Below are 57,003 nucleotides of genomic sequence, written 5' to 3' on the forward strand. Positions count from 1 at the left end.
AAGACGCTCGGCTGGGATACCCCAGCCGAGCGTCTACGTGATCTACTCACCACCTGAAACCAAGCGGTGTTGCGACGACCCCTTGAACCCAAGGGAAGGTGGGCGGGGCCCTGTGCGTCGTGGGGCGCCGGACTAGCCGACCGGTACGGCCTCGGCGTCCAGCACGGCCTCGGCGTCCAGCGTGGCGGCGACGGCCTGGAGCACGGCGGCGATCTTGAACGCCTCCTGGATCGTCTCCCGGTCGACGCCCGCGGCGCGGAGCACCTGCTCGTGCGAGTCGAGGCACTGGCCGCAGCCGTTGACGGCGGAGACCGCGAGCGACCACAGCTCGAAGTCGACCTTCTCCACACCCGGGTTGCCGATGACGTTCATCCGCAGACCGGCGCGCAGCGTCCCGTACTCCGGGTCCGAGAGCAGGTGCCGCGTGCGGTAGAAGACGTTGTTCATCGCCATGATCGCCGCGGCCGACTTGGCGGCCGTGTACGCCTCGGGGGAGAGCTGCGCCTTCGCCTCGGGCTCCAGCTCACGCAGCACGCGCGGCGAACGCGACGCGATCGCGCAGGCCAGCACCGTGCCCCACAGCTGCTGCTGCGGGAGGTCGCTGTTGCCGATCACCGAACCGAGGTTCAGCCGCAGGTCCTTGGCGTAGTCCGGCAGGGCGGACTTCAGTTCGTCGAGTGCCATGGAAGATCACTCACCGGCCAGCAGGGCGACCGGGTCGAGGGTGGTCTCGCCCTTGGTCCAGTTGCAGGGGCACAGCTCGTCCGTCTGGAGAGCGTCCAGCACCCGCAGGACCTCCTTGGGGTTCCGGCCCACGGAGCCGGCGGTCACCATGGAGAACTGGATCTCGTTGTTCTGGTCCACGATGAAGACGGCACGCTTGGCGAAGCCGTCCTCGCCCTCGATGCCCAGGTCGCGCATCAGCTCGTGCTTGGAGTCGGCCATCATCGGGAAGGGCAGGTCGCGCAGGTCGTCGTGGTCCTTGCGCCAGGCGTGGTGCACGAACTCCGAGTCGCCGGAGAAACCGAGGACCTGCGCGTCACGGTCGGCGAACTCGTCGTTCAGCTTGCCGAAGGCGGCGATCTCGGTGGGGCACACGAAGGTGAAGTCCTTGGGCCACGCGAAGACGATCTTCCACTTGCCCTCGTAGGTCTTGTGGTCGATCTGCTCGAACTCCTTGCCCTTCTCCAGAGAGACGCAGGCGGTCAGGTCGAACTGGGGGAACTTGTCACCGACAGTGAGCACGCATTCTCCTTGCAGCGGGGAACCGCCCCTCGTGAGGGTGATCCCCTTGGGTTGGACGAACGTGATGGTGGCACAGGCTGGATTGATTCGGGAAATAGCTACACTCGGTCGAGTTGATCGGTTGCGTCTATCAGTAACCGTCCGTGAAACGATCCGGAAAGAGGTGCGGCCGTGACGAGCCCGAGCGAGGAGACCGGCCGCCCGGCATCCGGCGGCGGGGGCCCGGCCGGCCTGACGGCGGTCCTCGGGCGGGGCGCCGGCGCGGGCCGCGGCGCCGCCAAGGGCGGCGGACGCCGCCGGCCGACCCTCGCCCAACTGCGCGCCTTCGCCGCCGTCGCCGAGCACCTGCACTTCCGTGACGCGGCCGCCGCCATCGGCACCAGCCAGCCCGCGCTGTCCGGCGCCGTCTCCGCGCTGGAGGACATCCTCGGCGTGACCCTGCTGGAGCGGACGACCCGCAAGGTCCTGCTGTCGCCGGCCGGTGAGCGCCTCGCCGTGCGGGCCAAGGCGGTCCTGGACGAGGTCGGCGCGCTGATGGCGGAGGCGGACGCCGTCCGGGCGCCGTTCACCGGAGCGCTGCGGCTCGGCGTGATCCCGACCGTCGCCCCCTACCTCCTGCCGACCGTCCTGCGCCTGGTCCACGAGCGCTACCCCGACCTGGACCTCCAGGTGCACGAGGAGCAGACGGCCAGCCTGCTGGACGGGCTCGCGGACGGACGCCTGGACCTGCTGCTCCTCGCGGTGCCGCTCGGCATGCCGGGGGTCACCGAACTCCCCCTGTTCGACGAGGACTTCGTGCTGGTGACGCCGCTCGACCACCGGCTCGGCGGCCGCGAGGGCATCCCCCGGGAGGCCCTGCGCGCACTGCACCTGCTGCTGCTCGACGAGGGGCACTGCCTGCGCGACCAGGCGCTGGACATCTGCCGCGAGGCCGGCCGCGCCGACGCCCCCGTCACCACCACCGCCGCGGGGCTGTCCACGCTCGTCCAGCTCGTCGCCGGCGGCCTCGGCGTGACGCTCCTGCCGCACACCGCCGTCCGGGTCGAGACCGCCCGCAGCAACCAGCTCCTCACCGGCCGCTTCGCGGAGCCGGCGCCCACCCGACGCGTCGCGCTCGCCATGCGATCCGGCGCGGCCCGGGGCAGCGAGTACGAGGAACTGGCGGCGGCGCTGCGCGACGCGCTGCGCCCGCTGCCCGTGCGGGTGGTGGGCCCGCAGGGCTGAACCGGCCGGGCACAGACGGTCGTTCGAGTGACCGATCACGGCATGCCGGCAGACGGGAACTCTCAACTTCCGTCAGGTAGTGCGACTCCCGCGAACCCGTGCGTCCCGGCTGATACACATACCCCCTCAGTGTGACGCGTCAGTTTTCTGTGCGATATGCCGGACTGTCCAAGGGGAGTGATGTCGGGCCTTCGGGATTCCCTCGGCCGGGTCGGGTTCGACCTGCTGTCGACCGCCCTGAGCGACGGCCTCCGGGCGCGTGCGACCGGCGGGTTACGGGTGACCGGACGGCCCGGGGGCGTCTTCCACCTGCGGGACGGCCGGGTCGTCGCCGTCCGGAGCCCGGGCGCCCCCGGACCCGAGGCGCGCCTGCTGCGCTCCGGCCGGATCGGCGGCGAGCAGTGGGCCGACCTGGTCCGGGAGGCGGATGGCGCCCGCTGGCCGTCGTCCGCGCTGATCGCGCACGGCGTCGCCGGGGCCGCGCAGCTCCGGGTGGTCTGCGTGATGGCGATGCAGGACGCGGCCTTCGCCGTCGTCGCGGGGGACGTCGAGCGGTGCGATCGGCCCGACCCGGCCGTCGAGGCGGACGCGCCGGTCGAGGAGGGCGAGTATCCGGGGCGGCTGTTGCAGGAGGCGGCCCGCAAACTGGCGGCCCTCGCCGCGCTGCCGCGCCCCGTGCGGCCGGACCGGGAGCGCCCGGTGACGGGGTCCGTGCCGGACGCGGTACGCGAGCGGTTGACGCCCCAGCAGCGGGAGGTGCTGGCCCACGCCGACGGCCGGCGCACCGCCCGTGACATCGCCTTCGTGACCGGCCTCGGCGTCTACACCGTCACGGTCGGCGTGGCCCGCCTGCTCGGCGAGGGCCTGCTGGATCTGCCCGGCGAGTCCGCGTACCCCATCCCGGTGACCGTCCGGATTCCGCCGGCGCAGTCGCTCGGCAGGCGCCCGCCGGCCTCGGCCGCGCACCCCGCGCCCGAACCGCCCTGCGCGCCGCCCGCGGAACCGGACGACGGCGCGGGGGCCGCCCGCACCGGACCGGACGGCGCGGCCGCCGGCTCCCCGAACGGCTCGGACGTCCCGGACGGCACCGGCGCGGGGAGTGGGAGTCCCCCCGGCCGGCCGGAGGGCGCCGGCCCGGTTTCCGCCGACGGGCCGGGCGACACCGCCGCGAGCGACTCGGCCGGGCCGGGCGGCACGGGCCGCGGCGGCGCCGGGGAGCCGGAGCCGGGCGACGCGGGGCCGCGCGGCGCCGCCGCCGCGGACGGCGCGGCCCGCCACCCGGACTGCGGGCATCCCGGCCCGTCGCGCGGTGCCCCGGGGCCCCGGGGCGCGGGCGCCGGTGACGCGGGGCCGGGCCCGGGCGTCCGGACCCCGCCCGGCCCCCGGACGTCGCCCGACCGTCCCGCCGCCGCGTCGCCCGAGACGGCGCACCCCGGCGGCACGGAACCCGCCCGCACCGCTCCCGGTTCCGCGGGCCCCGGTCCGGCGGACCGCCCCGACGTCCCCGTGATCCCCGAACCCGGGGCCCCCGCGCTGCCCCGCCGCGAACCGGGCGCGAGCGGCATCACCGGGACGGCCGCCCCGGAACCGGCCGCGGCGAGCTGGAAGGGGTTCTTCCGGCTACGGCACCGGATCTGGACGCCGGACTCCGGCGCCTGACCCCGCACCGCCTTCCCCCGACCCGACGCACCACCCCATGACCAGGGAGTTCAGCAGATGAATCACGAGGCACTGGCCACCGAGATGAGGGGCCTGCGCGAGCGGGTGCCCGGCATCACCGACACGGCGGTCGCCGCGGCCGACGGCATGCTCATCGCCGCGGACACCGCCGCCGTGATCGAGGCGGAGAGCCTCGCCGCGATCGCCGCCGCCGGACTCGGCATCGCGCGGCGCGCGACGGCCGCGACCGGCCGCGGCACCTTCCGGCAGACCGTCACCCACGGCAGCCAGGGCTGCGCCGCGTTCTACGCGTGCGGCGACACCGCACTGCTGATCGTCCTCGGCGACGAGGGCATCGACCTCGAAGGGCTGCACGAGCGGATCCGGCCGGTCCTCGGCCGGGTCGCCGCGATCCTCGCCGGCGACGACCCCGAGCCCGCCACCGCGGCCCCGTACACGTCCGGGCTGCTCACCGGAGCCGTGACCGAACCAGCGACCGCGACCGAAGGAGTCTGACGAGATGGCCACCCAGCAGATGCGACCGGGATTCTCCGACCAGATCATGGGGCTGGTGAAATCGCTGCGCACCGACGCCCCGGACTGCGTGGCCTCGGGCGCCGTCGACATGTCGACCGGGATGCTGCTCTCCTACGAGACCGTCGACAACCATCCCCCGGAGGTGCTGGACCTGCTCGCGGGCGCGACCCTCGACCTGTTCCAGGGGCGCACCGTCCAGATGATCGAGGACGTGTTCAAGGAGCGCCGCGGCATCGAGACCGACCGGCACTTCTTCGAGGAGATCCTCGTCAACAGCGAGAACCTCACCCATCTGTTCGTCCGGATGAGCGAGCAGCAGGACGTGGTCGCCGTGGTGGTCTGCCGCAAGACGGTGAACGTCGGCATGCTCTTCGCCCAGGTCCGCCGCGTGGTGCGGGAGTACAGCCTCTGAGACGGCCGCCGGTGGCCCTGCGGGCAGGGCCACCGGCGGCGGGGACCGGGGCGTCGACCGCCCGGCGCCGCCTACTCCGTGCGCAGACCGTCCGGTCGCATCAGCCGGATCAGCGGCGGCATGCTGAGCAGGGTCACCAGCAGGACCACCCCCGCGCCGACGCCCGTCATCGCCAGCAGGCTCGGCCAGTCCACGCGCACCGGGGTCTCGACCATCTTCAGCAGCACCGTGCCGAGGGTGAGCCCCACCGCCGACGCCAGCGCGAGCCCGAGGGCGACCGGGATCGCGGTCTGCCACAGCACCGACAGACTCAGGGTGCGCCGCCGGGTGCCGAAGGCGACGAGTGAGGACAGCAGCTTCCTGCGCTCGCGCAACTGCTCCAGCTGCGAGACCAGCAGGCTCGCGCCGATCAGGAAGAGCACACAGGTGGCGCCGACGAACAGCCCGGTGCGGATGGACGCGAACCGCCGGGACTCCTCGCTCGCGGTCCAGGTCATCGCCTCGGTGAGCGGCCCGATCGCGGCGGCGGTGTTGCGCACGTGGTCGCGGACGTCGGGCACCGACGGGTCCAGCGTGACGTAGACCTGCCCGCTCACGGCCCGCTCCGCGGCGGCCGGCAGCGCGCTTGGGGTGACGAGGATGCCGCCGCGGTTCCAGCCGGTCGGGTCCTTGCGGTCTCCGGCCGGCAGGATGCGGTGCGGCAGGGTGAACGGAGCCTCGGCCGCCGCACCCCCGCTGTAGCCGGGATCGATGTAGACGGTCCGGCCGGGCCGGGCCAGTTTCGGGGTGGCGCTGTCGTCCGGCGCGCCCCGGACGGCGAAGACGTCGCCGTCCGCGCAGGAGGGCAGCACCGCGACCTCGCGCAGGGCGGCGCAGCTCCCGACCGTCACGGAAGCCGACAGCTCGGCCTCCTTGCGCCGCTCGCCCGCGAAGGAGGACGACAGGGCGACGGCTCTGCGGACACCCTCGGTCCGTTCCAGTTTCGCGCCGGCCTCGTCGAGGGACACGCCGCGCGGCAGGGCGACGGACATCTGGGCGCGTGCGAGGTCCTGCGGCGAGGGTTTGGTGTAGTCGCCCTCCACGCCCGCGAACAGCATCTGGAGCGCGATGGCACCGGCCACCGCCACCGCGATGCCGTTGACCATGCGTGCCGCCGTGCCGCTGCTCAACTGGAGTCGGCGGACCGCCAGTTGCCAGGCGACGCCACCCGAGTCCAGCCGGGCGACGACCGCCTCGACCACCCAGGGCAGCAGTGCCGTCACGCCGACCAGCAGCAGGATGACACCGCCGATCACCATCGACTCGTTGAAGTTCCCGTTGTCGCGGCCCTGCCCGATCATCGGGGAGAGCAGCCCCAGTCCGCCCACCGGCAGCAGCAGCCGCCACCACAGGCGCCGCCGCGGCGGCCGGGCGGTGCGCACCACGCCGAGCGGTTCGATGACGACCCCGCGCAGGGCGAAGAGGGTCACTGCGACGGCCGCCGCCGGGACCGCGACCGCGACCAGGGCCACCAGGGCGGGCGAGGGGCTGAGGTCACTCGGGAAGACGCTGATCTCGAAGACGTCGATCAGCGTGGCGAGTTGGCGGCCCAGCAGGAAGAACCCCGCGCCGAGGACGAGGCCGAGCAGGGCCCCGGCCATCGCCTCGCCGGCCGCGACCCTCCGGGTCATCCGGCCGTCCGCGCCGACCAGCCGCAGGGCCGCGAGCCGCCTGTCGCGCCGCTCGCCGCCGAACCGTACGGCGGCGGCGATGAAGACGCCGACCGGCATCAGCAGCACGACGAACACGATCAGGACGAGCAGCAGCAGGACCGGGTCCAGCGACGTGGGCCGGTCCTTCGAGCCGAACGCGTCGACGCGGGCGATCCGTACGGTCCGCTCGGCCTTCGCGGACAGGCTGTCGCTGCCCGCGTAGTAGGCGAGTTCGTGGGGTCCGACGAGTCCGGAGTCCGCGATCGTCCCGGTGATGCGGTAGGGGAGGCGCTCGCGCAGCAGGGCTCCGTCGGCGGACTTCAGCAGCCTGTCCAGGGCGGGCGAGACGACCATCTCGCCGGGGGACGGAAACGCCCTCAGGCCCGGAGGCAGCGGAGCGCGCGCTCCTTCGGGCCGGAGCAGCCGGCCGCGGATGTCGTCGGAGCGGTAGGTGGTGTCGGTGGCGGCGACCACGACCGAGTGGTCCGACTTCTCCACGACGGTGGAGGTGAACAACTGGTCGTTGCGGGCACGTTCCCGCTCCTGCCGGGCGGACAGGGCGCTGGGGACCGCGGTGGTGAGCAGCAGCACGGCCACCCCGAGGCCGACACCGACGGCCGTCAGCAGCACGCGTATCCATGCCTCGCGCCCACCGGTCAGCGCGAACCGGGCACCCATGGCGAGATCGCGGGACCACTGCGGAAGGCGCGGGGCGGGACGGGCCTCGCCGCGCGGGGCGGCGGCGGGGGACGGGCGGCCGCTCATACGATCCGCTCCATGTCCCGGGACCTGCCGTCGCGTACGACGATCTCGCGGTCCGAGTAGGCGGCCACGCGGGCCTCGTGCGTGACGAGCACGACGGCCGCGTTGGTGGAGCGGGCGGCGTCGGTGAGCAGCTGCATGACGCGCTCGCCGTTGAGCGAGTCGAGGGCTCCGGTCGGTTCGTCGGCGAACAGCACGCGCGGGCCGGTGACCAGGGCGCGGGCCACCGCGACGCGCTGGCCCTGGCCGCCGGACACCTCGCCGGGCCGCTTGGCGCGGACGTCGTCGACCTCGAGCCGCTCCATCCACATCAGCGCGGCGCGTTCGGCCTCCTTGCGTCCGCCGCCGTTCAGCCGCAGCGGCAGCGCCACGTTCTCCACGCAGGTCAGCTCCGGGACGAGCTGGCCGAACTGGAAGACGAAGCCGAACTCGGAGCGGCGCAGCGCACTGCGCCGGGCGTCGTTCATGGTCGCCATCTCGCGGCCGTCGTAGGTGATCGAGCCGGAGTCGGGTGTCACGATGCCGGCGAGGCAGTGCAGCAGGGTCGACTTGCCGGAGCCGGAGGGGCCCATCACGGCGACGACCTCGCCCGGATGGATGGAGAAGTCGGCTCCGTCCAGCGCGTTGGTCGGGCCGTAGGCCTTGCGCAGCTCCGTCGCGGTGAGCAGCGAGCCCGGGGGAGGGGCGGACGGGGTCATCGGGGCGTCACCGCCTCGGCGAGCCGGTCGAGCCGGGCGGCCGTCAGTTCCAGCCAGCGCAGGTCGGCTTCCAGGTGGAACAGCGCGTGGTCGCAGATCAGCTGGTCGGCCAGGTCGCCTTGGCGCTTGCGTTCGGTCAGCACACGCATCATCCGCAGGTGCTCCGAGCGCTGGGTGTCGAGGATCTCGCTCGCGTCGCGGTGGGTGAGCAGGGCGAGGACGATCTTCGTGTAGAGCGTCGACTGGAGGTAGGGCTCGGGCTTCTCGGGCGTGGCGAGCCACTGCCGGACGTCGGTGACGCCGGCGTCGGTGATGGCGTACCGCTTGCGCTCGGGGCCGCCGCCCGCCTCGATCCCGTCGACCTCGACGAGGCCGTTCTTCAGCAGGCGGGACATCGTCGAATAGACCTGGCCGTAGTGCAGCGGCCGGTCGTGACCGAATTTCTCGTCGAAGGCGCGCTTCAGGTCGTAGCCGTGGCGCGGCCCGGACTCCAGGAGCCCCAGAAGGGTGTGACCGATGGACATGCCGAGCACTCTACACAGTGCGTATACATCATGTGTATACAGACCGTGCACAGTCCCTGACGCAGCGCCCGGAACCGTGCGCGGCACGGGAGAGACGGCCTGCTCGGAGGGCATTGTCACGGTTCTGAAACCAGGACGGCGGGCCCGGGGAGGCCCGGTCGATACGGCCCGAGGGGCCGGGCGCCGGACCGGGACGCACCCGTCCGGTCGCGCGGCGGGGGCGACGGCCACCGCTCCCGGCGGCAGCGGGCCGCCGGTCCGCGGCCCGGCGGCCCGGATACGGGCTCCCGGACCGGCGGGCCGGAGGTTCCCGGGGGGCCACGGCCGTGCGGCTCCGCCGCCCCCGCCCCGCGGAGCGGACCGCGCCCTACCGGCCCTCGGGGTCGCCGGCGGCCGGCGGCCGGCCCCGCCGGGGGATCGGGCCCGCGCCGCCGGGGAGCCGCCCGGCCTCGCCGAGCGCCCGGCGCAGCAGGAACTCGATCTGCGCGTTGGCCGACCGCAGTTCGTCGCCGGCCCAGCGGGCCAGCGCCTCGTACACCAGCGGATCGAGCCGCAGCAGCACCTGCTTGCGCTGCTGCTGCGGCCGGCGCGGCGGAGTTCCCTCCGTGGGAGACGTCACTGGTAGAGGGACCCCGTGTTCAGGACGGGCTGCGCCGCGCGGTCACCGCACAGCACCACCATCAGGTTCGACACCATCGCCGCCTTCCGCTCGGAGTCCAGCTCCACGATGTCGCGCTCGGTGATCCGGGCGATCGCCGCCTCGACCATGCCGACCGCGCCGTCCACGATCTGCCGCCGCGCCGCGACGACCGCTCCGGCCTGCTGGCGCTGGAGCATCGCCGAGGCGATCTCGGGAGCGTACGCGAGATGCGTGAACCGGGACTCGATGATCCGCACGCCGGCCGCGTCCACGCGCGCGTGCAGCTCGGCGGCGAGCTTCTCGGTGATCTCCTCGGCGTTGCCGCGCAGCGACAGGCCGTCCTCGTCGTGGGCGTCGTAGGGGTACTCGATCGCGATGTGCCGGACCGCCGCCTCGGTCTGGGTGGAGACGAACTCCAGGAAGTCGTCGACCTCGAAGGTGGCCTGGGCGGTGTCCTGCACGTTCCAGACGACCACCGCGGCGAGCTCGATCGGGTTGCCGTAGGCGTCGTTGACCTTGAGGACGGCGGTCTCGTGGTTGCGGACCCGCGTCGAGATCTTGGTGCGGGAGGTGAGCGGGTTCACCCAGCGCAGCCCGTCCTGACGGATCGTCCCGCGGTAGCGCCCGAAGAGCTGGACCACGCGGGCCTCGCCCGGAGCGACCGTGTTCAGTCCGCACATCGCGAAGAACGCGGAGATCGCCACGAGGATGCCGAGGATGATCAGCGCGGCCTGCGCGCCGCCCGACGCGACGGCGCCGCCGACGGCGCACAGGGCGGCGCCGAGGAGCAGGCCGAGCAGCCCGAGCAGCAGCGCGAGCCCCCCGCCGATGCTGTGCGCGGCGAACTCCCGCACGCGCGGGGCGGGCATCTCGGGGGCGTCGCCCGGCGCCGCGGGGTCCGGTGCTCCCGGGGCTGCAGGGGCCTGCTGGGAAGTGGGTGACGACATGGTGGATCCCCCGTCTCGTGTGGTCTAGCGTAGAGCTAACTAAGTGATAGCACATTATCCCGCGCCGCAACCTTCCACGTCTTCCGCTCGTCGGTTCAGATGAGGCATCCGGGCAGGGCGTGCTGATTGTCACGTCCGGAAAAGACCGGATCGGCTGCCCTTTGTCATAGGGCGCGGTGTTAGCTTTCGAAGCTGACCTGAGCGACGAACGTGTGTGCCCCACGAGAGTGAAGCGGAGCGGATCGACCCATGGGACGAGCGGATGAGAGACGAGCGCGGCAGGCGCAGGGCCGCCGCGCGGCGCCCAAGCGCTCGGCCGGACACGAGTCGGCGAGCGCCGGCACCGGCGGGACGGCGGGCGGCAAGGCCCGCCGCACCGGCATACGCAGGTTCGTGAACTGGAAGACCCTCCTCGGCACGTTCCTCGGCGTGTGCCTGCTCGGCATGGGCGCCTTCCTCGTGCTCTACATGGTCGTCTCCGTGCCCGCCGGTAACGCCGCCGCCCGCCAGCAGAGCAACATCTACGAGTACAGCGACGGCAAGGTCCTCGCGCGCACCGGCAAGGTCAACCGCGAGATCGTCGACCTGTCCAAGGTGCCCAAGAGCGTCCAGAAGACGTTCGTCGCCGCCGAGAACAAGTCCTTCTACAGCGACTCCGGCGTCGACCTCAAGGGCACCGCCCGCGGCCTGGTCAACACCCTCGCCGGCAAGGGCAAGCAGGGCGGTTCGACGATCACCCAGCAGTACGTGAAGAACTACTACCTCAGCCAGGACCAGACCGTCACGCGCAAGCTGAAGGAAATGGTCATCTCGCTGAAGGTCGACCGCCAGCGCTCCAAGGACGAGATCCTCGCGGGCTACATCAACACCAGCTACTACGGCCGCAACGCCTACGGCATCCAGGCCGCCGCGCAGGCGTACTACCGCGTCGACGCCAGCCGCCTCAGCGTCGCGCAGGGCGCCTACCTCGCCTCGCTGCTCCAGGCGCCCAGCCAGTACGACTGGGCGGTCGCCACGGACGCGGGCAAGCGGCTGGTGCAGGACCGCTGGAACTACACCCTCGACAACATGGTCGAGCAGGGCTGGCTCGACTCCGGCAAGCGGCAGGCCATGAAGTTCCCCAAGCCCGAGGACCCCCAGGGCGCGCCGGGCATGGAGGGCCAGACCGGCTACCTGGTGACCGAGGCGCAGAACGAACTGGCCCGCCAGCTCGTCGCGCAGGGCAAGGCCGCCGACCTCGACGACGCCAAGGCGCTGGTGGAGGCGGGCGGCTGGACCGTCAAGCTCACCATCGACCGCAAGAAGCAGGCGCTGCTGGAGAAGACGGTCAAGAAGCAGCTCACGAGCAAGCTGGACCCGAAGAAGCGCAAGGTCGACGCCAACATCCAGGCCGGAGCCGCCTCGGTCGACCCGAAGACCGGCAAGGTCCTCGCGATGTACGGCGGCCAGGACTACTTCAAGCACTACGTCAACAACGCGACCCGCCGGGACTACCAGGCCGCCTCGACGTTCAAGCCGCTGATCTTCGCCGCCGCCCTCGCGGAGGAGGCCAAGACCCGCTCCGGCAGGCCGATCACGGCGAACACCATCTACGACGGCACCAACCGGCGGCCCGTGGTGGGCAGCGACATCGCGTTCGCCCCGCCGAACGAGGACGAGCACAGCTACGGCGACGTCACCGTGCAGACCGCGATGAACAAGTCCATCAACTCCGTCTTCGCCCAGATGGGCGTGGACGTCGGCATGGACGAGGTGCTGAAGGTCGCGGCCAGGCTCGGCATGAACACCAAGGGACTCCAGGCGGTGCCCGCGCAGACCCTCGGCTCGATGGGTGCGAGCCCGCTGGAGATGGCGGGCGTGTACGCCACCCTCGACCACCACGGCAAGCTCGTCACCCCGGCGGTCCTCGCGTCCGCCGAGCACAAGGACCTGACCGTCGAGATGCCCGACCCGATCGGCGACCAGGTGATCGCGGAGGAGGCCGCCGACACGGTCACCTCGGTGCTGACCGGCGTGGTCGACGACGGCACGGCCCGCGTCTCGGTGCGGGACAACCCCTCCCGCGGCGGGCAGCAGGTCGCCGGCAAGACCGGCACCTCCGACAACAACAAGTCGGCCTGGTTCACCGGCTACACGCCGAACCTGGTCACCTCGGTGCTGCTGTTCGGCGAGGACGCCAAGAGCCACCACCAGGTCTCCATGCGGGGCGCCACCGGCCTGGTCGCCGAGGGCGGCCGCGTCAACGGCGGTGGCTTCCCGGCCCAGATCTGGGCCGCGTACACCTTCGGTGCGATGGACGGCAAGGTCAGCGAGTTCGACCTGAACACCACCTCGGGCGCGGCCGTCCAGCCGACCGACACCCCGAGCGCCCCTCCGAGCCCGTCGGACACGCCGTCCTCGACGCCGACGACCGAGGAGCCGTCCACCGAGCCGCCCTCCAGCAGCAGCCCGCCGACGCCCTCGGACGAGCCGACGACGACCGAACCGTCCACGACGGCCCCGTCCACGCCGGCCCAGACGCAGACGCCGACGAACCAGCTCCCCGACAACCCGTTCGGCCAGGACGGCCTGAGCCAGGGGCAGTAGCCGCCCGCGGTGAGCCGCGGTACACGTGGGGCACCCGGAGCCGTCCGGGTGCCCCACGCGCACCGGCCCGTCTCTGTCCGGCCCGTCTCTCTCCGGGTGGCCTCCCGCCCGGGACGGAGGCCGGTCCACCGTTCACGCACCGGGGCGCTCAGGCCGCCCGGCGCCCGCCCTCCGTACGGGGTGGCGGGACCGGGGGACGCCCGGCGCCTCCCGCCGCCCGGGCGGCGGCGGTGGACGTCAGCCGCGGTTCAGCTCGAACCAGACGACCTTGCCCGTGCTCAGCCGGGTCGCCCCCCACCGCCGGGCGAGCCTGTTCACCAGGTACAGGCCCCGGCCGCCCTCGTCCGTCGCCCGCGCCTGCCGCAGCCTCGGCAGCTGGGGCACGTCGTCACCGACCTCGCAGCGCAGCACGTCCGTCCGCAGCAACCGCAGCGTCACCGGCCGGGACGCGTACCGCACCGCGTTCGTCACGACCTCGCTGACCAGCAGCTCCACCGCGTCGGTCAGGTCCTCCATGCCCCACCGCGCCAGCGCCCGCCGGGCCAGCCGCCGGGCCCGGCCCGGCGCCGCGTCCTCCGGTTCCAGGAACCAGTACGCGACGTCGCTCGGCGCGATCCCGTCGAACCGGGCGGCGAGCAGCGCGATGTCGTCGTCCCGGTCGCCCGGGCCGAGCATGTCGAGCACCTCGTCGCACAGCGCCTCCAGCGGCGGCGGATGGTCCGGCCCGGTCAGCGCGGCGGTCGCGGCGATCTTCTCCCGCAACTGCTCGATCCCGGTCCACACGTCCCGCAGCCGCGACTCCACCAGCCCGTCGGTGTACAGCAGCAGCGTCGCACCCGCGGGCGCGTCCAGCTCCACGGCCTCGAAGTCGACCCCGCCGACCCCGATCGGAGCACCCGGCGGCACCCGCAGCACCTCGGCCCGGCCGCCCAGATGCAGCAGCACCGGCGGCGGATGGCCCGCGTTCGCGATGGTGATCCGGTGCGACACCGGGTCGTACACGGCGTACAGGCACGTCGCCATCCGGTCGGTGCCGAGCCGCTGCGCCTGCTCGTCCAGGTGGTGCAGCACCTCCTGCGGCGGCAGATCGAGCCCCGCGAGCGTCTGCGCCGTCGTCCGCAGCTGCCCCATGATCGCCGCCGACGTCATCGAATGCCCCATGACGTCGCCCACCACCAGGGCCACCCGGCTGCCCGGCAGCGGGATCGCGTCGTACCAGTCACCGCCGACCCGCGCCGTCTCGGCGGCCGGCAGATAACGCGACGCCAGCCGCACCCCGGTGGGCCGCGGCAGCGTCTCCGGCAGCATGGTGCGCTGGAGTTCGTCGGCGATGTACGCCTCACGCCCGTACAGCACCGCCTTGTCGATGCCGAGCGCGCTGTGCGTCGCGAGCTGCGCGGCGACCAGCAGGTCGTCCGCGTCGAAGGCGAGCCGCTCCGGACGGCGCAGGAACAGCGCCGCGCCGATCACCCGGCGCCGGCCGCGCAGCGGCGCGAGGATCGCCCGCTGGCCGTCCGGGACCGCCAGGTCGTCGCCGAGCAGCTCCGGCAGGGCGGCCCGCGCGGCGGGCGCGTCGGCGAACACCGGCCGCACCCCGCGCAACACCTCCGCCAGCGCGCCGCCCGGACGCACCTCGCACAGCTCCGCCGTCATCCCCGCCGGGTCGCCGGGCTCGGGACGCACCAGCGGCAGGAAACCGGCCTCGGTGTCCCGCTCCTCGGGAATCCGGTCGGTCCGCCGCAGCCGCAGCACCAGCGGTCCCGTCGGCCGCTCGTCACCCACCGGCAGCGGGTCCCGCAGATAGACCAGGATCGCGTCGGAGAACGTCGGCACCGTCGCCCGGCAGAGCCCCATGACGATCTCGTCGAGGTCGATGCCGCGGGCGATCCGCCGGGTCGCCGCACCCACGAACCGCAGCCGGTCCCCGTCCCGCCGCATCGGCATCGGACCGCCCTGCGGGACGCTCCGCCCCGAGCGGCGTTCGGTACCGCCGGGACCGCGCGCGGAACCGCCCCGCTCCGCGTCCGGCTGTACCGGGATGCCCTCCGGCGCAGGCCGCGGCCGGTGCGGATCGGGCTCCGCGGAGGCGGGCTGGGAGTGCTCGGCCGCCGCGTCGCCCGCGGCCGGCGGGGGCGCGTCCGTGCCCGACCCGGTACCGGAGGGCGTCTGCCCGCCGGACGCGCCGTGCCGGCCGCAGGGCGCGGCCGGGCCCGGATGGCGCGGCACGTCGCCCGAGCGGGCCTGCACCGGTAAGGCGCCGGTCCCCGGCGGCGGGGACGGCTGGTCGGAGGTACGCAGGAGTGCCCCGCGAGGGTCCGCGGGGGAGGCCGGCCGGCCGGCGCCGCTCTGCCGGCGCTCGTGCGAGGTGGGGTGCTCCGTCACGCGTGTCGAGTCCATCCGTCCGGGGCTGCGCGCCGCGCGTGCAGTTCGTCCCGCAGCCCCGATACCCGCAATGTGTGCCCCGGGAACGGATTCTGCGTGTCGTCAGATGCGGAACCGGCGGCGGAAACGGCCCCCGGCGCCCGCGGCACGGTCCGCGCGCGGCCGGAAACGGCCCGTCCCGGACGGTGTCCCGGCGGCGGCACGGCGCCGTCCCGCGCCGGCCCGACCGCGGCGCCGGAGCCCCGCGGGGAGCCCGGACCCACCACGCCGTACCCCTCGTACTCCTCGCTCACGTCCTGCCGCCCCTCGGTGACATGTGGTCAAGCCCAGCCCGTCAAGCGGGAGTTGTCGCTGCCGTGCGCCCTTGCGGAAGACGATCCTACGGTTGTACCACGGGGACGCATCAAGGGTCTCACGAGGACACGTGCGCGGGCGTACGGTCCCAGTCGTCCGGGAGGGCGGGAACCGGCCAGGCCGGATCGGGCCGCCAGTGCTGCCATCCGTCCGAGAACGGCGCGCCCCACGCGCGGATCACCTCCACCGCCGACCACCCCGCCTCCCTCACCCGACCGGCCAGCCGGGCGTCCATCAGACCGGCCCGCTGCGCCATGGCGAACTCGTCCTCGTCCAGCCAGCGCCAACTCCGGTCCGGATGGACCGAGATGTCCAGGAAATGGTCCTCGGAGTCCACGCCGCCCGCCCAACGCGCCAGCGGAGCCTCCAGGTTCACGTACCAGTTCTTGAAACGCCAGCCCGGTTCCCAGAAAAGCCACACCGACCAGGGATCGCCGGGCCGCGCCAGCTTCAGCACCCCGGTCCCGAACCACCGGTCGCGCCGCACCGCCCGCGGCTTGGTGTAGCGCGACTCCAGCGGCTCCCCGTGCACCGGCGACCCGTCCGCGAGCACCGGCTTCACGCACTCGGTGCCCGGCGCCATCCACACCGCGAGCAGCTCCGCGTCGTCCCGCACGACCGTCACGGGACGGCAGATGTGGACCCGGTCGCCGGCGTTCTCCCGGTACCGCCACAGGATGTGGCGCCCGGGCTCCCAGAACTCCGCCGGCCCGCCCGCTTCCGCCCGTCTCACCGCTCCACCGTCTGCCATGAACAGATATTAGGTGCCCCGGGCATGCGACGCTGCGGTACGCGGCACGGTTCCCGCGGTCGCCGGGGTCCCGTCACGGAGGCGTCATGCGGGGTTCCGCCCCGGTCGCGGGCCGTTACGGCCGCGTCATCCGCAGGACATCCAGCGCCTCGTCCAGCTGCCGCTCCGTCAGCTCTCCACGCTCCACGTAGCCGGACTCCAGCACCACCTCGCGGATCGTCCTGCGCTCCGCCAGCGCCTTCTTCGCCACCTTCGCGGCCTCCTCGTACCCGATGTACTTGTTCAGCGGGGTCACCACGGACGGCGAGGACTCCGCGTACTCCCGGGCCCGCTCCCGGTGCGCCACGATCCCGTCGACCGTCCGGTCGGCGAGCAGCCGCGACACGTTGGCGAGCAGCCGCACCGACTCCAGGACGTTCTTGCCCATCACCGGCATCATCACGTTCAGTTCGAAGTTCCCGGCCGCTCCCGCGACGGCGACCGTCGCATCGTTGCCGGTCACCTGGGCGGCCACCATCAGCACCGCCTCGGGGATCACCGGGTTGACCTTGCCGGGCATGATCGACGACCCCGGCTGGAGATCGGGCAGGCTGATCTCCGACAGCCCGGTGCGCGGGCCCGACGCCATCCACCGCAGATCGTTCGCGATCTTGGTCAGCCCGACCGCGACGGTCCGCAACTGCCCGCTCGTCTCGACGATCGCGTCACGGGCCCCCTGCGCCTCGAAGTGGTCGCGCGCCTCCGTCAGCGGCAGCCCCGTCGTCCGCGCCACCTCCGCGATCACCGCCGCGGGGAAGCCGGGCGGGGTGTTGATGCCGGTCCCCACCGCCGTGCCGCCCAGGGGCAGTTCCGCCAGCCGCGGCAGCGAGGCCCGCAGCCGCTCCACCCCGTACCGCACCTGCGCCGCGTACCCGCCGAACTCCTGGCCCAGCGTCACCGGGGTGGCGTCCATCAGGTGGGTGCGCCCCGACTTCACCACGTCGGCGAACTCCTCCGCCTTGCGGCCCAGCGCGGCGGCCAGGTGCTCCAGGGCGGGGATCAGGTCGCGCGTCACGGCAGCGGTCGCGGCGATGTGGATCGAGGAGGGGAAGACGTCGTTGCTCGACTGCGAGGCGTTCACGTGGTCGTTGGGGTGGACGTCCCGGCCCAGCCGCTCCGTGGCGAGCGTGGCGAGGACCTCGTTGGTGTTCATGTTGGACGACGTGCCCGAACCCGTCTGGAACACGTCGACCGGGAACTGCGCGTCCCAGCGCCCCTCGGCGACCTCCGCCGCCGCCTCCTGGACGGCCTCGGCGACGTCCTTGTCGATCACGCCGAGTTCGGCGTTCACCTTCGCGGCGGCCGCCTTGATCCGGGCGAGGGCCTCGATGTGCGCGCGCTCGATGTGCTGCCCGGAGACCGGGAAGTTCTCCAGGGCGCGTTGCGTCTGCGCCCGCCACTTCGCGTCCGCGGGCACCCGCACCTCCCCCATGGAGTCGTGCTCGATGCGGTACTTGCCTGCGTCCTGGCCGTCTGCCATGGATGACACCTCCATGGAGGACAGCGTCCCCGACGCCGGCGGTGTTCCCGCGCGCACGCGCCGGGTTCGTCGCAGGCGCGCCGGTCACGGCGCCGGGTCAGGACGAGGGCCCGCCCCTTCGGGCGCCCAGGGTCCGCGAGACGAGCGCCACGAGCGACAGCGCCCCGGCCAGTACGAGACAGGCGCGGGCCGCCGCCCAGGAACCGCCCGCGACGGCGCGCGCGTAGGAGGCCACCCAGGGTCCCGCGTCACCGAGGTCCCACACCGGGCGCCGCGGGAACTCGGCACCGGTCGCCGCGCTGAGCAGCCAGCCGGCCAGGGCCAGTGCCGTGAGCACGCCGGCCCCGGTCAGGAAGCCCCGTGCGGCCGTCCGTCCCCGCCCCGTGCCGTCCATCCCGTCCCCCTTCGGTGGTGTGCGAACGATCCCGCCACTGTACGGCCCGGGGCCGGCCCGGCCCAGGGCCCGCCGCCCCCGGAGGGCGCGGGACCCCCGGGCCTTCCCGGGGGTCCCGCGCCGCGCGCCGACGGCTCAGACCGTGCCCGGACCGCGCACCGGGATGGACGTGAAGGTGGGCGCGGGCGCCGGGTCCTGGAAGAAGTCGTTGCCCTTGTCGTCCACCACGATGAACGCCGGGAAGTCCTCCACCTCGATCCGCCAGACGGCCTCCATGCCGAGTTCCTCGTACTCGACGACCTCGACCTTCTTGATGCAGTCCTGGGCCAGCCGCGCGGCCGGGCCGCCGATCGAGCCGAGGTAGAAGCCGCCGTGCGTGTCGCAGGCGTCGGTGACCTGCTTGCTGCGGTTGCCCTTGGCCAGCATCACCTTGGAGCCTCCCGCCGCCTGGAACTGCTCGACGTAGGAGTCCATGCGGCCGGCCGTCGTCGGGCCGAAGGAGCCGGACGCGTAGCCCTCGGGCGTCTTGGCCGGGCCCGCGTAGTAGACCGGGTGGTCCTTCAGGTACTGCGGCATGTCCTCGCCCGCGTCGAGCCGTTCCTTGATCTTGGCGTGTGCGATGTCGCGCGCCACGACCAGCGGGCCGGTGAGCGAGAGCCGGGTCTTGACCGGGTACTTGGTCAGCTCGGCGAGGATCGCGTCCATCGGCTGGTTCAGGTCGATCCGCACGACGTCGCCGGCCTCGTCGAGGTGCTCGTCGGTGGTGTCCGGCAGGAAGCGCGCCGGGTCGGTCTCCAGCTGCTCCAGGAAGACGCCCTCGGCGGTGATCTTCGCGACGGCCTGGCGGTCGGCCGAGCAGGAGACGGCGATCGCGACCGGGCAGGACGCGCCGTGCCGGGGGAGCCGCACCACGCGCACGTCGTGGCAGAAGTACTTGCCGCCGAACTGCGCGCCGATGCCGATCCGCTGCGTCAGCTCGAAGACCTTCTCCTCCAGGTCCTTGTCCCGGAAGCCGTGCCCCAGTTCGGAGCCCTCGGCCGGGATCTCGTCCAGGTAGTGCGCGGACGCGTACTTGGCGGTCTTCAGGGCGTATTCGGCGCTGGTGCCGCCGACGACGATCGCCAGGTGGTACGGCGGGCACGCGGCCGTCCCCAGCGAGCGGATCTTCTCCTCCAGGAACGTCATCATGGAGCCCTCGTTGAGGACCGCCTTCGTCTCCTGGTAGAGGAACGACTTGTTGGCGGAGCCGCCGCCCTTGGCCATGAACAGGAACTTGTAGGCGCCGCCGTCGGTGGCGTACAGCTCGATCTGCGCCGGCAGGTTCGACCCGGTGTTCTTCTCGTCCCACATGGTCAGCGGGGCCATCTGCGAGTAGCGCAGGTTCAGGTTCTTGTACGCCTCGTAGATGCCGCGCGACAGGGCCGCCTCGTCGCCGCCCTCGGTGAGCACGTTCTGCCCGCGCTTGCCCATCACGATCGCGGTGCCCGTGTCCTGGCACATCGGCAGCACGCCCGCCGCCGCGATGTTCGCGTTCTTCAGCAGGTCGAGCGCGACGAACTTGTCGTTGCCCGACGCCTCGGGGTCGTCGATGATGCGGCGCAGCTGGGCCAGGTGCGCGGGACGCAGGTAGTGCTGGATGTCGTGGACGGCCTCCTCGGCGAGCTTGCGCAGCGCCTCCGGCTCCACCTTGAGGAAGGTGCGCCCGTCGGCCTCGAAGGTGGAGACACCCTCGGAGGTCACCAGCCGGTAGGGGGTGGTGTCCTCTCCCTGGGGGAGCAGATCGGTGTACGCGAACTCAGGCATCTCGCCCATTCCTCACTCGACAGACAGCGGCGTGCCTCCATTGGCAGCGTCCACCAGCGTAGGACCTGGCGCGGGTGCCGAGGTGGTGAGGTAAGGCTCAGTTCGGCCACGGGCGGATGCCCGGTTCTCCCCGGGAGGCCGCGAGGGGTAGTCGCGATCTATCGCGTTTGGGTACGCTGCTGCCGTGGACCTTCAGAAGAGCTCCGACGCCACGGCCGCGACCCCGGTGGGGCTGCGCGCCTCCGACGCCGACCGCGAGCGGATCACCGACATCCTGCGCGACGCCCTCGCCGAGGGCCGCCTCACCGCGGAGGAGCACGCCGAGCGCGTGGAGGGGGTGCTGGCCACCAAGACGGTGGGGGAACTGGACCGCTTCGTCCGCGACCTGCCCGCCGCGCACCCCGGCCGGACGGCTCCCCCGCACGCCGCGGCGCCCCACCGCCCGGCGGCCGGCGCGATCCCGGTCGACGCCGACGAGAGCATGGTCGCGGTGCTGAGCGCGGCCGTCCGCAAGGGCCGCTGGCGCGCGGGCCGCCGCATCCACGCCTACGCCGTGTTCGGCAGCGTCGACATCGACCTCAGCGAGGCGATCTTCGAGTACCGGCAGGTCGTGATCAAGGCGGTCTCCGTGTTCGGCAGCGTCGACATCCGCGTCCCGGAGAACGTCTCGCTGCGCGGCAACGGCGGGGGAGTGCTGGGCAGCTTCGAGGTGCGCACGATGGACGCGGGCGACCCCGACGCCCCCGTGGTGTACGTCGACGGCCTCGCCGTCCTCGGCAGCGTGTCGGCGCGCCCCAGACGCGGCAAGCTGGTCGCGGACATCCTCGACCGCGTCACGAGCAGGCTGGACGCCCGCGTCGCCGACCGCGTGGACAGGGGTCTGCGCAAGCACCTGGACCGCTGACGCGGGGGACCGGCCGGACCCCGGGCCCGCCCGACGATTCCCACCCGCCTCGACGCCGCCCCGCCCGCGCCCTCGCCGTGCCGGGCGCGGAGGACGGTACGCCTCGCGCGAGGCTCCACGCCCTGCCGCGCCGAGAGCGCGCACCCGCCCGCAAGGCCGCCCTCCGGGCGGCGGCGGGAAGGACCGGACAGGCCCGGCGGGGCCATTGGTTCAGCGGTGGACGATCGATCACGCGGGACGACGCCCGGGGTGGGGAACGCTGTGCATAGGCGCGCGCACAGCGGGTAGGGCTTGCTGCATCGTCTCTCGGAGGGCGCTGTGGGACTTCCCCGGCGCCCGGCACGCTCGCGAAGCCGTCGTCAGGAGTAGACCGTGCTGCAACCGCCGCATCAGTCCCTGCAGGTAGCTGCCGTTCCGGCCCAGCGGGCGCCGGTGCGGGACAGGGATCAGGAAGCGCCATGGCACACGGAGGCGGTGTGCCGTCGCGACGAGGCGGGCCTGTTCTTCGCCCCGTCCAAGGAACCGACGGCGGCCCGGCTCTCCCGCGAGGAGGCCGCCAAGCGCGTCTGCGGCCGCTGCCCGGTCATGGTCGAGTGCCGCGAGCACGCGCTCCTGCAACCCGAGCCGTACGGAGTCTGGGGCGGACTGACCGCCGCCGAGCGCCGTGTCGTGCTGGCCCGCCGCCGCCGTCGCGACCTCGAACTGCAGAAGGCCGCGCGCGGCACGATAGCCGCCGCCGGCTGAACCGGCCCGCGAGGGCGTCCGCGCACCCGGGGGGCCGGCTGCCTTCCCGGGCGCCCGGGGCTTCCGGCCCGGCGCACCCCCGGTGCCGCCACCGGCCGTCACGCTCCGCCGGCCGGGGTGAGCCGCGCCGCCTTGCCGCCGGCCGCCTCGCCTCCGCGGCAGGGGTCTCGCCGGCCGACGCCGACGGCGATCCGGGCGACGTCGTCTGCCCGGCCGTCCGGCGGGCCCGCCCGCCGCGGCGCGACCCGTCCGCGCCCGAGGTGACAGCACCCGTCCGCGCCCGAGGTGACAGCACCCGTCCGCGCCCGAGGTGACAGCAGAGGAGGCGCCCCTCCGCACAAGGGGCGCCTCGTTCCGCCGTCACGACGCCTTCCCGGCACGGTCCTGCCGGGAAGACGTCGTGTCGCGACTCCTACTTGGCGCGGTCGAAGTCGATCGCGCTGTACGCGCGCAGCTTGCTGAGCCGGTGCTCCGAGGTGATCTGGCGGACCGTCCCGGACTTGGACCGCATCACGATCGACTCGGTCGTCGCGGTCTCGGGGCGGTAGCGCACCCCGCGCAGCAGCTCGCCGTCGGTGATGCCGGTGGCGACGAAGAAGACGTTCTCGCCGGCCACCAGGTCGCTCGTGCCGAGGACGCGGTCGAGGTCGTGCCCGGCGTCGACCGCCCGCTGCCGCTCCTCGTCGTCCTTCGGCCACAGCTTGCCCTGGATGGTGCCGCCCAGGCACTTGACGGCGCACGCCGAGATGATGCCCTCGGGGGTGCCGCCGATGCCGAGCAGCAGGTCGATGCCGGTGCCCTCGCGCAGCGCCAGGATCGAGCCCGCGACGTCGCCGTCGGAGATCAGCTTGATGCGCGCGCCGGTCTCCCGGATCTCCTTGATGATGCCGTCGTGGCGGGGCCGGTCGAGGATGACGACGGTGACGTCCTCGGGGGTGACGCGCTTGGCCTTGGCGACACGGCGGATGTTGACCGACACCGGGGCGTTGATGTCGACGAAGTCGGCGGCCTCCGGTCCGGTGACCAGCTTGTCCATGTAGAAGACGGCCGACGGGTCGAACATGGTCCCGCGGTCGGCGGCGGCCAGCACCGCGATCGCGTTGGTCATGCCCTTGGCGGTCAACGTCGTCCCGTCGATCGGGTCGACGGCGATGTCGCACTCGGGGCCGCTCCCGTCGCCCACCTGCTCTCCGTTGAAGAGCATCGGGGCCTCGTCCTTCTCCCCCTCGCCGATGACGACCACGCCGTTCATCGACACGGTGGAGACGAGGGTGCGCATGGCGCGGACGGCGGCGCCGTCGGCGCCGTTCTTGTCGCCGCGGCCCACCCAGCGGCCCGCGGCCATCGCGGCGGCCTCGGTGACGCGGACGAGTTCGAGGGCGAGGTTGCGGTCGGGGGCCTCCGACGGGACTTCGAGTTCGGACGGCAGATGATGCTCGGTCATCGAGACGCACCTTTCTGATACGACGACGGCCGGATGAGGGTGGTCCCCCGACTCTATCGCCAGGCCGACAAAATGAGCAGGGGGGCCCACGGATGAGCAGGGCAGGGCACCTGCGACGATAGGGGCGTGGCAGGTACGAAAGGCAAGCAGTCGGTCCGGGACATGATTCTCTCCCTGGCCCTCATCGGGCTCATGGCGGGCGTCATCTACATCTTCATCCCGCACGACGACTCCGCGCCCGATCTCAAGCGCGTCGACTACAGCGTGGAACTGCTGACCGCGCGCCGCGCGGCGAGCTACCCCGTCGCGGCGCCCAGCGGGCTCCCGGCGGAGTGGAAGGCCACCTCGGTGCGGTACGACGGCAGCGAGTTCGATGTCTGGCACCTCGGCTTCCAGGACCCCGACGGTCAGTACGTGGCGGTCGAGCAGTCCACTCAGCGTGCGGCCGTCTTCATCGATTCGGCCAGTCAGGGCGCCAAGGCCACGAAGGCCACCGAGCGCATCGGCGACCGGACCTGGCAGCGCTACGAGGGCGACCACTACGACGCCCTCGTCCTCAAGGGGGACGGCGCCACGACGGTGGTGACCGGCACCGCGTCGTTCGACGCGCTGGCCGAGATGGCGCGCTCCCTGAAGACCGCCTAGGAGTGGTGACAGTCAGCGCCGTGCCCCCAGGGCGCGGCACTGGCTCTCGGGTACGACGGAAGGGCCCCCGGCACGCGGTGCCGGGGGCCCTTCCGTCCTGCGGGTGGCGCCGGGGGTTGTCCGGCGGCCCGGCGGGTCAGACGGTCGTGACGACCTGGTCGAGCTCCAGGCGCGGGGAGCGCGGGAACCAGGCGTCCTCGCCCGGCTTGCCGATGTTGACGACCATCAGCGGGGTGTGGTCGTCGTCCAGGAACTCCTTCTGGATGCCCGCGAAGTCGGCGCCCGTCATCGGGCCGGCGGCCAGGCCGGCGGCGCGGACGCCGATGATGAAGTAGGCGGCCTGAAGCGCGGCGTTCAGCAGGGCGGCGCTCTCCCGGGCCGGGCGCTCGGAGAAGAACATGTCCTTGGCGGCCGGGAAGTGCGGCAGCAGGGCCGGCAGCTCCTCGTGGAACTCGTTGTCGGCGGAGAGGATCGCGACCAGCGGCGCGGCGGCGGTCTTCGCCTGGTTGCCCTCGGCGAGGTGCCGCACGAGACGCTCCCGGGCCTCGGGGGAACGCACCAGGGTGATGCGCAGCGGCGACTGGTTGAAGGCGGTCGGGCCGAACTTGACCAGGTCGTAGATCGCCTGCACCTGCTCGTCGGTCACCGGCTCGTCGGTGAAGGTGTTCGCGGTGCGGGCCTCGCGGAACAGCAGGTCCTGGGCGGTGGGGTCAAGGACGAGAGACATGAGCAACCTTCTCGGTACGTGCGGTGGATCCGTGGGGGATCGGCTGGCATCACCGACAGTACGACGCAGAGGTTTAAAGTTCAACCAAAAGCGGGGTGAGGTGATCCGCTTCACAGCGTGAGGACGCGTTCACCGGACCCGCCGGGACGCGAGGATGCCGCCGGGAGCCGGGAGCCGGGAGCCGGGAGCCGGGAGCCGGGAGCCGGGAGCCGGGAGCCGGGAGCCGGGAGCCGGGAGCCGGGAGCCGGGAGCCGGGGTGACCGAGATGTCGGACGTCCTGGGGGCGGAGGTCCGGACGCCCTGGCCGTCGTGATCCGAGACGGCGGCGGGAGGGGCTTTCGTGAGCGCGGTGCACGGCGCGCCGGCGCGCTCGGACGCCACGGGCCGCGGGCACGCGGGGTACGGGAGGGACGGGTACGGGAGGGACGGCGGCGCCGGATTCTCCGGGACGCGCCGTCGCGCCACGCGGCGCGTTCCCTCGGGGGAGGTCAGCCCTCTCCCCTGGGAAGATGCCGATACGCCCGGCGGCGGCTGGGGCCGGGCGCACGGGCCCGGAGAAAAGCGTGCCGCCCTCGGGCGGCGGCTCCGGTCGCGGCTCGGGAGGTGGCGCCCACGAGCGGAGGGACGGCCCCGCGGGGAACCGCCCCTCGTCACCTACGGGGTGTCGTGCGGGCCGGGATCAGGCGTCCTCGGCCGCCTCCCGCTCGCCCTCCGGCTCCTCCTCGGCGAGGGCCGCGTCCAGCCGGGCCCGCGCGCCCTCCAGCCAGCGCCGGCACACCTTGGCCAGCTCCTCGCCCCGCTCCCAGAGCGCCAGGGACTCCTCCAGGCTCGTACCGCCCGCCTCCAGGCGGCGTACGACCTCGATCAGCTCGTCCCGTGCCTGCTCGTACCCGAGCGCCTCGTCCACCTTGCCGGTCATGCGCCCACCCTATGCATCGACTCGAACCGTCAGTTCACCCTCGGCGACCCGCGCCCGCAGCGTCTCGTCCGCCGCTACCTCGGCCGGGTCCCGGACCACGTGCCCGTCGGCCTTCTGGAGCACCGCGTACCCCCGCCGGAGGGTCGCCGCCGGAGAGAGGGCCACCACGCGCGCGCGGGTGTGCGCCAGCTCCGAGTCCGCGCGGTCCAGCAGATGCCCGAGCGTGCGCCTGCCCCGCTCCAGCACCGCCGCCACCCGGTCCGCCCGCTCGTCGATCATCCGGTGCGGGTCCTCCATCGAGGGCCGGGCCAGCGCGTGCGCCAGCCCGCGCTCCTCCCGGTCGACGAACGACAGCACACTGCGCCGGGCCCGGTCCCGCAGCAGCCGCACCCGCTCGTACTCCTCGCCCACGTCCGGCACGACCTTCTTGGCGGCGTCCGTCGGGGTGGAGGCCCGCAGGTCCGCCACGTGGTCCAGCAGCGGGTTGTCCGGCTCGTGCCCGATGGCCGACACCACCGGCGTCCGGCAGGCCGCCACCGCGCGCACGAGTTGTTCGTCGGAGAACGGCAGCAGGTCCTCCACGCTGCCGCCGCCACGCGCCACGACGATCACGTCCACGTCGTCCCGCGCGTCCAGCTCCTGGACCGCCTGGACGACCTGCGGCACGGCGTGGACGCCCTGCACCGGGACGTTGCGCACCTCGAAGCGGACGGCGGGCCAGCGGTGCCGCGCGTTCTCCAGCACATCCCGCTCGGCCGCCGACGCGCGCCCGCAGACCAGCCCGATGAGCTGCGGCAGGAACGGCAGCGGCTTCTTCCGGTCGGCCGCGAACAGCCCCTCGGCCGCCAGCGCCTTCTTCAGCTGCTCCAGCCGGGCGAGCAGCTCGCCCACCCCGACCGGCTTGATCGCGGTCGCCCGCAGCGACAGCTGGCCCCGCGGCGCGTACCACTCCGGCTTCGCCTGCACCACGACCCGGGCGCCCTCGCCCACCACGTCGGCGACCGCGTCGAACACCTGCCGGTAGCAGGTCACGCTCACCGAGATGTCGTACGACGGGTCGCGCAGCGTCAGGAAGACGACGCCCGCGCCGGGACGCCGCGACAACTGGGTGATCTGTCCCTCGACCCAGACCGCGCCGAGCCGGTCGATCCATCCCCCGATGAGCCGTGACACCTCTCCGACGGGCAGCGGAGCGTCCGCGGACGTGTTGAGAGCCATGCGCCCGAGCGTAGTGGTCCGCGCCGACATCACCGCGCCCGTCCGGGAGGCGGCCGGCCCGGCTCCGCCGCCCGACCGGAGCGGGGCCCGCCTCCCCGTCCCCCCGGTGCGCCGCTCCCCGTCCCCGCGGACGCGCCGCTCCCGCCTCGCGGATGCACGTGCCCTGCTCCCCGTTCCCGCGGATGCCCTGATGCCCGCCCCGCCGATGCGCCGCGCCGCGTTCCCGCCGTTCCCGCCGCGCCGCGGGAACAGGAGGGCACGGCCCATCACCGGCCGGGCCGCCCTACCGCCCGGCCGCTTCCCGGGACGGGCCCACCGCTCCCGCCCCCGTTCACCCCGTGGAGGCGATCATCGACGCGCCGGGTACGGCCTTACGATGGGTGCCATGACTGCTTCGACTGGCCGCCGTGTCCTGCTCGCCGCCCCCAGGGGCTACTGCGCGGGCGTGGACCGTGCCGTGATCGCCGTCGAGAAGGCCCTGGAGCAGTACGGGGCCCCGATCTACGTCCGTCACGAGATCGTGCACAACAAGTACGTCGTGCAGACCCTGGAGAAGAAGGGCGCGATCTTCGTCGAGCAGACGGCGGAGGTCCCCGAGGGCTCCATCGTCATGTTCTCGGCGCACGGCGTGGCCCCCGTCGTCCACGACGAGGCCGCCGCCGGCAAGCTCGCCACCATCGACGCCACGTGCCCGCTGGTCACCAAGGTCCACAAGGAGGCCGTCCGGTTCGCCGAGGACGACTTCGACATCCTCCTCATCGGCCACGAGGGCCACGAGGAGGTCATCGGCACCTCCGGCGAGGCGCCCGACCACATCACCCTCGTCGACGGCCCCGAGGACGTCTCCAAGGTCGAGGTCCGCGACCCCTCCAAGGTCGTGTGGCTCTCCCAGACGACCCTCTCCGTCGACGAGACCATGGAGACGGTGGACGCCCTCAAGGAGAAGTTCCCGCAGCTCATCTCCCCGCCGAGCGACGACATCTGCTACGCCACGCAGAACCGCCAGCTCGCCGTGAAGCAGATGGGCGCCGAGGCCGACCTGGTGATCGTGGTCGGCTCGCGCAACTCCTCCAACTCGGTGCGCCTGGTCGAGGTCGCCAAGCTCGCCGGTGCCCGCGACGCCCGCCTGGTGGACTACGCCGACGAGATCGACGAGGCGTGGCTGGAGGGTGTGACCACGGTCGGCGTCACCTCCGGCGCCTCCGTCCCGGACGTGCTCGTCGAGCAGGTCCTGGAATGGCTGACCCGGCACGGCTTCGAGGACGTGGAGATCGTCAAGGCCGCCGAGGAGTCCATCACCTTCTCCCTGCCCAAGGAACTGCGCCGCGACCTGCGCGCCGAGGCGGCCGCCCTGGTGGCCGAGCGCACCGGCGGCACGGCAGGGAAGTGACCGTCAGTCCTACGACGTAACGTAGGGCCATGCAGATCTTCGGTGTGGACATTGGCGGATCCGGCATCAAGGGTGCCCCCGTGGACCTTGACCGCGGAGACCTCGCGGAGGAGCGCTGCAAGGTGCTCACCCCGCACCCGGCGACGCCCGACGCGGTGGCGGACGGCGTCAAGGAGGTCGTCGGCCACTTCGGCTGGTCCGGCCCCGTGGGCATCACCTTCCCCGGCGTCGTCACCGGCGGTTCCACGATCCGCACGGCCGCCAATGTCGACAAGTCCTGGATCGACACCGACGCGGGCGCCCTGCTCGGCGAACGGATCGGCGGCCTGCCGGTGACCGTGCTGAACGACGCGGACGCCGCGGGGGTCGCCGAGATGCAGTTCGGCGCCGGCAAGGGCCGCAGCGGCACCGTCATCCTCCTCACGTTCGGCACGGGCATCGGCAGCGCCCTGTTCGTCGACGGCGAGCTGGTCCCGAACACCGAGCTGGGCCACCTGGAGCTGAACGGGCACGACGCCGAGAAGAAGGCGTCCACGAAGGCCAAGGAAGACCACGACCTGACCTGGGAGCACTGGGCGCGCCGCGTCACGAAGTACCTCGCGCACGTCGAGATGCTCTTCTCGCCCGAGCTGTTCATCGTCGGCGGCGGCGTCAGCCGCAAGGCCGACAAGTTCCTGCCGCTGATCGAGGGCATCACCGCGGAGATCGTCCCGGCGCAGTTGCAGAACAACGCGGGGATCGTCGGAGCCGCCATGCGGGCGGCGACGGTTGCGCGGTAGCGCTCCGAGGCCCGCGCGCCGGACGGCTCCGGCCCGCCGGCCCGTCGCGCTGCGGGCTTGGCGCGCCACCCTGCTTCGGAGCCTTGGCCCGTTGTGCCGCAGGCTCGGCACGCCCCCGTTTCCGGCGGCCGGCGCTGGTGCGGCGCCTCCGAGCCGGGCGATCGCGCGGCCGGGTGGGTGTCCCGGGGTTCGGCGGTCGCCTCACCGTGTCGCGGTTCGGCGGTCGCCTCGGCCCACGGAGGCTCGCGTTGCGCCGGCCGGTCCGGTCAGCCGCTCGGCCGGCCCGTTTGCGGCCCGCGCGGCGGCGGAGGCGTCCGGGTCTTCCCCTTCCGCGCCGCCGGGCCGCCGGCCACCGGCACCGCAGCCGACGCCCCCGCCAATCCGGCCTGCGCGGCCTGCGCGGCCTGCGCCCTGCGCCGGGCGGCGCGGCGGGCCATCAGCCGCACCCGGCGCGCCAGCACCACGAGGCCCGCGAGCAGCGTGCCGCCGTACAGCCAGCCCGCCTGGAGGGCGAGGGCCGTCACCAGCCCCATGAACCGGCCGCTGATCCCGCCGTCGCTCCCCCCGGCCAGGGGCAGCAGCCCGAGCGTGAAGGCGATGGGCGCGACCACGGGGGCGGTGACCAGGTCGCCGGGCCGGACCCACAGGCCGGTCAGCAGGCACACCGGGAGGAACAGCACCCCGTACGCCGTCTGGGACCCCCCGAAGAGGAGCGCGTCCAGCCCGGCGAACGCCAGCATCGAGGCTCCGCAGAACAGCCCGCTGCCGAGCCCGGTGAGCCGGGGGTTGGGCAGCCGCGGCGTCGTCCGCGTACCCGCCCCCGCGGGCCCGCGGGCCGCCTGGGCGCCCCGCCCGACGCCGGCGGACGTGGCCCGCCCGGCCTGAGCCGGAACCGGCGTCCCGCGTCGCGGTCTGTAGTGAGGGGCGCGCGTCCTGTGTTGCTCCACCGGACCAACTTAGGTCGTTTTATGTGTGGAACGGCTCGTCAGACACGCCGGAGACCGGTCGAAGGCGCGGTCATGGAAAGACCTTGGCCAAGCGTTCGATACCTCGCGGGCGGGTGTCCGGGCACGCCGTAGACTGGTGGATCGGCCCGCGCTCTCCGAGGGCCCCTCGCCCATCCTCTCGTACGGGAAGTCGCAACGTGTCGCTCACGATCGGAATCGTCGGTCTGCCCAATGTCGGCAAGTCGACCCTGTTCAACGCCCTGACCAAGAACGACGTGCTCGCGGCCAACTACCCGTTCGCCACGATCGAGCCCAACGTCGGCGTGGTCGGCGTCCCCGACCCCCGGTTGACCAAGTTGGCCGAGATCTTCTCCTCGCAGCGGGTCCTGCCGGCGACGGTCGACTTCGTCGACATCGCGGGCATCGTGCGCGGAGCCAGCGAGGGCGAGGGCCTGGGCAACAAGTTCCTCGCGAACATCCGCGAGTCGGACGCGATCTGCCAGGTCATCCGTGCCTTCAAGGACGAGAACGTCGTGCACGTCGACGGCAAGGTCTCGCCCAAGGACGACATCGAGACGATCAACACCGAGCTGATCCTCGCCGACCTCCAGACGATCGAGAAGGTCCTGCCGCGCCTTCAGAAGGAGTCGCGCATCAAGAAGGACATCGCTCCGAAGGTCGCGGCGGTCGAGGCGGCCAAGGAGATCCTGGAGAAGGGCGACACCCTCTTCTCCGCGGGCATCGTCCAGGGCTCCGGCAACGAGGAACTCCTCCACGACCTGCACCTCCTCACGACGAAGCCGTTCCTGTACGTCTTCAACGTCGACGAGGACGAGCTGACGGACGACGCCTTCAAGGCCGAGCAGAGCGCCCTGGTCGCCCCCGCCGAGGCGATCTTCCTCAACGCCAAGCTGGAGCAGGACCTCGCCGAGCTGGACGAGGAGGACGCCCTGGAGCTCCTGGAGTCGGTGGGCGCCGAGGAGCCCGGCCTCGCGACCCTGGCGCGCGTCGGCTTCAACACCCTCGGTCTCCAGACCTACCTGACGGCCGGTCCGAAGGAGTCCCGCGCCTGGACCATCAAGAAGGGTGCGACGGCCCCCGAGGCGGCCGGTGTGATCCACACCGACTTCCAGAAGGGCTTCATCAAGGCCGAGGTCATCTCCTTCGCCGACCTGGTCGACACCGGCTCGGTCGCCGAGGCCCGCTCCAAGGGCAAGGCCCGCATGGAGGGCAAGGAGTACGTGATGCAGGACGGGGATGTGGTGGAGTTCCGCTTCAACGTCTGATCGCATCACCATAAGCGACCTGACCTGCGAGAACGCGGGTCAGGTCGTTGTGCTGTCCGCAACAGTCCGCAGAACGGTTCGACCTGACCCGGCTGCATGGTGCATGTGGACCGCGGTAGCTCGGCGTCGAGGTGCCGATGGATTCTGACGCATTGACGTAATGTTTACGTCACTCTAGAGTGAGGAGCATGCTCTTCCCCACGCCTGCTCTCAATGCCGAGGATCAGCGTGTTCTCGGTGAGATCGAAGATCTCCGCCGCTCGTTGCGTCTCCAGGTTCGGTCCACTCCGGCGAAGTGGACCGAAGGGCTGCGCAAGTTCTTGACCGCGGATGCGGTGGCGGCCTCCAACTCGATCGAGGGCTTCAAGGTGTCCACGGTCGATGTTGAGGATCTTCTGGAGGGCGAGCGGGATGTCGACGTCTCCGAGGAGGATCGTGAGGAGACGCTGGCTTATCAGCGGATGATGACCTATATCCAGACGCTGCACGATGTCGCGGACTTCCGATACGGCAAGGAGTTGCTCAACGCGCTCCACTGGATGCTGCAGGGACACCGGCACACCCCGCGGAAGCCGGCCGGGCAGTGGCGCCGCGGACCGGTGTATGTGACGGACGCCCGCGACCCCAGCATCGCGGCATATACGGCACCGGGCGCGGCCGAGGTGCCTGCGCTGACGGGTGAACTGGTCGAGTGGCTGAACACGGACGATGGCACCCATCCGCTGGTGCGGGCCGCCATGGCGCATCTGCACCTTGTTGCCATCCACCCGTGGGCGGATGGCAACGGCCGCATGTCCCGGTCCCTCCAAACGCTCATGATCGCGAGACAGGGAGAACTGGCCCCCGAGTTCTCCTCGATCGAGGCTTGGCTGGGGCGCCCCGGCAATACTTGGGAGTACTACCGCGAGCTGCAGCGTCGGGGGGCCACCTACCGCCCCGACCAGGACGTCTCCGATTGGGTCCGCTTCAACCTCACCGCGTACCACCAGCAGGCGCAGACCGTACGCAATCGCCTGGATCGTTCGAGTCGGGTGTGGCTGCTGCTGGGTGAGTTCGCGGAGGTCCGGGGACTGGAAGAGAGGGTGGTTTCCGCGCTGCACGACGTGGCGATGTCCGGGCGCGTGCGCCGTACACGCTACGAACGAGCGGAGGACCTGAGTCTGCAGCGGGCCCAACGTGACCTGCGGGACCTGGTCGCAGGCGAGGTCCTGACACCGGTCGGCCGTACCCGTGCCCGCTTCTACACAGCCGGCCCCGCCTTTCCGGGGGCGGCCCTGGAAGCGGCTCGGACGCCGCTGTCGCTGGCTGATCCGTACACGCGCTGAGATCATCTCGCGGACTGCCGAGTCAGTCACGATGACGGTGTGGAATAGGCGCAGTCGCAGCATGCCCGATTCGTTGCTCGCTCCGCTGCCCGTGGCCAGCTGACGGAAACGGACCCCGTCGTCCTCCCGGAAGCGGATCGGCCAGATCTCGTACGAGCCGGGCGTGGCGCCCGGCACGAGGCTCCGCAGCAGGAGTCGCTCACCTGCGCAATCTCCTTGCAGGCCCCGCCGGTCTGCCATGGATTTCTCACCGCGGCACACCCGGCCAGTCCGCAGCCAGTCCGCAGGACACCCGTAAACGACCGTCGGGAGCCAACGCATACCAACCTCGAAGTCCCAGGTCAGAGCCCTGGACGAGGCTCCGCCGCAGGTCAGGATCAGTCCGCAGACATTCCGCTTCAATGTGTAGCGATCTCGCTACTGCATGTTAATGGCTCGTCAAAATTGCAGGCCAGAAGGGGTCGGACTCCGGCGAGTCCGACCCCTTCCGCGTTCCCGTGCTGACTTGGTGCCGACTACTCAGTGGCTGCGTGGCGGTGTGAGCTTGTCGAGGTCCAGGCTGATCTCGAAGGGCACCGGGCGCTGGAGGGCGCCCCGGAAGATGCCGGCAGGCGCGTAGAAGCCGGTCGGTTCGTCGAGTTCGTAGACGTGGACGACGGGTGCGCCACCCTCGTCCTCGATGCACCAGTAGTGCGGGATGCCGGCCTCCGCGTACTTGCGGAGTTTGACCGTGCGATCGCGATGGGCGGACTCGGGTGACACGGCCTCCACGACGAGCTCCACGTCCTCCGGGGCGTACCAGGTCCGGTCCGGATCGTAGGGCAGCTCCGTCAGCAAGAGGTCCGGCTCGGGACGGTTGCGGGCGTCGAGGCGGATCGTCATGTCCCGCTCGACCTCGAATCCGGCCGGCGCCTGCGCCATGAGCGTGGTGGTCAGGGCGGTGACGAGACGGCCATGTCAGGACCGCTGGGGCGACATCATGAAGACGAGGGCTCCGTCGATCAGCTCGGTGTGGCGGGGTGCCTCGGGGAGGCGGTCGAGGTCCTCCGCGAACCAGCCTTCCGCGCGCGGCGGGCGCATCCAGTCGGGCAGTGCGGTCATGAGCCAACTCTAGTGATTGCGGCCGTCAAGAGGGACGCTGTGCCGCTGATCCATCATCGGCGCAGGCATACCGTTCGTCGCGGCTCCCGTGCTGGAATGCGCCTGTATGTCCGCAGGCCAGAGCCGTGTGGTGAGGTTCCCGCTGCACCGTGTGCCGGGTGACCTGGCGCCAGTCGAAGCCGTCCTTTCCCGTACGAACACATCCCGCCTGAAGCGGGTGCCTTCCGGGCCGAGAGTCGTCCCGATCGGTGGCGAGGAGGCGAGGGCGGCCTCGGAGGTGCTGGTGAACGCCGGGTTGCGCGGACACACGTGCGCGATCGATGCGGCGCCCGGGGCGCTCGTCGAGGCCCGGGTGCGGGCGGTGGGAGGATGCCCGGAGGGCCGGAGAGCGGGGGGGAAGCGTGGGGCGTGGAGAGCGGGACGCGGTCGCGAGGGGAACGCGGCTGCACAAGGCGGCGCGGGCCGTGGTCGGCGACCACGGAAGGGCCGTGGAGGCGGTACGGGCGGCACTGAGGCCGATCCACGACGCGGCGGTGAAGCAGGAGCTCGACGCCATTCCCGTCACCCGGCTCCAGGACGTCACCGAGGGCCGGCTGCGGCTGGGGAGCGTCGAGAGGAGCGGACTGCGCACCCTGGGCAGTGTCCTCGAAGCGGGCCCCTACCGGCTGCGGCAGATTCCCGGTGTCGGGCAGCTCACCGCCGACCAGTTGCTCGCCGCCGCCCGCAGGCTCTCCGACGCCGTGCACGAGACGGTGGCCGTCCACATCGACGTGGACCGGCCGGAACCGCGCACCACCGCGCTCATCAGCGCCCTGCACGTCCTGGTGGAGGCCGGTCCGGACGCCCGGCGTGCGGTGGACAAGGCCACCGTCCTGGCGGAACGCCTCGGCCCGCTGCTGGCCGACGCCGGGCCGGCCGCCGGAAGGGTCCGGATGCTGCTCGCCGGCCGGGAGAGGAAGGCGCGCGCGGAGGCGGCCGTCGTCGAGATCCGGGCCCTGGTGGACGAGGCGGAGCGGGGCGCCCTGCCGGAACTGCTCGCCCAGGCGTCGGTGGACCTGCTCCGCGGGACCTCGTCCGACGTCGCGGCCTGGGTGGACTTCGAGCTCCGCTCCGCCGAGTACTACAGCCTGCTCGCCGAGATCTCCGGGCGGCCGACGGACGCGGCTGCCGGAGAGGGCTTTCTGTCGGACGAGATCGCGGAGCGGGTACGGACCCAGGATCTCGACGACACGCACCGGCGGGTCTCCCTGCGCGGCTACCAGGCGTTCGGCGCGCGGTTCGCGCTCGCCCAGCGCAAGGTGATACTCGGCGACGAGATGGGCCTCGGGAAGACCATCCAGGCCATCGCCGTCCTGGCCCACCTGGCCGCCGAGGGGCAGAGCCACTTCATGGTCGTCTGCCCGGCGAGCGTCATCGTGAACTGGACGCGGGAGATCGAGGCCCGCAGCGCCCTGCGCGTCATGGTGCTCCACGGCCCGGACCGGCACGACGCGTTCGCCGACTGGAAGGGCCGGGGCGGGGTCGGGGTGACCACGTTCGACGCGCTGCGCGGATTCCCGGTGCCGGGCGGTGGGGAGGTCGGACTCCTCGTCGTCGACGAAGCGCACGCCGTGAAGAACCCGAAGGCCAAGCGGTCTCAGTCGGTCGCCCAGTGGACGCAGCGGTGTGAGCGCAGCCTCTTCATGACCGGAACCCCGATGGAGAACCGGGTCGCGGAGTTCCGCAACCTGGTCCGGATGCTCGACGACGGCGTCGCGGCGGACCTCGGTGGGCACGACGCGCTGGTCGGGTCGGTCGCCTTCCGCAAGGCCGTGGCCCCCGTCTACCTGCGGCGCAACCAGGAGGACGTGCTCACGGAACTCCCGAGCCTCCAGCACACCGACGAGTGGGAGGAGTTGAGCGCCTCGGACGAGGAGGCGTACCGCGAGGCCGTGCGCACGGGCAACTTCATGGCGATGCGCAGGGCCGCGTACATGCGCCCCGAGAAGTCGGCCAAGCTGGACCGGCTGCGGGAGATCGTTCAGGAGGCCGGCGAGAACGGGCAGAAGACGGTGGTCTTCTCCAACTTCAAGGACGTCCTGGGCGTGGTGAAGGAGGTCCTCGCGGCCGGAACCTCCGGGGCCACTCCGTTGTTCGGTCCGCTGTCCGGCGCCGTCCCGGCCCAGCGTCGCCAGGACATCGTCGACGACTTCGCCGGTGTCCGGGGCCCGGCGGTGTTCCTGGGGCAGATCCAGGCAGCGGGCGTCGGCCTCAACCTGCAGGCCGCCTCCGTCGTCGTCCTCTGCGAACCCCAGATCAAGCCGACCATCGAACATCAGGCGGTGGCCCGGGCCCACCGCATGGGCCAGGTCAGGCCGGTGCGCGTGCACCGTCTCCTCGCCACCGGAGGGGTGGACGAACGCATGGTGAGGATGCTGGAGGCCAAGACGCGCCTGTTCGACGTCTACGCCCGCCGCAGCGCCGTGGCCGAAGCGACCCCGGACGCGGTCGACGTGTCGGACAGCGAGCTGGCACGGCGCATCGTCGAGGAGGAACAGGCACGTCTGGGGATGGCGGCGGAGCGGCCCGCGTCGTCCCGGTGAGCGTGCCCGGGGGTGCCCTGTGGCCCGCGGCCGGTCCGCGGGACCGCCGTGCACGGTCGTCGAGGGCGATCGTGTGCCGGCGGCAGTCCCGGTCCGGAGCGCACGTGGGGCTCGGCCGCGGACCGGGATCGGGCGCCGGGCGCGTGCAGCGGCGTCCGGGCGGGCCGGCTCGCACCCGTCCTTACGGGCATCGTCCTGCGGGCCGGCCGGCCTCCGCCGGCGGACGCCGTGCGGTCCGGCGCCCGCTCACCGGGCCGTCAGTATCCGGGTGCCGGCCGACTTGGCCTGGACCCGCTCGGCGTTGAGCGCCTCCACGGCGCCGTGGGCGTCGCCGAGGGTCGCGTAGTCGACCGCGACGAAGTTGACCGGGCTGCCGCGTTCCCGCTCGCAGCGGTGGGCGCGTTCCAGCACCGTGGAAAAGGAGTTGACGGAGCCCGCGTACAGGCGCCGGCCGCCGGTGTCGGTGACGAAGTGGTTGAGCAGGAACAGCCGCTTGCCGGTGCCGCCGCGGTTCGGGGCGCAGGTCATGTCGGCGGGGGAGCGGACGGCGAACGGCGTCTCCATGCCGTACCGGTAGAAGTTCCGGTACCACGGGGCCGGGCCGTCGGCCCGCTGGGCGAAGACGACCAGCCGCCGGCCGCTGTCGATCATGTCCCCGAGCCGGGGCCAGGGCCGTGCCGGGTCGGGGTCGGGGGAGTACAGCAGGTCGGCGAGTCCGGCCTGTTCGAAGGCGGCGGCCGTCTCCTGCGGGGTGATCGCGTCCTGGACGATCAGGGTCACGATCTCCGTGGGGTGCGTGTGCAGCCAGTCCCCGAGCCGGCGGAGCGTGTCGACCAGTTCGAGCGCGCCGGCACCGCACACGGAGTGGCACAGCCACGAGCCCGGGCGGTGGGGATCGACCCGCCGCAGCACCCGGGTGAGCTGGGCGCGCAGCTCGGGGGAGAACTCGGAGGTGTTCAGGCGGCCCGTGATCTCCGCGGGCCGCTCCCAGTGGTGGGTGTCGACGAGCAGCGTGCGGACGCCGGCGTTGAGCTGGCCGACGAGGTCGGGGTCCTGGACGGGGCTGATGAAGCGGTTCGCCGTGGTGGCCATCGCGTTGTGCGCGGCGAGCTGGGCCAGTTGGTCGTAGCGGAGGTCGCACCACCGGGAGTCGCCCTGGCAGATGCGGGGTGCGGAGCCGGTCATCGCGACCGGGGCCAGCGCCGTACTGACGAGCGCGGTGGCGGTGACGACGGAGGCGAGGGCCAGACCGTGCCGCGGGGTGACCGGGACGCGGAGGGCCGGCCGGGTCTGCCAGGCCCAGCCGACGGTGACCAGCAGCGCTCCGGCGACCAGCTGGATGAGGGTGACGACCGTCGCGGTGGCCAGCACCCGGTGGACCGCGGTCGTCTGGAGGTCGTCGAGGAGGCGGGTCGCGGTCGGCGGCCAGGAGGACGGCGGCCGGTACGGGGTGTCGCCGACGGCGAGGTGGGCCAGGGCGGTCAGCGACGCGGTCGCCGCGGCGGCGGCCGCCAGTGTCCAGCCCATCGGGACGAGCCGGCGCGCGGTGGGCGGCGGCGCGGCCGACCACAGCAGCATGAGCGCCAGGACCGCGAGGACGGCGGCGGTCGGCTCCACCGCCTCCTGGAACAGGCGGGTGGCGGAGCGCACCTGCCGGGCCTGCTCCCGCACGTCCTGCGTGGGCGCCAGATCGGTGCTGATCACCCAGGTGCGGCCGCCCGCGCTGCGCATCAGTTCCGTGGCGGCGGCCTCCACCCGGTCCGAGACCGCGACCGGCATGACGGCGGCCAGCGCCGAGGCCGGGTCCCCGCCGTCCAGCGCGGCCTCGACGACGGGCCGCAGGGTGGGGCGCTCGCCGGCGGGCACCAGCCGCAGCAGCACCGTCGTGACGGCCACCGTCTGCCGGTGGGTGAGGGCGGGCGTCGGCAGCCCGGCGAGCGGGCTCCGGCCGTCGGCGAGTTCCCGCGCGACCGTGGTCACCCGGTGGCCGAACTCCTCGAAGTCGGGTTCGGGACGCTGCTGGAGGGACGCGACGGCATCGGCGAAGTAGACCTGGCCGAGGCGGGAGATGTTGGCCACGACCGGGGAGAGGTCCACCGTGAGCCGCAGCCGGTCGCGCCGTCCCTCCAGGTACGCGATCAGCGCCGCGATCTGCTGGTCCCCCATGGCCCGCAGCGTCTCCGGCGGGATGACGAGCTTGAGGTTCGCGGTGACGGTGGACGCGGGCACCGGCAGCCTGCCCAGCAGGTCGCGGACGACCGGGGCGGTCTGCGGGCCCACCAGGACCTCGTCGTAGGTCCGCTGGTAGGCGTGCTCCTCGTCGAGCACCCGGTCGTAGAAACCGGTGTCGAGCACGGTGCTGCGGACCACGGCGGCCGCCGCCAGCACGGTCAGGCTCAGCACGGCCACGGCCCGGACCAGCGTCCGGGCCCAGAGCGAGCGGCGCAGATGAGCTTCCATGCCCTCGTGAGCCTCCCCGGCGGCGTGCGGCCAGTGTGTCCCGTCCCCGGCGTGCGCGCCGCGCGGGGCGGCGGGGCCGCGCCGCCGGCCGGGGCGGTCACCGCTCGCGCGACCCGCGCGGCTCCGGCAGCGGCGGATTCCGCGGACGGCGCCGGCAGGGCACCGCTCCCCGGACGGACCGGCTCCGCGGGCGTCGGACGGATGGTCCTCGCCTACCCGGGGGAGCGCGGCAAAAACGGGGCGGGCCGGGCGGGGCCGCACCCGGCTGCGGGCTGCGCCGGCTCTCCGGCGCGGGCCCGTCCGACCTCGGCGCCGTGCGGGGCGGGCCGGGCGGCACCCGGCTACGGCAGGCGGTCGTTCTCCGGCGCGGCGCGGGGGCCGGCCTCGGCGCCGTGCGGGGCGTCCCCCGCGGGAGGGGGCGCGGCCGGGCCGGGCGAGGGGGCCGCACCGACGGTCTGCCGGTCGCCGTCGGCGGGAGCGGGGACGCGGGGCACGGTGGCGCGCTGGTCGCGCAGTTCGTCGCGGAGCCGGCGCACCTCCTCGGTGAGCGCCGAGATCTCGCTGTTCGTCTGGGCCTCCCCGGCGCGGAGTTCCGAGAACCGGTCCATGAACCAGGAGGCGAGGGTCGCCGTGACGAGACCCGCGAGGGCGATGCCGCCCACCATCAGCGCGATGGCGATGAGGCGGCCCTGCGTCGTCGTCGGGTAGAGGTCGCCGTATCCGACGGTGGTGACCGTGGTCACCGACCACCACAGGGCGTCGCCGAACGTGGTGATCGAGGCGTCCGGGTTGCGCCGCTCCACGTCGAGGATCGTCAGGCTGGAGAGGAACAGCAGCAGGGCCGTGCAGGCGGCCACGTAGGTGCCCAGCCGCAGCCGGACCCGGCCCAGGGTGGAGGCGTTGCGGCGCACCACCATGAACACGATGGTCACCAGCCGCAGCGGGCGCAGCGGGGGCAGGACGAGGGTCGCCAGGTCGAAGAGGCGCACCTTGACGAACTGCCACCGGCGGTCGGCCATGGCGAAGCGCAGCAGGAACTCGGCGGCCAGTAGCGCCCAGACGGCGAAGGTGACGTCCGCGGCGGCGGCGCGCCAGGCGTGGGGGAGACCGGGATCGAGGATCGGCACCGCGTAGGCGGCCAGGTAGACGGCCGCCAGGGCGATGAGCCAGCCGCCGGTGCGCTGCTCCCAGCGCTGGAGCCGGCGGTTCGCGGGGGCGGAGAGGGCAGACATGGCACGCCATTGTGGCATCGCGTCCCGGCCGTGCTCGACGGGCATACGATGCTGCGCATGACGCAAGCCGAACGGGCCGACGACGAGCTGGACAGCCTGGTGCGCAAACGCATCCGGGCGCTGCGGGTGGCGCAGGGCTGGTCGCTGGAGGAGCTGGCCTCCCGTGCCCGGATCAGCCAGTCCACGCTCAGCCGGATCGAGAACGGCCGGCGGCGCCTGGCGCTGGACAGCCTGGTGACGCTCGCCCGCGCGCTGGACACCACGCTGGACCAGCTGGTCGAGACGGCCTCCGACGACGTGGTCGTCGGCCCGGTGATCGACAAGGCGCGCGGCCAGATGCGCTGGCCCGTCAGGAGCGACCCCGGCATGAGCGTCGTACGGCAGCGCGTGACCGCGCCGCCGCCGGACGATCCTGCCGCGATGCGGGCCCATCCGGGACGGGAGTGGCTCGTGGTCCTGTCCGGTACGGCGGTCCTGCTGCTCGGGAACCGGCGCTTGCGTGTGGAGACCCACCAGGCCGCCGAGTTCCCCACCATGCTGCCGCACGCCATCGGTGCCGAGGGCGGTCCCTGCGAGATCCTCGGGATCTTCGACCGCGACGCACGCCGGGGCCACCAGCGCCCCGGCGGCGAACGGAGGGCCGACGTTCCCGGGGCGTGACGGCGGAGGCTCCCGGTCCCGGGCGTGAGGGCGGGGGCCCTCCTCCTCGTGTGCGCCGGTCCCGGCTCCGTCGTGGGAGTGGGGCGCGCCGACCCGGGGGGCGGGCGTGCCGCGCGGCGGCGCGGGTGGAGGAAGGGGCGGCGGGCCTCGCCCGGTCGGGAGCGGCCGTCTCTTGCGCGAGCGGCCTCCGCGGCGGCCTCCGTGTTGCGTATCTCGCAAGAGTTCGTGCCATGAGCGCATGGCCGTCCTAGCGTGGAGGCATGGCTCACGCACACTCCAGGCAGAAACCCGACACGACCGCGGACGCGACGACGCACCCGGAACGCGACCGGAGACAGGACCCGCAACCGGGCGACGGTCACGCCGAAGCCGGACATACGGCCGGCGCCCGCCCGGCCCGAGCGGACCACCCGGCCCACCCGGACGCCACCGGCCGGCCGGGACGCGCTCCCGCCGGCGACCACGTCCACGCGCAGGCGGAGATCCTCGACCTCGACGCGGAGGTCCTCGCCGAGCACCTCGCCGCCGTCACCGGGTGGCTGCCGGTCGAGACGCCCCCGCGCCGGATCGTGGATCTGGGCTGCGGAACGGGCGCGGGCACCTTCGTCCTCCTCGACCGCTTCCCCGAGGCGTACGTGACCGCCGTCGACTCCTCCGCCGCCCACCTCCAGCGGCTGCGGGAGAAGGCGTGCGCCCGGGGTGTGGACCGGCGGGTGCGCACGGTGCACGCCGACCTCGACGACCCCGTGTGGCCCGACCTCGGCACCCCCGACCTGGTGTGGGCGTCCGCTTCGATGCACCACATGGCCGATCCGCAGCGGGCACTGCGCACGGTGCGGGACGTCCTGGCCCCCGGCGGGCTGTTCGCCGTACTGGAACTGGCCGGCTTCCCCCGCTTCCTGCCCGCCGACGCCCCCGAGGAGGCGCCCGGGCTGGAGGACCGCTGCCACGCCGCGAGCGAGCGCCATCACGCCGAGCACGTGCCCCACCGGGGCGCCGACTGGGGGGCGAAACTGGCCGCCGCGGGATTCGACGTCGCGGCCGAACGCACGCTCACCGTACGGATCGACGGAGCGCGCGACGCGAGGGTCGGCGCCTACGCACTCGGCAGCCTGCGGCGGCTGCGCGCCACCGTGGACGGCGCGCTCCCCGCCGGCGACCTCGCCGCCCTGGACCGGCTGCTCGACGCCGACGGCCCGCACGTCGTCCAGCGCCGCGACGATCTGGCGGTACGCACCGAGCGCACCCTGTGGACCGCGCGTCCCGGCACCTGAGCTGCGTGCTTCCGGACGGCCGGGCGGCTGTTCAGGCCGCGGGCGTCCAGTCGGCGGGATCGGCGGTGCTCGCGTTCCGGTCGCGCACCTGCCGGCGCTTCTCGTCGGCCCGTGCGAGGGCCCACGCGAGAGCCGTGAGCGGGAACGCGGCCCACACGACGAGGAGCGCGGTGTGCTGCCCGCGGGCGCCGAGCACCGAGAGGGCGGCCGTGGCGGACATGGCGAGGGCGAGGTGGCCGCACAGGAGGCGGCCGAGGCGGCGGGTGATGGCGGTGGCGGCGGTGGTGGTCACCGTGGACTCCTGGCGGTCGGACCGGGCGGGGGAGCGGTCGTGCGAGGGCCGCCGGACAGGAGTGGGGGCGTCGTCGTGCCGGCGCTGAAGCGTGGGATGCGATCAGGATGCCCTCGCCGCCCGCGAAAGACGGCTCCGTGGTGCAGCCATTCGTGAAAACGCCCTGAAGCGGGGCAAGTTACGGCCCGAACCGGAAGGGATCAGGACGGAACGGGATGTTCCGCGTGGCCGGAAACCGCGTGAACACCGCTGCCTCGGCGCGGACATGACGGTGCCGGCCGGCCCCGGGGCGCGCGGCCGGCCGCCGCGCCCTCACGCGTGCGCCATCCCCGTCTTCAGTCCCGCGCCGCACAGCGGGACCACCGCGTCCCGCCCGCCGAGCGCGCCGTCCCGCACGGCCGCCCAGCAGGCCACCCCGGTGGACTCCACGTACAGTCCGCGCCCCGCGAGGTCCGTCTGGGCGTGCCGGATGCGGTCCTCGGACACCGTCAGGAAGGCGCCGCCCGAGGCGCGCACCGCGCGCAGGATCTGGCGGGCCCGGGGCGGGTTCGGGATGGCGATGCCCTCGGCGAACGTGGGCGCCGCCGGTGTGACGCCGACCAGGTCCTCGGCGCCCTCCGACCAGGCGCGGGCGAGCGGGGCGACGGCCGCGGACTGGACGGCGTACAGCGCGGGCCTGCGGTCGATCAGCCCCGCCGCGTGCAGTTCGGCCACCGCGAGCGCGGCGCCGAGCAGCAGGGTGCCGTTGCCGACCGGCACCACCAGCGCCTCGGGCAGACGCCCGCCGAGGTCCTCCCACAGTTCGTGGACGTACGTCTTCGTGCCGTGCAGGAAGTACGGGTTGAACACGTGCGAGGCGTAGAACACGCCCTCCTCGTCGGCGGCCTCGCGCGCGGCCCGCGCGGTCGCCTCGCGGTCGCCGTCGACCACCCGGAGCCGTGCGCCGTGCGCCGTGATCTGCTCCAGCTTCTTCGGCGACGTGCCCCGCGGGACCAACACGGTGCACGGCAGCCCGGCCCGGGCGCAGTACGCGGCGACCGCGGTGCCCGCGTTGCCGCTGCTGTCCGCGATCACCTGCCGGGGCTCCAGCCGCCGCGCCAGTTCGGCCAGCATGACCGCCCCGCGGTCCTTGAACGACAGCGTCGGCATCAGGAAGTCGAGCTTGGCCGACACCCCCTCGCGCAGCGCGACCAGCGGCGTCCGGCCCTCGCCGAGGCTCACGGCGGGCCCCGCGAGCGGCAGGCACTCCGCGTACCGCCACAGCGAGTTCACCCGGCCGGTGAGCGAGGAGAGGGGGGCCGGGGTCGGGGCGAAGTCCAGGTCGAGCGGCCCGCGGCACACCGGGCAGCACCAGGCGAGCGAACCGGAGGGGACGCGGGTGCCGTCCGTCGGGCAGAAGCAGTCCGGCAGTGCAGTCATAGGCGCAGGTTAGACAGGTCCGGAGGGTGGCGGGGCGTCATCGGCCGCCGGAGTCCCGCCCGCGCCGCACCCGCCCGGGCGGGTGCGCCCGGCCCTCCCCGCCGCTGTCGTGGCGCCGCCGGGCCGGCAGCCCCGCGGCTTCCGCCCGCGTCGCCCGGTCGACGTCTCCGGCCCGCCCCGACGCTCCCGCGGGCGCCGTCTCCGGCCGTAGGCCCGCCCTCCCCGACCTCCCGGTGCGCGCCGCCTCTACGATGCGCGCAGCCATCCGGCAGCCGTACGCAGGTTCCACCGCGCGTGGACGAGGAGCAAGGGAAGTCGTGTCCATACCCCCACCGCCCGGACCGCAGCAACCAGAGGATCGGCAGCCGCCGCGGCAGACGCCGCCGGGTGCCCAGGGAGCCCCGGGGGCCCACCCGCCCCCGGGGTGGCACGGGCCGTACCCCGACGGTCCGTACGCCCGGGCGCCGTACCCCCAAGGCCCCTCCTCCCAGGTCCCCTACAGCCAGCAGCCGCCGGGGACCCCGTATCCGACGTGGGGTCAGGGGTACTCCCCGTACAACCGGCCCGCGCCGGTCAACGGGCTCGCGATCGCCTCGCTCGTCCTCGGTGTGCTCTGCTTCCTGCCCGGCGTCGGGCTGGTGCTCGGGATCGTGGCGCTCGTCCAGATCGGCCGGCGCGGGGAGCGAGGCAAGGGCCTGGCGGTCGGCGGGATCGTGATGTCGTCGATCGGCGCCCTGCTGACCGCGCTCCTGTTCGCCACCGGGGGAGCGGACGACTTCTGGGACGGCTTCACCGAGGGAGCGGCGGGAACCGCCTTCTCCCTCGACAAGGGGGTGTGCTTCGACGCGCCGGGCGGTGCCCTGGAGGGCCTCGCCTTCGACGTCGACGAGGTCCCCTGCTCCGGGCGGCACGACGCGGAGGTGTTCGCCACGGTCGCCGTCGCCGGAGCCTCCTTCCCCGGTGACGCCGCGGTCGCCGACGAGGCCGACGACCGGTGCTACGCGCTCATGGACGGCTACGCCATGGACACCTGGGCCGTTCCCGACGACGTCGACGTGTACTACTTCACCCCGACGCGGCAGAGCTGGCGCACCGGCGACCGCGAGATCACCTGCATGTTCGGGAACACCGACGAGCACGGCACGCTCACCGGCTCGCTGCGCACGGACGCGAGCACGCTCGACGGCGACCAGTTCGCCTACCTGAAGGCCGCACGGCTGCTCAACACGGCGATGCGGTCGGCGCCCGAGGAGGAGTACGTCGAGGACGACCTGCCGGGCCACAGGCAATGGGCGGACCGCGTCTCCGGGGCCATCGCCGAGCAGACCGGGCAGCTGCGCCGGCACACCTTCGGCCCGGCGTCCGCCGACCGCGTCCACGGCCTGCTGGGGAACCTCGACCGCTCGCGCGCGCAGTGGGAGCGGGCCGCGCAGGCGCGCGACGCGGACACCTTCTACGCGCACTACGCGAAGGCCGTGCACCTCATCGACCCCGCGACCACGGTCACCACCCGCGAGGCTCTGGGCCTGGCCACCACCCCGCCGGCGGACGCCGGCCGCGGCCCCGGCGGCGACGGAGGCGACGGAGGTGACGGGGGAGGCGGAGCCGGCGGCGGCATGGAGGTGTGACGGCATCCATAGCGGGGAGAAAGTGCCTGCGTAAAGCCTCTGTGCGGCTAACGTCATCACATCGAGTGATTCTCTGGCCTTTGCTTGCACGGCACAACCCACGGTTGCCACGCTGTTGCTGTCTGTACAACCTGATGGGAGCGGCTAAGTGACTTTCGGTGAGCAGCCGGCCTACCTGCGTGTCGCGGGAGATCTCCGCAAGAAGATCGTCGACGGTTCGCTGCCCCCGCACACCCGCCTCCCGTCCCAGGCCAGGATCCGCGAGGAGTACGGGGTGTCGGACACCGTCGCCCTGGAGGCGCGCAAGGTCCTGATGGCCGAGGGGCTGGTCGAGGGCCGCTCAGGCTCCGGCACCTACGTGCGCGAGCGCCCGGTGCCGCGCCGGGTGGCCCGCTCGGGATACCGGCCGGACAGCGGCGCGACCCCGTTCCGCCAGGAGCAGGCCGACGGGACGGCGCGCGGCACCTGGGAATCGCGCAGCCGCCAGGTCGAGGCCGGCGGCGCGATCGCCGAGCGGCTGGCCATCTCGCCCGGTGACCGTGTGATGTGCACGAACTACGTCTACCGGGACGGCGGCGAGGCCATGATGCTCTCCACCTCCTGGGAGCCGCTCGCGGTCACGGGGCGCACGCCGGTGATGCTCCCCGAGGAGGGCCCGCTCGGCGGGATGGGCGTGGTCGAGCGGATGGCCGCCATCGACGTGATCGTGGACAACGTCACCGAGGAGGTCGGTGCGCGCCCCGGCCTCGCCGAGGAACTGCTCGCGCTGGGCGGTGTGCCCGGCCATGTCGTGGTCGTGATCCAGCGGACCTTCTACGCCTCGGGCCGCCCCGTCGAGACGGCGGACGTCGTGGTCCCCGCCGACCGGTACCGCGTCGCGTACCACCTGCCGGTGAAGTGAGCGGCGTGCCCCGGCCGGTGGACGGCGGGGCGCGCACCACCCGCCGGTGGCGCGCGACGCGCGTCCCGGCCGCCGCCCGCGGGGCGTAGCGCCGGCCGCGCGCGAGGGGGGCGCCTCCCGGCGGGGCCGCCGCACGGGCGGGCGACCGTGTGCTCCCGCGTCCGGCCCGTGCGCTCCCGCGCCGCGGCCAACCGATCCCGCCCTAAGCCCGGTTGGAATCTGGCCTTTCTCAACTCCCGCCCGCCGTGCGGACTTCGCCCTGTTCGCGAGCGCGCGAGGGCCGGCCGAGGGCGTGTTCGACGGCGTGCGCCCCCCGGTTCGGGGTCCCCCCTTGGCTGGTTGCGTACCTCTTTGTGAAAAGGCGTATTCGCTCCGTGAAGGTAAGGCGTAGGGTCGGGCATATGCGGAGTGCGGTTTCGTCAGAGGGCGGGGCAGGACGGGGGCCCGGGGCGGGAAGTGGAGGGGCTGGATGAACGACGGCACGATCACTCTTTCCTGGCTCGTCATACGGCAGGACGACAACGGCAATCGCTACCGCGTCGGCAGGTACGCGACCCGCGCCGAGGCCCAGAAGATCGCGGACAGCCTCGACGCGCGCGGCCACAAGCAGCTCTACTGGGTCGAGCGGATCGGGCAGAACGGCAGCCGTTGACGCGTGTCGTCCGGGTCCGCCTCGCGCTCCCGTAGGCTCCGGCGCATGACGGAACGGATCGTGGTGGTCGGCGCCGCCCTGGTGCACGACGGGCGCCTGCTCGCCGCCCGCCGCAGCGCACCCCCCGAACTCGCCGGGCGCTGGGAGCTGCCGGGCGGGAAGATCGAGCCGGGGGAGACCCCCGAGCAGGCCCTCGTGCGGGAGTTGCGGGAGGAACTCGGTGTGGCGGCGGAGCCGCTGGGGCGCGTCCCGGGCGAGTGGCCGCTGAAGCCGGGGTACGTCCTCGTGGTCTGCGCGGCCCGGCTGCTGCCCGGTTCCGCCGCCCCGCGCCCGCTGGAGGACCACGACGCGCTGCGCTGGCTCGGCCCCGAGGAGGTCTGGGACGTGGACTGGCTCGATCAGGACGTCCCGGCCGTCCGGGACGCCCTGCCGTGGCTGGACCGCGCGGACGGCCCGGCGGCACCGTCCGGCGCCTGACCCCGCGCCGCGTCCGGGGCCGGAGCCGGTGATCGCCCACGGGGTGCGGCGGAGTGTTCCGCGGTGCGCCCGCGTACGCCGTTCGTCCCACAACGGGCCGTCCGAGGCGATAAACCGACGCCCATATCGGGTAAGTGACAACTAATCCCACGAAACCGGACATGGGTGTGTTCCTCGTCTGGGGAGTGATCGACTTGATCGACACCGAAGGCGACTGCGCCGAGTGGACCTTCCCGGCCGACCCGGGGGCCGTCGCTACCGCCCGCGCCGCAGTCCGGGGGCAGCTGCGCGCGTGGGAGCTGGACTCCGTCGGCGACATCGCGGTGCTGCTGGTCAGCGAACTGGTGACGAACTCCCTGCGCTATGCGACGGGCCCGATCGGCGTGCGGCTGGTGCGGCCCGTGGACGGCCGGCGCGCGCTGCGCGTCGAGGTGTCCGACCCCCTGCCGGACCCGCCGCACGAACGCTCCGCCGCCGCCGAGGACGAGAACGGGCGCGGCCTCCAGCTCGTGGCCGGCACGTGCACGGGCTGGGGCACCCGGCCCGGGTCCGACGGCAAGACGGTCTGGTTCGAGCTGGCGGTGCCGGGGTGAGGTGACCTCCGCGCAGGCCGCCGCCGGCCGCCGGGCCCGCCTCGCCCCGGCCGCTCGGGGCCGGGCCGGGCCGGCCGCGCGGGGGTGTGGACCGCGGGACGGGGTGTGCGCTCGGCGCGCGACTGGTTCAGGCCACTGGCGGGTGTCGGATTCTTTGATTCGAGGGGGCGCCACCTGGTTAGAAGACTGGGAGTATGTCGCGGCCGGTCCAAAAAGCATCGGGACCGTGCTGTGATCGTGAACACCGTGTTGTGCGGTGCCGTAGTGCTGGATACTGCGGGCAGCCGCCCCCGGTGACCGGTGCCGGACGCGGTGAGCTGGAGGGGACGGTTCGCGTGAGCGAGATACCAGCGAAGGCCACGGAGTCGGAGGACCCGTCGGGCCGCGCGAGGGCTGATGCGGCGAGCGATTCCGCGCGCACGGCTCCCGGCGTCGGCGCGGGTCACACCCCGGGCGACGGGGCGGACGGCGCGGCGGCCGGCCCGGCCGGAGGGACGCCGGGCGGGACGCCGGCCGAGACGGCCGGCGACGCGATGTGGCAGACCAGCCCACCCGGCTCCATCTACGACTACATCAAGGTCGCGTCCTTCTCCATAGGCGCCGACGGGCTCGTCGAGCAGTGGAGCCTGCGCGCCGCACAGATCTTCGGCATCCCCGCCGAACGGGCCGTCGGCATCGACCCCATCGAGGCGTTCGTCGCCGCGGACCGCCGCGAGTTCGGCCAGCGCAAGATGGCCGAGATCCTGGACGGCCGCGAGTGGACCGGCGTGGTGCCCCTCCGGACGCCCGCCCCCGAGGGCGCCGGCGAGCCCGTCGAGGGCCTCGCCGAGGTCTACGTGATGCCCACCACGAACGAGGACGGCGAGCGGGCCGCGGTGTGCATCGTCGTCGACGTCCGCACGCTGCGCAGCATCGAGACCGACCTGGCCGCCTCGCAGGCGATATTCGGCCAATCTCCCTTCGGCTTCCTGCTCATCGACACGGACCTGCGGGTCCGGCGGGCCAACCAGCGCTTCGCCTCGATCTTCGGCGGCCACGTCGACGACCATCACGGCAAGGGCGTCCACGACTACCTCCCGCACCCCGAGGCCGAACGCGTCACCGCCGTCCTGCGACGCGTCCTGGAGACCGGCGACTCCATCACGGACATGCACGTCACGGGCTACGTGCCCGGCTCCGAGGAACGCCGCCACTGGTCCGTCAACCTCTACCGCGTCCACAGCGGGAGCGGTCGCCCCATCGGGATCGCCTGGCTCGGCATCGACATCACCTCGCGCCGCGCCGCCGCCCGGGAGGCCGCCGCCGCGCGGCGCAATCTCGCCCTCCTCAACGAGGCGGGTGCCCGGATCGGCAACTCCCTCGACCTGGAGACCACCGCACGCGAACTCCTCGACGTCGTGGTCCCGGGCTTCTGCGACCTCGCGACGGTCGACCTGTACCAGGGACTGCTGGCCGGCGACGAGACCCCGCCGGGCCTCGCGGACGGCAGCGCGGAACTGCGCCGGGTCGCGTTCGCGAGCGCCGTCGCCGACGCTCCGTTCGCCGGCGGGCAGGCCCCCGTCGCCGTCGGCGCGGTCCACCACTACCCCTTCAACTCGCCCTCCGCCGACGCCCTGCGCACCGCCAAGCCGCAGTACGTCCCGGCCGGCGAGAACGGCCTCGTCCAGTCGACGCTCGCCGTCCCGATGGTCGCCCACGACACGGTCGTCGGACTCGCCCGGTTCTCCCGCACCAAGGGCAGCGAGCCGTTCGGCGAACGCGACCGCTCACTCGCCGTGGAACTCGCGGCCCGCGCCGCCGTCTGCATCGACAACGCGCGCCTGTACCGGCGCGAGCACGAACGCGCCCTCATCCTCCAGCGGTCCCTGCTGCCCCCGGGCGACCCCGAGGCGTCCGGCCTCGACATCGCGTGCCGCTACCTGCCGGGCAACGCGGCGACCGAGGTCGGCGGCGACTGGTTCGACGTCATCGAACTCCCCGGCCACCGCACGGCCCTCGTGGTGGGCGACGTGATGGGCCGCGGCCTGCGCGCCGCCGTGGCCATGGGCGAACTCCGCACGGCGGTCCGCACCCTGGCCCTGCTCGACCTCGAACCGGCCGAGGTCCTCTCGGCGCTGGACGAGATCGCCCGCGGGCTCGGCACCCCGGGCGGCGTCCAGCAGGCGACGCGCACGGCCCGCCAGCCCCGCGACGCCGACCTCTCCGAGGTGTACCTCGCCACCTGCGTGTACGCGGTCTACGACTCGGTCACCCGCCGCTGCACCTTCGCCAACGCCGGTCACCTCCCGCCGGTGCTCGTCGAGCCCGGCGAAAGCGCCCTGATGCTCGACGTGCCGCCCGGCATGCCCCTCGGGGTGGGCGGCGAACCGTTCGAGGAGGTGGAGGTCGAACTCCCCGAGGGCGCGCTGCTCGCGCTCTACACGGATGGACTGGTCGAATCGCGCGACCACCCCCTCGACGAGGGACTCCAGGCGTTCGTCGGCGCGCTCACCGATCCGGCCCGCCCGCTGGAGGACGTCTGCGACCACGTGCTCAACACCCTCGACACCCACCACGGCGAGGACGACATCGCCCTGCTGATGGCCCGCGTCCAGGGGCTGCCGGCCGAGTCCGTGGGCGACTGGACGCTGCCGCGCGAGCCGCGCAGCGTGGGCCGGGCCCGCGAGTACGCCCGCACCCAGCTCGTCGCCTGGGACCTGGAGCCCCTCGTCGACACCACGGAACTCCTGGTCAGCGAGCTGGTGACCAACGCGCTGCGCTACGGCGAGGGCGAGATCAGGCTGCGCCTGCTGCTCGACCGGACCCTGGTCTGCGAGGTCTGGGACGCGGGACTCGTCCAGCCGCGCCGCCGCCGCGCCCGGGACACCGACGAAGGCGGGCGCGGCCTCCAGCTCGTCGGGCTGCTCTCCGCGGCCTGGGGCTCGCGGCGCACCCCCCGGGGCAAGACGGTCTGGTTCGAACTCCCGCTGCCCGACGGGGAGACGAGTCTCACCGACCCGGCCGAGGCACTCCTGAGCCTGTTCTGACTCCACGGGATACCGCGCGGCTCGCGGCGGGTTCCGCGCGGCCCGTCCCGTCGGCCTTCCGGCGCCGCTCGGCGGCTCCGCGTGCGGCGGGGCCGCCGGTGGTTCACCGGAGCCCCGCCCGCGCCGGCGAGCACGCCGCCGCGGCACCACCCGGGACGAGGTCACCGGCGGGGCCGATGGCCTGCCGACCTCCTTCGCGACCCGGACCGCCCGAGGCGGGAGCGCCTAAGGTACGAGGGTTGACGGGGACACGGGAGGGACGTGGGGGATGGAACCGGGCCGGGGGAACGCGCCGGACGGACGAGGGGACGCAGCGGTGCCGACCGGGCCCCGGGACACCGGGGACACCCCGGAAACCGACCCGGCGTCGGGCACCCCGGCACCCGAACCGGAGTCGGACACCTCGGCACCTGATCGTGCGCCGCACGCTTCCGCACCCGACGCGGCGTCGGACGCCCGGGTGTCCGGTCCGGTGTCGGGCGCCTCGGCACTTGACCCGGAGTCGGACACCTTGGCACCTGATCCTGCGCCGCACGCTTCCGCACCCGACGCGGCGTCGGACGCCCGGGCTTCCGGCCCGGTGTCGGGTACTTCGGAACCTGACCCGGCGTCGGACATCCCGGCACCTGATCCTGCGCCGCACACCACGGCACCCGACCGGGGGTCGGACACCCCGGAAACCGACCCGGCGTCGGGCACCCCGACACCCGACCCGGTGGGGCGGGTGGCGGCGTCCTCCTCCGCCGAGGGCGGCCCCGCCGCGGAGCACTCGGCGGACCCCGACCGGGGGACGGCGTCAGGGGCTTCCGGGACGGCGCGGGCGGCGCACGCGCGGGCCGCCGGCCGCGGCCGGTTCGCCCGGGCCTGGAGCCACCCGCGCCTGCGGATACCCAAGCGGGTCGCGCTCGGGCTGGCCCTGCTCCTGCTGCTGCCGCCGCTCACCGCGGGCGTCGTCCTGCGGCTGGACTACGCGGGAGATCCGGGGGCGGGCACGCAGACCCGGAACCGGGACGCCCTGTGGCTGGGGCACGCCTGGGTGGACGGCCGGAGGTCGGAGGCGGACGTCGACGCGCTGGCGCGGCGGCTCGACGGCACCGGCGTACGGGACCTGTACGTCCACGCGGGGCCGCTGGAGCACGACGGATCGCTGCCGCACACGGCGTATCCGGCGGCCGGCCGGTTGATCGCGGCCGTCCACGAGCGGCTGCCCGGCGTCCGGGTCCAGGCATGGCTCGGCGACGAACTCGCGACCGAGAAGCCCGACGGCATGCGGCTGGAGCGGGCCGGCACCCGCGAGGCGGTCGTCCGGTCGGCGGGCGAGATCCTGGACGCGGGGTTCGACGGCGTCCACGTCGACCTGGAGCCGGTCCACTCCGGCGACGCCCGCTTCCTCGCGCTCCTGGACCGGCTGCACGCCCTCACCCGCGCCCGGCACGTCCCGCTGTCCGTCGCCTCCCACCAGATCGACCCGCTGCCCGGCCTGCACTCCGCCGCCGGCGCGCTCAGCGGGCACCCCAAGTGGTGGTCCCAGGCGTACTTCGCCCGGGTCGCCCGCCGGGTCGACCAGATCGCCGTGATGTCGTACGACACCGGGATGCCGCTGCGCAGCCTGTACGGCGGTTACGTCGCCCGGCAGACCGCCCTCGCGCTGGAGGCCACCCCGAAGTCGACCGACCTGCTGATGGGGCTTCCCTTCTTCCACGAGAGCAAGGTCGGCCACAGCGCGTACGCCGAGACGGTGGCCGCCGCCGTCCGCGGGACCCGCCTCGGCCTCTCCCGCACGGACCGCACCCGCGCGCGTTTCGGCGTGGCGCTGTACGTCGACTTCGCCGCCACGGAGGAGGACTGGAGGGCCTACCGGCAGGGCTGGGCCGGCACGGGGTGACCCGAGCGCACCGCCGGTTCCCGGCACCCCCGCACCGCCCCCGTCGCGTCCCGCGCCGCCGTCACTCCCGGCGGCGCCCGATCTTCGAGCCGAGCCACACGAGCGGGTCGTACTTGCGGTCGACGGCCCGTTCCTTCAGGGGGATCAGCGCGTTGTCCGTGATCCTGATGCCCTCGGGACAGACCTCGGTGCAGCACTTGGTGATGTTGCAGTAGCCGAGCCCGTGGTCGTCCTGGGCCGTGCGCGCCCGGTCCAGTCCCGCCTCGGCCGCCGCGTCCAGCGGGTGCATGTCCAGCTCCGCCACCCGCATCAGGAACCGGGGCCCGGCGAACGCCGGCTTGTTCTCCTCGTGGTCGCGCACCACATGGCAGGTGTCCTGGCACAGGAAGCACTCGATGCACTTGCGGAACTCCTGGGACCGCTCGACGTCCTGCTGCGTCATCCGGTACTCGCCCGGGCCGGTGCCGGGGGGCGGCACGAAGGCGGGTACCTCCCGCGCCTTCGTGTAGTTGAAGCCCACGTCGGTCACCAGGTCCCGGACCACGGGGAACGCGCGCAGCGGGGTGACGGTGATCGTCTCCTCCCGGGTGAACACCGACATCCGGGTCATGCACATCAGCCGCGGCCGGCCGTTGATCTCCGCCGAGCACGAACCGCACTTGCCCGCCTTGCAGTTCCAGCGCACCGCGAGGTCGGGTGCCTGGGTGGCCTGGAGCCGGTGGACGATGTCGAGGACCACCTCGCCCTCGTTGACCTCGACGGCGAAGTCCACCAGGCCGCCGCCCGCCGTGTCACCGCGCCACACCCGGAAGCTGGCCTCATAGCTGCTCACTCGTAGAGCTCCTCTTCGGCGAGGTACTTGACCAGCTCCTCCTTCTCGAAGAGGGCGAGCAGGTCGGGGCGGACGGGTTCGCTGTTCTCCCGGGTGAGGTCGATCCGGCCCCGCACGGGGTCGGTGGCGGCCGGTTCACCGCTCGGGTCGGCGAGCCGGCACAGCAGGTTGGCCCGGCGCCAGCCGCGTTCCATCGCGGGGTGGTCCTCCCGGGTGTGGCCGCCCCGGGACTCGGTGCGCTCCAGCGCCGCCCGGGCGACGCACTCGCTGACCAGCAGCATGTTGCGCAGGTCGAGGGCGAGGTGCCAGCCCGGGTTGAACTGCCGGTGCCCCTCGACACCGGCCCGGCGGGCCCGGACCCGCAGCTCGGCGAGCTTCTCCAGGGCCTGCTCCATCTCGGGCGCGCGCCGGATGATGCCGACCAGGTCGTTCATCGTCTGCTGGAGTTCCTGGTGCAGGGTGTAGGGGTTCTCCGGAGGGCGGCCGGTGGGCTCGCCGGGTTGGGGGCCCTCGGCGGAGAAGGGCCGCAGCGCCTCCGCCGCGGCCGAGGCGACCTGCGCCTCGTCCACGGCCGGCCGGTCGTCTCCGTGGTCGGCCGCGTGCGCGGCGGCGTGCAGCCCGGCCCGCCGCCCGAACACCAGCAGGTCGGACAGGGAGTTGCCGCCCAGCCGGTTGGAGCCGTGCATGCCGCCCGCGACCTCGCCGGCCGCGAACAGCCCGGATACCTCGCGGGCCGCGGCGGTGTCCGAGTCGACGGCGATGCCGCCCATCACGTAGTGGCAGGTGGGCCCGACCTCCATCGCCTCGGCGGTGATGTCGACGTCGGCCAGTTCCTTGAACTGGTGGTACATCGAGGGCAGTCGGCGCCGGATGACCTCGGCGGGCATCCGCGTCGACACGTCGAGGAAGACTCCGCCGTGCGGCGATCCGCGGCCCGCCTTGACCTCGGCGTTGATGGCGCGGGCGACCTCGTCGCGGGGGAGCAGTTCCGGGGGGCGCCGGTTGTGGTCGGGGTCCTCGTACCAGCGGTCGCCCTCCTCCTCGGACTCCGCGTACTTCTCCTTGAAGACGTCGGGGACGTAGTCGAACATGAACCGCCTGCCGTCGGAGTTGCGCAGCACGCCGCCGTCGCCGCGGACCGACTCGGTGACCAGGATGCCCTTCACCGACGGAGGCCAGACCATGCCGGTGGGGTGGAACTGCACGAACTCCATGTTGAGCAGCGGCGCTCCGGCCAGCAGGGCGAGGGCGTGCCCGTCGCCGGTGTACTCCCACGAGTTGGACGTCACCTTGAACGACTTGCCGATGCCGCCGGTGGCGATCACCACCGAGGGCGCCTCCAGGACGAAGAAGCGGCCGGTCTCCCGCTCGTAGGCGAAGGCCCCCGCGACGCGTTCGCCGTCCTTCAGGACCCGTGTGACGGTGCACTCCTGATAGACCTTCAGCCGGGACTCGTAGTCGCCGGTCTCCTCCATGTCCTGCTGCTGGAGGGCCACGATCCTCTGCTGGAGCGTGCGGATCAGTTCGAGTCCGGTGCGGTCGCCGACGTGTGCGAGCCGCGGGTACTCGTGGCCGCCGAAGTTGCGCTGCGAGATCCGCCCGTCCGCGGTGCGGTCGAAGAGGGCTCCCCAGGTCTCCAGTTCCCAGACCCGGTCCGGTGCCTCCCGGGCGTGGAGTTCGGCCATCCGCCACTGGTTGAGGAACTTGCCGCCGCGCAGGGTGTCGCGGAAGTGGACCTGCCAGGTGTCGCCGGAGTTCACGTTGCCCATGGCGGCGGCGATGCCGCCCTCGGCCATCACCGTGTGGGCCTTGCCGAACAGCGACTTGCAGATCACCGCCGTACGGGCGCCGCGCTCCCGGGCCTCGATGGCTGCTCGCAGACCGGCGCCACCGGCACCGACCACGACGACGTCCCACTCCTGCCGGTCGACCACGGACATCAGGGGTCCTCACCCAATCTAGAAGAAGCGCGGATCGTCGAAGGCGCCGGACGCGAGCAGGTAGACGTAGAAGTCGGCGACCGCCACGCTGATCAGGGAGGCCCAGGCCAGCAGCATGTGACGGGCGTTCAGCCGGCCCACCCAACTCCACATCCGGTAGCGCACGGGATGCCGGGAGAAGTGCTTCAGCCTCCCGCCGACGATGTGCCGGCAGGAGTGGCAGGACAGGGTGTACGCCCAGATCAGCGCGATGTTGACCAGGAAGACCAGCGTGCCGAGCCCCATGTGGCCCCAGGCGTGGTGCTCGTCGCGGAAGGCGAGCACGGTGTCGTACGTGAGGATGCCGGCGACGACGAGCGCCGCGTAGAAGAAGTACCGGTGGACGTTCTGCAGGATCAGCGGGAAGCGGGTCTCTCCGGTGTACGTCCGGTGCGGCTCGGGGACCGCGCAGGCCGGTGGGCTCGCCCAGAAGCCCCGGTAGTAGGCCTTGCGGTAGTAGTAGCAGGTCAGCCGGAAGCCCAGCGGGAAGACCAGGATGAGGATCGCGGGGGAGATGCCCCACCAGCTTCCGAACAGGTCCGCGTTCGGCCCGGCGTCCATGCTCCGGCACCGCTCGGCCAGGCAGGGCGAGTAGAACGGCGAGACGTACGGCGCCGCGTAGTAGTGCGCGTCCGAGAAGGCCCGCCAGGTCGAGTACACGACGAAGGCCAGCAATCCGGCGGCGGTGACGGCGGGCGCCAGCCACCACCGGTCGGTCCGCAGGTGCGGGGCGGTGATCGCGGCGCGCGTGCCGGTGCGCACACCGCCGCCGTTCGGATGGGGTTCCGTACCAGTGGCCAACGTCGCACTCCGGTCGGGTTCGGGGGGATGCCCGTGTCGAGGGCGCTCAGTGGGTGGGACCGTGGTGCGAGCCGAGCCCCTCGTCGTCGGAGTCGGTCCACAGCGAGCTGTCGTAGGGGGTGTCGGGGATCGCCACCAGGTCGGGCCGCGGCGCGGACCCCGGGCCCGGGGGGCCGGGCGCGGCGGGTGGCCCGGTGTTCGCCTCGCGCAGCAGCGCGACGCTCTCGCGCAGGTGGTCGGCGTCGGCGCGGACGCGGCGCATCTCCAGTCCGGTGCCGATGTGCTGTTCCAGGCGGCGTACCGACCGCTGCAGATCGTCGAGGCAGCGCTGGACCGATGTCAGGTCGTCGTGCACGGACATGACTTGCCCTCACTTCCGTGGGCCTCGCGGCCCCAGGCGGCAACGTTCATGCGCCTGCGAGTGTTGCGCGTCACACACACCCGTGTGAAGGCGTGTGCACGGATTGACCGCTCGGACGGTGCGCATCGCGCCGCTCGCGCCGCGACACTCCCCCCGGCGCGCGTAGAGACCCCGCACGCCCCACTCGTACTCCGCGCGCCCGGCTCTCCGGGGTGCCGGACCGGTGCTCCGCGGGACGGGCGTTCCCCGGGGTCGCGTCGCCGGCGTTGCGCCGCACGGGTGGGGTTCCGTGCCGCTGTCGCCGTGTCGCCCGCCCTTCCCGCCCGAGGCGGCCTTCAGTGGGCGCATAGATCTGATCAGCAATAAATAAGCCCAATCGTGATCAGAAGCGC

The 57,003-nt window shown here is 73.2% G+C and carries 47 protein-coding genes and 1 pseudogene; 22 read left to right on the plus strand and 26 right to left on the minus strand.

From position 1 onward, the window contains the following. Nucleotides 1-132 precede the first annotated feature (132 nt). Complete coding sequence (locus ACGFS9_RS25955; RefSeq protein WP_393256591.1) at nucleotides 133-684, minus strand: alkyl hydroperoxide reductase; 552 nt, start codon at nucleotides 682-684, stop codon at nucleotides 133-135. A 6-nt stretch (nucleotides 685-690) separates the two neighbouring features. Beyond that, complete coding sequence (locus ACGFS9_RS25960) at nucleotides 691-1,245, minus strand: peroxiredoxin (protein ID WP_393256593.1); 555 nt, start codon at nucleotides 1,243-1,245, stop codon at nucleotides 691-693. A gap of 315 nt (nucleotides 1,246-1,560) precedes the next feature. On the opposite strand from ACGFS9_RS25960, the gene ACGFS9_RS25965 reads away from it, so the two are divergent. From ACGFS9_RS25965 to ACGFS9_RS25980, 4 genes are all read left to right on the plus strand, one after another. Continuing rightward, nucleotides 1,561-2,469, plus strand: coding sequence for a LysR substrate-binding domain-containing protein (locus tag ACGFS9_RS25965; RefSeq protein ID WP_393256680.1), 909 nt, complete (start codon nucleotides 1,561-1,563; stop codon nucleotides 2,467-2,469). Nucleotides 2,470-2,649: 180 nt separating this feature from the next. After that, complete coding sequence (locus ACGFS9_RS25970; RefSeq protein WP_393256595.1) at nucleotides 2,650-4,128, plus strand: hypothetical protein; 1,479 nt, start codon at nucleotides 2,650-2,652, stop codon at nucleotides 4,126-4,128. A gap of 57 nt (nucleotides 4,129-4,185) precedes the next feature. Continuing rightward, nucleotides 4,186-4,644 (plus strand): roadblock/LC7 domain-containing protein, encoded by a 459-nt coding sequence (locus tag ACGFS9_RS25975; RefSeq protein ID WP_393256597.1) that lies wholly within the window; start codon nucleotides 4,186-4,188, stop codon nucleotides 4,642-4,644. Between the two features lie 4 nt (nucleotides 4,645-4,648). Continuing rightward, nucleotides 4,649-5,077, plus strand: a complete 429-nt coding sequence (locus ACGFS9_RS25980; protein ID WP_393256599.1) for a hypothetical protein — start codon at nucleotides 4,649-4,651, stop codon at nucleotides 5,075-5,077. 71 nt (nucleotides 5,078-5,148) lie between these two features. Here ACGFS9_RS25980 and ACGFS9_RS25985 read toward each other — a convergent pair whose 3' ends face one another. From ACGFS9_RS25985 to ACGFS9_RS26005, 5 genes are all read right to left on the minus strand, one after another. Beyond that, nucleotides 5,149-7,533, minus strand: a complete 2,385-nt coding sequence (locus ACGFS9_RS25985) for an ABC transporter permease (RefSeq protein ID WP_393256600.1) — start codon at nucleotides 7,531-7,533, stop codon at nucleotides 5,149-5,151. Beyond that, nucleotides 7,530-8,228 carry an ABC transporter ATP-binding protein gene (locus ACGFS9_RS25990; protein ID WP_393256602.1) on the minus strand — a complete coding sequence of 233 codons (699 nt, stop codon included), beginning with the start codon at nucleotides 8,226-8,228 and terminating at the stop codon, nucleotides 7,530-7,532. The genes ACGFS9_RS25985 and ACGFS9_RS25990 overlap by 4 nt, the downstream gene beginning before the upstream one ends. Continuing rightward, nucleotides 8,225-8,752 carry a PadR family transcriptional regulator gene (locus tag ACGFS9_RS25995; protein ID WP_393256603.1) on the minus strand — a complete coding sequence of 176 codons (528 nt, stop codon included), beginning with the start codon at nucleotides 8,750-8,752 and terminating at the stop codon, nucleotides 8,225-8,227. Before ACGFS9_RS25995 ends, ACGFS9_RS25990 begins: the two co-directional genes overlap by 4 nt. A gap of 367 nt (nucleotides 8,753-9,119) precedes the next feature. After that, the gene (locus ACGFS9_RS26000; RefSeq protein ID WP_393256605.1) at nucleotides 9,120-9,371 is read right to left on the minus strand and encodes a hypothetical protein; all 252 of its coding nucleotides are present in this window, start codon (nucleotides 9,369-9,371) and stop codon (nucleotides 9,120-9,122) included. Next, nucleotides 9,368-10,261 (minus strand): SPFH domain-containing protein, encoded by an 894-nt coding sequence (locus ACGFS9_RS26005; RefSeq protein WP_393256681.1) that lies wholly within the window; start codon nucleotides 10,259-10,261, stop codon nucleotides 9,368-9,370. Before ACGFS9_RS26005 ends, ACGFS9_RS26000 begins: the two co-directional genes overlap by 4 nt. A 327-nt stretch (nucleotides 10,262-10,588) precedes the next feature. Here ACGFS9_RS26005 and ACGFS9_RS26010 point away from each other — a divergent pair, with 327 nt between their 5' ends. Beyond that, complete coding sequence (locus ACGFS9_RS26010) at nucleotides 10,589-12,925, plus strand: transglycosylase domain-containing protein (protein WP_393256606.1); 2,337 nt, start codon at nucleotides 10,589-10,591, stop codon at nucleotides 12,923-12,925. Nucleotides 12,926-13,162: 237 nt separating this feature from the next. Here ACGFS9_RS26010 and ACGFS9_RS26015 read toward each other — a convergent pair whose 3' ends face one another. The 5 genes from ACGFS9_RS26015 to ACGFS9_RS26035 form a co-directional block, all read right to left on the minus strand. Continuing rightward, nucleotides 13,163-15,322, minus strand: coding sequence for a SpoIIE family protein phosphatase (locus ACGFS9_RS26015; RefSeq protein ID WP_393256607.1), 2,160 nt, complete (start codon nucleotides 15,320-15,322; stop codon nucleotides 13,163-13,165). Between the two features lie 397 nt (nucleotides 15,323-15,719). Then, nucleotides 15,720-16,412, minus strand: coding sequence for a DUF402 domain-containing protein (locus tag ACGFS9_RS26020; RefSeq protein ID WP_393256609.1), 693 nt, complete (start codon nucleotides 16,410-16,412; stop codon nucleotides 15,720-15,722). A 115-nt stretch (nucleotides 16,413-16,527) separates the two neighbouring features. Then, nucleotides 16,528-17,931, minus strand: a complete 1,404-nt coding sequence (locus ACGFS9_RS26025) for a class II fumarate hydratase (RefSeq protein ID WP_393256611.1) — start codon at nucleotides 17,929-17,931, stop codon at nucleotides 16,528-16,530. Nucleotides 17,932-18,028: 97 nt separating this feature from the next. After that, nucleotides 18,029-18,325, minus strand: a complete 297-nt coding sequence (locus ACGFS9_RS26030; protein ID WP_393256612.1) for a hypothetical protein — start codon at nucleotides 18,323-18,325, stop codon at nucleotides 18,029-18,031. 135 nt (nucleotides 18,326-18,460) lie between these two features. Further along, nucleotides 18,461-20,128 carry a fumarate hydratase gene (locus tag ACGFS9_RS26035; protein ID WP_393256613.1) on the minus strand — a complete coding sequence of 556 codons (1,668 nt, stop codon included), beginning with the start codon at nucleotides 20,126-20,128 and terminating at the stop codon, nucleotides 18,461-18,463. 184 nt (nucleotides 20,129-20,312) lie between these two features. Here ACGFS9_RS26035 and ACGFS9_RS26040 point away from each other — a divergent pair, with 184 nt between their 5' ends. Together ACGFS9_RS26040 and ACGFS9_RS26045 are read left to right on the plus strand one after the other, a co-directional pair. Continuing rightward, nucleotides 20,313-21,032 (plus strand): DUF1707 domain-containing protein, encoded by a 720-nt coding sequence (locus ACGFS9_RS26040; RefSeq protein WP_393256615.1) that lies wholly within the window; start codon nucleotides 20,313-20,315, stop codon nucleotides 21,030-21,032. A gap of 372 nt (nucleotides 21,033-21,404) precedes the next feature. Next, nucleotides 21,405-21,776: a WhiB family transcriptional regulator gene (locus ACGFS9_RS26045; protein ID WP_393256616.1), complete on the plus strand. Its 372-nt coding sequence runs from the start codon at nucleotides 21,405-21,407 to the stop codon at nucleotides 21,774-21,776. Nucleotides 21,777-22,188: 412 nt separating this feature from the next. Here ACGFS9_RS26045 and glpX read toward each other — a convergent pair whose 3' ends face one another. Next, entirely contained in the window at nucleotides 22,189-23,220 is a 1,032-nt protein-coding gene (glpX, locus tag ACGFS9_RS26050; protein ID WP_393256617.1) for a class II fructose-bisphosphatase, read from the minus strand. A gap of 126 nt (nucleotides 23,221-23,346) precedes the next feature. On the opposite strand from glpX, the gene ACGFS9_RS26055 reads away from it, so the two are divergent. Continuing rightward, nucleotides 23,347-23,865, plus strand: a complete 519-nt coding sequence (locus ACGFS9_RS26055; RefSeq protein WP_393256618.1) for a DUF4245 domain-containing protein — start codon at nucleotides 23,347-23,349, stop codon at nucleotides 23,863-23,865. Nucleotides 23,866-24,001: 136 nt separating this feature from the next. Here the strand turns inward: ACGFS9_RS26055 and ACGFS9_RS26060 are convergent, their stop codons facing one another. The 3 genes from ACGFS9_RS26060 to xseA all read right to left on the minus strand — a co-directional run bounded on the left by ACGFS9_RS26060 (nucleotide 24,002) and on the right by xseA (nucleotide 26,729). Further along, entirely contained in the window at nucleotides 24,002-24,592 is a 591-nt protein-coding gene (locus ACGFS9_RS26060; protein ID WP_393256620.1) for a malonic semialdehyde reductase, read from the minus strand. Between the two features lie 679 nt (nucleotides 24,593-25,271). Then, entirely contained in the window at nucleotides 25,272-25,511 is a 240-nt protein-coding gene (locus ACGFS9_RS26065; RefSeq protein WP_393256621.1) for an exodeoxyribonuclease VII small subunit, read from the minus strand. 9 nt (nucleotides 25,512-25,520) lie between these two features. Then, the gene (gene xseA, locus ACGFS9_RS26070) at nucleotides 25,521-26,729 is read right to left on the minus strand and encodes an exodeoxyribonuclease VII large subunit (RefSeq protein WP_393256622.1); all 1,209 of its coding nucleotides are present in this window, start codon (nucleotides 26,727-26,729) and stop codon (nucleotides 25,521-25,523) included. A 376-nt stretch (nucleotides 26,730-27,105) separates the two neighbouring features. Between xseA and ACGFS9_RS26075 the strand changes: the two genes are divergently transcribed. Both ACGFS9_RS26075 and ppgK read left to right on the plus strand, forming a co-directional pair. Beyond that, nucleotides 27,106-28,119: a 4-hydroxy-3-methylbut-2-enyl diphosphate reductase gene (locus ACGFS9_RS26075; RefSeq protein ID WP_393256623.1), complete on the plus strand. Its 1,014-nt coding sequence runs from the start codon at nucleotides 27,106-27,108 to the stop codon at nucleotides 28,117-28,119. A 29-nt stretch (nucleotides 28,120-28,148) separates the two neighbouring features. Next, on the plus strand, nucleotides 28,149-28,898 hold the full coding sequence (ppgK, locus tag ACGFS9_RS26080) for a polyphosphate--glucose phosphotransferase (protein ID WP_393256624.1): 750 nt from the start codon (nucleotides 28,149-28,151) through the stop codon (nucleotides 28,896-28,898). A gap of 266 nt (nucleotides 28,899-29,164) precedes the next feature. Here ppgK and ACGFS9_RS26085 read toward each other — a convergent pair whose 3' ends face one another. Then, nucleotides 29,165-29,638: a DUF6542 domain-containing protein gene (locus ACGFS9_RS26085; protein ID WP_393256626.1), complete on the minus strand. Its 474-nt coding sequence runs from the start codon at nucleotides 29,636-29,638 to the stop codon at nucleotides 29,165-29,167. A gap of 404 nt (nucleotides 29,639-30,042) precedes the next feature. Between ACGFS9_RS26085 and ychF the strand changes: the two genes are divergently transcribed. Together ychF and ACGFS9_RS26095 are read left to right on the plus strand one after the other, a co-directional pair. Beyond that, nucleotides 30,043-31,131, plus strand: a complete 1,089-nt coding sequence (gene ychF, locus ACGFS9_RS26090; RefSeq protein ID WP_393256627.1) for a redox-regulated ATPase YchF — start codon at nucleotides 30,043-30,045, stop codon at nucleotides 31,129-31,131. 188 nt (nucleotides 31,132-31,319) lie between these two features. Next, entirely contained in the window at nucleotides 31,320-32,456 is a 1,137-nt protein-coding gene (locus ACGFS9_RS26095; RefSeq protein WP_331802284.1) for a Fic family protein, read from the plus strand. A 519-nt stretch (nucleotides 32,457-32,975) separates the two neighbouring features. Here ACGFS9_RS26095 and ACGFS9_RS26100 read toward each other — a convergent pair. Next, nucleotides 32,976-33,557, minus strand: a pseudogene (locus ACGFS9_RS26100) (Uma2 family endonuclease). A gap of 401 nt (nucleotides 33,558-33,958) precedes the next feature. Between ACGFS9_RS26100 and ACGFS9_RS26105 the strand changes: the two are divergent. Continuing rightward, nucleotides 33,959-36,139 carry a DEAD/DEAH box helicase gene (locus ACGFS9_RS26105; RefSeq protein ID WP_393256629.1) on the plus strand — a complete coding sequence of 727 codons (2,181 nt, stop codon included), beginning with the start codon at nucleotides 33,959-33,961 and terminating at the stop codon, nucleotides 36,137-36,139. Between the two features lie 246 nt (nucleotides 36,140-36,385). Here ACGFS9_RS26105 and ACGFS9_RS26110 read toward each other — a convergent pair whose 3' ends face one another. Both ACGFS9_RS26110 and ACGFS9_RS26115 read right to left on the minus strand, forming a co-directional pair. Next, entirely contained in the window at nucleotides 36,386-38,599 is a 2,214-nt protein-coding gene (locus ACGFS9_RS26110) for a hypothetical protein (RefSeq protein WP_393256630.1), read from the minus strand. Nucleotides 38,600-38,940: 341 nt separating this feature from the next. Further along, entirely contained in the window at nucleotides 38,941-39,831 is an 891-nt protein-coding gene (locus ACGFS9_RS26115; protein WP_393256632.1) for a potassium channel family protein, read from the minus strand. Nucleotides 39,832-39,879: 48 nt separating this feature from the next. Here ACGFS9_RS26115 and ACGFS9_RS26120 point away from each other — a divergent pair, with 48 nt between their 5' ends. Both ACGFS9_RS26120 and ACGFS9_RS26125 read left to right on the plus strand, forming a co-directional pair. After that, nucleotides 39,880-40,491, plus strand: coding sequence for a helix-turn-helix domain-containing protein (locus tag ACGFS9_RS26120; protein WP_393256682.1), 612 nt, complete (start codon nucleotides 39,880-39,882; stop codon nucleotides 40,489-40,491). A 260-nt stretch (nucleotides 40,492-40,751) separates the two neighbouring features. Then, the gene (locus ACGFS9_RS26125) at nucleotides 40,752-41,765 is read left to right on the plus strand and encodes a methyltransferase (protein ID WP_393256633.1); all 1,014 of its coding nucleotides are present in this window, start codon (nucleotides 40,752-40,754) and stop codon (nucleotides 41,763-41,765) included. Nucleotides 41,766-41,796: 31 nt separating this feature from the next. Here ACGFS9_RS26125 and ACGFS9_RS26130 read toward each other — a convergent pair whose 3' ends face one another. Beyond that, nucleotides 41,797-42,057: a hypothetical protein gene (locus ACGFS9_RS26130; protein WP_393256634.1), complete on the minus strand. Its 261-nt coding sequence runs from the start codon at nucleotides 42,055-42,057 to the stop codon at nucleotides 41,797-41,799. A 312-nt stretch (nucleotides 42,058-42,369) separates the two neighbouring features. Continuing rightward, a complete protein-coding gene (locus tag ACGFS9_RS26135; RefSeq protein ID WP_393256635.1) occupies nucleotides 42,370-43,476 on the minus strand; it encodes a threonine synthase in 1,107 nt (368 codons plus the stop codon). A 317-nt stretch (nucleotides 43,477-43,793) separates the two neighbouring features. Between ACGFS9_RS26135 and ACGFS9_RS26140 the strand changes: the two genes are divergently transcribed. From ACGFS9_RS26140 to ACGFS9_RS26170, 7 genes are all read left to right on the plus strand, one after another. Beyond that, complete coding sequence (locus tag ACGFS9_RS26140; protein ID WP_393256636.1) at nucleotides 43,794-45,104, plus strand: DUF4190 domain-containing protein; 1,311 nt, start codon at nucleotides 43,794-43,796, stop codon at nucleotides 45,102-45,104. 148 nt (nucleotides 45,105-45,252) lie between these two features. Next, nucleotides 45,253-46,005, plus strand: a complete 753-nt coding sequence (locus ACGFS9_RS26145) for a GntR family transcriptional regulator (protein ID WP_393256637.1) — start codon at nucleotides 45,253-45,255, stop codon at nucleotides 46,003-46,005. Nucleotides 46,006-46,474: 469 nt separating this feature from the next. Continuing rightward, on the plus strand, nucleotides 46,475-46,657 hold the full coding sequence (locus ACGFS9_RS26150) for an SPOR domain-containing protein (protein ID WP_393256638.1): 183 nt from the start codon (nucleotides 46,475-46,477) through the stop codon (nucleotides 46,655-46,657). Between the two features lie 45 nt (nucleotides 46,658-46,702). Beyond that, nucleotides 46,703-47,134, plus strand: coding sequence for a (deoxy)nucleoside triphosphate pyrophosphohydrolase (locus tag ACGFS9_RS26155; protein ID WP_393256639.1), 432 nt, complete (start codon nucleotides 46,703-46,705; stop codon nucleotides 47,132-47,134). A 161-nt stretch (nucleotides 47,135-47,295) separates the two neighbouring features. Beyond that, the gene (locus ACGFS9_RS26160; RefSeq protein ID WP_393256640.1) at nucleotides 47,296-47,727 is read left to right on the plus strand and encodes an ATP-binding protein; all 432 of its coding nucleotides are present in this window, start codon (nucleotides 47,296-47,298) and stop codon (nucleotides 47,725-47,727) included. Between the two features lie 335 nt (nucleotides 47,728-48,062). Next, nucleotides 48,063-50,753, plus strand: a complete 2,691-nt coding sequence (locus ACGFS9_RS26165) for a SpoIIE family protein phosphatase (RefSeq protein ID WP_393256641.1) — start codon at nucleotides 48,063-48,065, stop codon at nucleotides 50,751-50,753. Nucleotides 50,754-51,477: 724 nt separating this feature from the next. Further along, nucleotides 51,478-52,638 carry a hypothetical protein gene (locus ACGFS9_RS26170; protein WP_393256642.1) on the plus strand — a complete coding sequence of 387 codons (1,161 nt, stop codon included), beginning with the start codon at nucleotides 51,478-51,480 and terminating at the stop codon, nucleotides 52,636-52,638. 61 nt (nucleotides 52,639-52,699) lie between these two features. Here the strand turns inward: ACGFS9_RS26170 and ACGFS9_RS26175 are convergent, their stop codons facing one another. Genes ACGFS9_RS26175 through ACGFS9_RS26190 form a run of 4 tightly spaced genes read right to left on the minus strand, consistent with a single transcriptional unit; the run spans nucleotide 52,700 to nucleotide 56,611 of the window. Beyond that, the gene (locus ACGFS9_RS26175) at nucleotides 52,700-53,470 is read right to left on the minus strand and encodes a succinate dehydrogenase/fumarate reductase iron-sulfur subunit (protein ID WP_393256643.1); all 771 of its coding nucleotides are present in this window, start codon (nucleotides 53,468-53,470) and stop codon (nucleotides 52,700-52,702) included. Further along, nucleotides 53,467-55,410 (minus strand): fumarate reductase/succinate dehydrogenase flavoprotein subunit, encoded by a 1,944-nt coding sequence (locus ACGFS9_RS26180; protein ID WP_393256644.1) that lies wholly within the window; start codon nucleotides 55,408-55,410, stop codon nucleotides 53,467-53,469. Before ACGFS9_RS26180 ends, ACGFS9_RS26175 begins: the two co-directional genes overlap by 4 nt. Nucleotides 55,411-55,428: 18 nt before the next feature. Beyond that, nucleotides 55,429-56,250 carry a hypothetical protein gene (locus tag ACGFS9_RS26185; protein ID WP_393256645.1) on the minus strand — a complete coding sequence of 274 codons (822 nt, stop codon included), beginning with the start codon at nucleotides 56,248-56,250 and terminating at the stop codon, nucleotides 55,429-55,431. Nucleotides 56,251-56,296: 46 nt separating this feature from the next. Further along, a complete protein-coding gene (locus ACGFS9_RS26190) occupies nucleotides 56,297-56,611 on the minus strand; it encodes a hypothetical protein (RefSeq protein WP_393256646.1) in 315 nt (104 codons plus the stop codon). Nucleotides 56,612-57,003 lie beyond the last annotated feature (392 nt).

This window comes from Streptomyces sp. NPDC048566, from assembly GCF_043199735.1.
Taxonomy (GTDB): Bacteria; Actinomycetota; Actinomycetes; order Streptomycetales; family Streptomycetaceae; genus Streptomyces.

Bases quoted from the DNA above. Each gene is read 5' to 3' on its own strand.
- ACGFS9_RS26095 (WP_331802284.1), top strand. From the start codon at position 31,320: ATGCTCTTCCCCACGCCTGCTCTCAATGCCGAGGATCAGCGTGTTCTC.
- ACGFS9_RS26125 (WP_393256633.1), top strand. From the start codon at position 40,752: ATGGCTCACGCACACTCCAGGCAGAAACCCGACACGACCGCGGACGCG.
- ACGFS9_RS25995 (WP_393256603.1), bottom strand. From the start codon at position 8,752: ATGTCCATCGGTCACACCCTTCTGGGGCTCCTGGAGTCCGGGCCGCGC.
- ACGFS9_RS26160 (WP_393256640.1), top strand. From the start codon at position 47,296: ATGGGTGTGTTCCTCGTCTGGGGAGTGATCGACTTGATCGACACCGAA.
- ACGFS9_RS26030 (WP_393256612.1), bottom strand. From the start codon at position 18,325: ATGGACGGCACGGGGCGGGGACGGACGGCCGCACGGGGCTTCCTGACC.
- xseA (WP_393256622.1), bottom strand. From the start codon at position 26,729: ATGGCTCTCAACACGTCCGCGGACGCTCCGCTGCCCGTCGGAGAGGTG.
- ACGFS9_RS26035 (WP_393256613.1), bottom strand. From the start codon at position 20,128: ATGCCTGAGTTCGCGTACACCGATCTGCTCCCCCAGGGAGAGGACACC.
- ACGFS9_RS25975 (WP_393256597.1), top strand. From the start codon at position 4,186: ATGAATCACGAGGCACTGGCCACCGAGATGAGGGGCCTGCGCGAGCGG.
- ACGFS9_RS26065 (WP_393256621.1), bottom strand. From the start codon at position 25,511: ATGACCGGCAAGGTGGACGAGGCGCTCGGGTACGAGCAGGCACGGGAC.
- ACGFS9_RS26085 (WP_393256626.1), bottom strand. From the start codon at position 29,638: ATGCTGGCGTTCGCCGGGCTGGACGCGCTCCTCTTCGGGGGGTCCCAG.
- ACGFS9_RS26135 (WP_393256635.1), bottom strand. From the start codon at position 43,476: ATGACTGCACTGCCGGACTGCTTCTGCCCGACGGACGGCACCCGCGTC.
- ACGFS9_RS26020 (WP_393256609.1), bottom strand. From the start codon at position 16,412: ATGGCAGACGGTGGAGCGGTGAGACGGGCGGAAGCGGGCGGGCCGGCG.
- ACGFS9_RS25990 (WP_393256602.1), bottom strand. From the start codon at position 8,228: ATGACCCCGTCCGCCCCTCCCCCGGGCTCGCTGCTCACCGCGACGGAG.
- ACGFS9_RS26115 (WP_393256632.1), bottom strand. From the start codon at position 39,831: ATGTCTGCCCTCTCCGCCCCCGCGAACCGCCGGCTCCAGCGCTGGGAG.
- glpX (WP_393256617.1), bottom strand. From the start codon at position 23,220: ATGACCGAGCATCATCTGCCGTCCGAACTCGAAGTCCCGTCGGAGGCC.
- ACGFS9_RS25955 (WP_393256591.1), bottom strand. From the start codon at position 684: ATGGCACTCGACGAACTGAAGTCCGCCCTGCCGGACTACGCCAAGGAC.
- ACGFS9_RS25980 (WP_393256599.1), top strand. From the start codon at position 4,649: ATGGCCACCCAGCAGATGCGACCGGGATTCTCCGACCAGATCATGGGG.
- ACGFS9_RS26110 (WP_393256630.1), bottom strand. From the start codon at position 38,599: ATGGAAGCTCATCTGCGCCGCTCGCTCTGGGCCCGGACGCTGGTCCGG.
- ACGFS9_RS26190 (WP_393256646.1), bottom strand. From the start codon at position 56,611: ATGTCCGTGCACGACGACCTGACATCGGTCCAGCGCTGCCTCGACGAT.
- ACGFS9_RS26180 (WP_393256644.1), bottom strand. From the start codon at position 55,410: ATGTCCGTGGTCGACCGGCAGGAGTGGGACGTCGTCGTGGTCGGTGCC.
- ACGFS9_RS26150 (WP_393256638.1), top strand. From the start codon at position 46,475: ATGAACGACGGCACGATCACTCTTTCCTGGCTCGTCATACGGCAGGAC.
- ACGFS9_RS25985 (WP_393256600.1), bottom strand. From the start codon at position 7,533: ATGAGCGGCCGCCCGTCCCCCGCCGCCGCCCCGCGCGGCGAGGCCCGT.
- ACGFS9_RS25970 (WP_393256595.1), top strand. From the start codon at position 2,650: ATGTCGGGCCTTCGGGATTCCCTCGGCCGGGTCGGGTTCGACCTGCTG.
- ACGFS9_RS26010 (WP_393256606.1), top strand. From the start codon at position 10,589: ATGGGACGAGCGGATGAGAGACGAGCGCGGCAGGCGCAGGGCCGCCGC.
- ACGFS9_RS26060 (WP_393256620.1), bottom strand. From the start codon at position 24,592: ATGTCTCTCGTCCTTGACCCCACCGCCCAGGACCTGCTGTTCCGCGAG.
- ACGFS9_RS26155 (WP_393256639.1), top strand. From the start codon at position 46,703: ATGACGGAACGGATCGTGGTGGTCGGCGCCGCCCTGGTGCACGACGGG.
- ACGFS9_RS26005 (WP_393256681.1), bottom strand. From the start codon at position 10,261: ATGCCCGCCCCGCGCGTGCGGGAGTTCGCCGCGCACAGCATCGGCGGG.
- ACGFS9_RS26025 (WP_393256611.1), bottom strand. From the start codon at position 17,931: ATGGCAGACGGCCAGGACGCAGGCAAGTACCGCATCGAGCACGACTCC.
- ACGFS9_RS26120 (WP_393256682.1), top strand. From the start codon at position 39,880: ATGCTGCGCATGACGCAAGCCGAACGGGCCGACGACGAGCTGGACAGC.
- ppgK (WP_393256624.1), top strand. From the start codon at position 28,149: ATGCAGATCTTCGGTGTGGACATTGGCGGATCCGGCATCAAGGGTGCC.
- ACGFS9_RS26075 (WP_393256623.1), top strand. From the start codon at position 27,106: ATGGGTGCCATGACTGCTTCGACTGGCCGCCGTGTCCTGCTCGCCGCC.
- ACGFS9_RS26015 (WP_393256607.1), bottom strand. From the start codon at position 15,322: ATGGACTCGACACGCGTGACGGAGCACCCCACCTCGCACGAGCGCCGG.